At 57.3% G+C, this 53,521-nt stretch carries 51 protein-coding genes and 2 pseudogenes (1 of these 53 cut by a window edge); 24 read left to right on the forward strand and 29 right to left on the reverse strand.

What is annotated here, in order from left to right; genetic code table 11:
• The 6 genes in view from BVK86_RS20480 to BVK86_RS20505 are tightly spaced (at most 45 nt apart) and all read right to left on the reverse strand, a layout consistent with a single transcriptional unit that may run on beyond the window.
• Positions 1-397: the 5' portion of a cyclin-dependent kinase inhibitor 3 family protein gene (locus BVK86_RS20480; RefSeq protein ID WP_075948135.1), read on the reverse strand. The gene continues 110 nt to the left of window position 1, outside the view; the window shows 397 of its 507 coding nt (coding positions 1-397); the start codon lies at positions 395-397; its stop codon lies off the left edge, out of view.
• Between the two features lie 13 nt (positions 398-410).
• Positions 411-1,127 (reverse strand): arsenical resistance protein ArsH, encoded by a 717-nt coding sequence (gene arsH, locus BVK86_RS20485; RefSeq protein WP_028621207.1) that lies wholly within the window; start codon positions 1,125-1,127, stop codon positions 411-413.
• A 4-nt stretch (positions 1,128-1,131) separates the two neighbouring features.
• Positions 1,132-2,193, reverse strand: a complete 1,062-nt coding sequence (arsB, locus tag BVK86_RS20490) for an ACR3 family arsenite efflux transporter (protein WP_075948137.1) — start codon at positions 2,191-2,193, stop codon at positions 1,132-1,134.
• A 16-nt stretch (positions 2,194-2,209) separates the two neighbouring features.
• Positions 2,210-2,680, reverse strand: coding sequence for an arsenate reductase ArsC (locus BVK86_RS20495; protein ID WP_075948139.1), 471 nt, complete (start codon positions 2,678-2,680; stop codon positions 2,210-2,212).
• Positions 2,681-2,725: 45 nt separating this feature from the next.
• On the reverse strand, positions 2,726-3,082 hold the full coding sequence (locus BVK86_RS20500) for a metalloregulator ArsR/SmtB family transcription factor (protein ID WP_053159464.1): 357 nt from the start codon (positions 3,080-3,082) through the stop codon (positions 2,726-2,728).
• Positions 3,083-3,090: 8 nt separating this feature from the next.
• Positions 3,091-3,504: an arsenate reductase ArsC gene (locus BVK86_RS20505; RefSeq protein ID WP_075948140.1), complete on the reverse strand. Its 414-nt coding sequence runs from the start codon at positions 3,502-3,504 to the stop codon at positions 3,091-3,093.
• Between the two features lie 439 nt (positions 3,505-3,943).
• Here BVK86_RS20505 and BVK86_RS20510 point away from each other — a divergent pair, with 439 nt between their 5' ends.
• Positions 3,944-4,462, forward strand: coding sequence for an arsenate reductase (azurin) small subunit (locus BVK86_RS20510; protein ID WP_075948141.1), 519 nt, complete (start codon positions 3,944-3,946; stop codon positions 4,460-4,462).
• Positions 4,463-4,474: 12 nt separating this feature from the next.
• On the forward strand, positions 4,475-6,958 hold the full coding sequence (locus tag BVK86_RS20515; RefSeq protein WP_075948142.1) for an arsenate reductase (azurin) large subunit: 2,484 nt from the start codon (positions 4,475-4,477) through the stop codon (positions 6,956-6,958).
• Between the two features lie 170 nt (positions 6,959-7,128).
• On the opposite strand, the gene BVK86_RS20520 is transcribed toward BVK86_RS20515, so the two are convergent.
• From BVK86_RS20520 to BVK86_RS20530, 3 genes are read right to left on the reverse strand one after another with little or no spacing between them, the layout of a single operon-like run.
• Positions 7,129-8,487 carry an NAD(P)-binding domain-containing protein gene (locus tag BVK86_RS20520; RefSeq protein ID WP_075948143.1) on the reverse strand — a complete coding sequence of 453 codons (1,359 nt, stop codon included), beginning with the start codon at positions 8,485-8,487 and terminating at the stop codon, positions 7,129-7,131.
• A gap of 15 nt (positions 8,488-8,502) precedes the next feature.
• Entirely contained in the window at positions 8,503-9,006 is a 504-nt protein-coding gene (locus tag BVK86_RS20525; RefSeq protein ID WP_075948144.1) for an arsinothricin resistance N-acetyltransferase ArsN1 family A, read from the reverse strand.
• A 59-nt stretch (positions 9,007-9,065) separates the two neighbouring features.
• Positions 9,066-9,563, reverse strand: coding sequence for a MarR family winged helix-turn-helix transcriptional regulator (locus BVK86_RS20530; protein ID WP_075948146.1), 498 nt, complete (start codon positions 9,561-9,563; stop codon positions 9,066-9,068).
• Positions 9,564-9,759: 196 nt separating this feature from the next.
• Between BVK86_RS20530 and BVK86_RS20535 the strand changes: the two genes are divergently transcribed.
• Positions 9,760-10,923, forward strand: a complete 1,164-nt coding sequence (locus BVK86_RS20535; RefSeq protein ID WP_075948147.1) for an MFS transporter — start codon at positions 9,760-9,762, stop codon at positions 10,921-10,923.
• Between the two features lie 47 nt (positions 10,924-10,970).
• Here BVK86_RS20535 and tnpC read toward each other — a convergent pair.
• The 7 genes and pseudogenes from tnpC to BVK86_RS20580 all read right to left on the reverse strand — a co-directional run.
• Positions 10,971-11,609 (reverse strand): annotated as a pseudogene (gene tnpC / locus BVK86_RS20540) (IS66 family transposase); the annotation flags it as partial.
• Positions 11,610-11,816: 207 nt separating this feature from the next.
• Positions 11,817-12,005 carry an IS66 family insertion sequence element accessory protein TnpB gene (gene tnpB / locus BVK86_RS20545; RefSeq protein WP_331717009.1) on the reverse strand — a complete coding sequence of 63 codons (189 nt, stop codon included), beginning with the start codon at positions 12,003-12,005 and terminating at the stop codon, positions 11,817-11,819.
• A gap of 74 nt (positions 12,006-12,079) precedes the next feature.
• The gene (locus BVK86_RS30590; RefSeq protein WP_075948148.1) at positions 12,080-12,475 is read right to left on the reverse strand and encodes an antitoxin Xre/MbcA/ParS toxin-binding domain-containing protein; all 396 of its coding nucleotides are present in this window, start codon (positions 12,473-12,475) and stop codon (positions 12,080-12,082) included.
• The gene (gene serS, locus BVK86_RS20555) at positions 12,472-13,752 is read right to left on the reverse strand and encodes a serine--tRNA ligase (protein ID WP_075948149.1); all 1,281 of its coding nucleotides are present in this window, start codon (positions 13,750-13,752) and stop codon (positions 12,472-12,474) included. The genes BVK86_RS30590 and serS overlap by 4 nt, the downstream gene beginning before the upstream one ends.
• Positions 13,753-13,835: 83 nt before the next feature.
• Positions 13,836-14,192 carry a hypothetical protein gene (locus BVK86_RS30195; RefSeq protein ID WP_231977947.1) on the reverse strand — a complete coding sequence of 119 codons (357 nt, stop codon included), beginning with the start codon at positions 14,190-14,192 and terminating at the stop codon, positions 13,836-13,838.
• A 62-nt stretch (positions 14,193-14,254) separates the two neighbouring features.
• Positions 14,255-14,674, reverse strand: a complete 420-nt coding sequence (locus tag BVK86_RS20565) for a DUF6957 family protein (RefSeq protein ID WP_075948150.1) — start codon at positions 14,672-14,674, stop codon at positions 14,255-14,257.
• An 811-nt stretch (positions 14,675-15,485) separates the two neighbouring features.
• Positions 15,486-16,214, reverse strand: a complete 729-nt coding sequence (locus BVK86_RS20580; protein WP_075948152.1) for a metallophosphoesterase family protein — start codon at positions 16,212-16,214, stop codon at positions 15,486-15,488.
• A gap of 139 nt (positions 16,215-16,353) precedes the next feature.
• On the opposite strand from BVK86_RS20580, the gene BVK86_RS20585 reads away from it, so the two are divergent.
• From BVK86_RS20585 to BVK86_RS20615, 7 genes are all read left to right on the forward strand, one after another.
• Positions 16,354-16,842 (forward strand): helix-turn-helix domain-containing protein, encoded by a 489-nt coding sequence (locus tag BVK86_RS20585; RefSeq protein WP_231977948.1) that lies wholly within the window; start codon positions 16,354-16,356, stop codon positions 16,840-16,842.
• A 184-nt stretch (positions 16,843-17,026) separates the two neighbouring features.
• Positions 17,027-18,283, forward strand: coding sequence for a hypothetical protein (locus BVK86_RS20590; protein WP_075948155.1), 1,257 nt, complete (start codon positions 17,027-17,029; stop codon positions 18,281-18,283).
• A gap of 30 nt (positions 18,284-18,313) precedes the next feature.
• Positions 18,314-19,072, forward strand: coding sequence for a hypothetical protein (locus BVK86_RS20595; protein ID WP_075948156.1), 759 nt, complete (start codon positions 18,314-18,316; stop codon positions 19,070-19,072).
• 389 nt (positions 19,073-19,461) lie between these two features.
• On the forward strand, positions 19,462-19,797 hold the full coding sequence (locus tag BVK86_RS20600; RefSeq protein ID WP_075948157.1) for a hypothetical protein: 336 nt from the start codon (positions 19,462-19,464) through the stop codon (positions 19,795-19,797).
• A gap of 428 nt (positions 19,798-20,225) precedes the next feature.
• Positions 20,226-21,275, forward strand: a complete 1,050-nt coding sequence (locus BVK86_RS20605; RefSeq protein WP_075948158.1) for a DUF4365 domain-containing protein — start codon at positions 20,226-20,228, stop codon at positions 21,273-21,275.
• 155 nt (positions 21,276-21,430) lie between these two features.
• Entirely contained in the window at positions 21,431-22,264 is an 834-nt protein-coding gene (locus BVK86_RS20610; RefSeq protein ID WP_075948159.1) for a DUF6602 domain-containing protein, read from the forward strand.
• A 173-nt stretch (positions 22,265-22,437) separates the two neighbouring features.
• Positions 22,438-23,424, forward strand: a complete 987-nt coding sequence (locus BVK86_RS20615) for a hypothetical protein (protein WP_075948161.1) — start codon at positions 22,438-22,440, stop codon at positions 23,422-23,424.
• Between the two features lie 66 nt (positions 23,425-23,490).
• Here the strand turns inward: BVK86_RS20615 and BVK86_RS20620 are convergent, their stop codons facing one another.
• Positions 23,491-24,147: a hypothetical protein gene (locus BVK86_RS20620; RefSeq protein WP_139315786.1), complete on the reverse strand. Its 657-nt coding sequence runs from the start codon at positions 24,145-24,147 to the stop codon at positions 23,491-23,493.
• Positions 24,148-24,632: 485 nt separating this feature from the next.
• On the opposite strand from BVK86_RS20620, the pseudogene BVK86_RS20625 reads away from it, so the two are divergent.
• The 3 genes and pseudogenes from BVK86_RS20625 to BVK86_RS20635 form a co-directional block, all read left to right on the forward strand.
• Positions 24,633-25,109 (forward strand): annotated as a pseudogene (locus tag BVK86_RS20625) (LuxR C-terminal-related transcriptional regulator); the annotation flags it as partial.
• Positions 25,110-25,117: 8 nt separating this feature from the next.
• The gene (locus BVK86_RS20630; protein WP_075948165.1) at positions 25,118-28,759 is read left to right on the forward strand and encodes a transporter substrate-binding domain-containing protein; all 3,642 of its coding nucleotides are present in this window, start codon (positions 25,118-25,120) and stop codon (positions 28,757-28,759) included.
• Positions 28,760-28,807: 48 nt separating this feature from the next.
• Positions 28,808-31,753, forward strand: a complete 2,946-nt coding sequence (locus BVK86_RS20635; RefSeq protein WP_075948166.1) for an HD domain-containing phosphohydrolase — start codon at positions 28,808-28,810, stop codon at positions 31,751-31,753.
• Here BVK86_RS20635 and BVK86_RS20640 read toward each other — a convergent pair whose 3' ends face one another.
• A complete protein-coding gene (locus tag BVK86_RS20640) occupies positions 31,754-32,236 on the reverse strand; it encodes a GAF domain-containing protein (RefSeq protein WP_075948167.1) in 483 nt (160 codons plus the stop codon).
• On the reverse strand, positions 32,233-33,123 hold the full coding sequence (locus BVK86_RS20645; RefSeq protein WP_075948168.1) for an ATP-binding protein: 891 nt from the start codon (positions 33,121-33,123) through the stop codon (positions 32,233-32,235). The genes BVK86_RS20640 and BVK86_RS20645 overlap by 4 nt, the downstream gene beginning before the upstream one ends.
• 123 nt (positions 33,124-33,246) lie before the next feature.
• On the opposite strand from BVK86_RS20645, the gene BVK86_RS20650 reads away from it, so the two are divergent.
• Positions 33,247-35,610 carry a hybrid sensor histidine kinase/response regulator gene (locus BVK86_RS20650; protein ID WP_075948169.1) on the forward strand — a complete coding sequence of 788 codons (2,364 nt, stop codon included), beginning with the start codon at positions 33,247-33,249 and terminating at the stop codon, positions 35,608-35,610.
• Here BVK86_RS20650 and BVK86_RS20655 read toward each other — a convergent pair.
• The 3 genes from BVK86_RS20655 to msrB form a co-directional block, all read right to left on the reverse strand.
• Positions 35,594-36,055 carry a MarR family winged helix-turn-helix transcriptional regulator gene (locus tag BVK86_RS20655; RefSeq protein WP_075948170.1) on the reverse strand — a complete coding sequence of 154 codons (462 nt, stop codon included), beginning with the start codon at positions 36,053-36,055 and terminating at the stop codon, positions 35,594-35,596. The two genes, BVK86_RS20650 and BVK86_RS20655, sit on opposite strands and share 17 nt — an antisense overlap.
• Positions 36,052-36,537 (reverse strand): glutathione peroxidase, encoded by a 486-nt coding sequence (locus tag BVK86_RS20660; protein ID WP_075948171.1) that lies wholly within the window; start codon positions 36,535-36,537, stop codon positions 36,052-36,054. The genes BVK86_RS20655 and BVK86_RS20660 overlap by 4 nt, the downstream gene beginning before the upstream one ends.
• Positions 36,538-36,717: 180 nt before the next feature.
• Positions 36,718-37,113: a peptide-methionine (R)-S-oxide reductase MsrB gene (gene msrB / locus BVK86_RS20665; protein WP_075948172.1), complete on the reverse strand. Its 396-nt coding sequence runs from the start codon at positions 37,111-37,113 to the stop codon at positions 36,718-36,720.
• A gap of 225 nt (positions 37,114-37,338) precedes the next feature.
• Between msrB and BVK86_RS20670 the strand changes: the two genes are divergently transcribed.
• Together BVK86_RS20670 and htpX are read left to right on the forward strand one after the other, a co-directional pair.
• Entirely contained in the window at positions 37,339-38,550 is a 1,212-nt protein-coding gene (locus BVK86_RS20670; protein ID WP_075948173.1) for a pyridoxal phosphate-dependent aminotransferase, read from the forward strand.
• A gap of 318 nt (positions 38,551-38,868) precedes the next feature.
• Positions 38,869-39,759 (forward strand): protease HtpX, encoded by an 891-nt coding sequence (htpX, locus tag BVK86_RS20675; RefSeq protein ID WP_007973520.1) that lies wholly within the window; start codon positions 38,869-38,871, stop codon positions 39,757-39,759.
• 70 nt (positions 39,760-39,829) lie between these two features.
• On the opposite strand, the gene BVK86_RS20680 is transcribed toward htpX, so the two are convergent.
• Positions 39,830-40,486, reverse strand: coding sequence for a thiopurine S-methyltransferase (locus BVK86_RS20680; protein WP_075948174.1), 657 nt, complete (start codon positions 40,484-40,486; stop codon positions 39,830-39,832).
• A 103-nt stretch (positions 40,487-40,589) separates the two neighbouring features.
• Here BVK86_RS20680 and BVK86_RS20685 point away from each other — a divergent pair, with 103 nt between their 5' ends.
• Positions 40,590-41,357 (forward strand): DODA-type extradiol aromatic ring-opening family dioxygenase, encoded by a 768-nt coding sequence (locus tag BVK86_RS20685; RefSeq protein ID WP_075948175.1) that lies wholly within the window; start codon positions 40,590-40,592, stop codon positions 41,355-41,357.
• A gap of 76 nt (positions 41,358-41,433) precedes the next feature.
• On the opposite strand, the gene BVK86_RS20690 is transcribed toward BVK86_RS20685, so the two are convergent.
• A complete protein-coding gene (locus BVK86_RS20690) occupies positions 41,434-43,107 on the reverse strand; it encodes a DEAD/DEAH box helicase (RefSeq protein ID WP_075948176.1) in 1,674 nt (557 codons plus the stop codon).
• Between the two features lie 420 nt (positions 43,108-43,527).
• Between BVK86_RS20690 and BVK86_RS20695 the strand changes: the two genes are divergently transcribed.
• Positions 43,528-44,319, forward strand: coding sequence for a crotonase/enoyl-CoA hydratase family protein (locus tag BVK86_RS20695; protein WP_075948177.1), 792 nt, complete (start codon positions 43,528-43,530; stop codon positions 44,317-44,319).
• A gap of 17 nt (positions 44,320-44,336) precedes the next feature.
• Here BVK86_RS20695 and BVK86_RS20700 read toward each other — a convergent pair whose 3' ends face one another.
• On the reverse strand, positions 44,337-45,092 hold the full coding sequence (locus tag BVK86_RS20700; RefSeq protein ID WP_075948178.1) for a spermidine synthase: 756 nt from the start codon (positions 45,090-45,092) through the stop codon (positions 44,337-44,339).
• A 151-nt stretch (positions 45,093-45,243) separates the two neighbouring features.
• Between BVK86_RS20700 and BVK86_RS20705 the strand changes: the two genes are divergently transcribed.
• Positions 45,244-46,590 carry a class II 3-deoxy-7-phosphoheptulonate synthase gene (locus tag BVK86_RS20705; RefSeq protein ID WP_075948192.1) on the forward strand — a complete coding sequence of 449 codons (1,347 nt, stop codon included), beginning with the start codon at positions 45,244-45,246 and terminating at the stop codon, positions 46,588-46,590.
• A 98-nt stretch (positions 46,591-46,688) separates the two neighbouring features.
• Here the strand turns inward: BVK86_RS20705 and BVK86_RS20710 are convergent, their stop codons facing one another.
• Both BVK86_RS20710 and BVK86_RS20715 read right to left on the reverse strand, forming a co-directional pair.
• Complete coding sequence (locus BVK86_RS20710; protein ID WP_075948179.1) at positions 46,689-47,918, reverse strand: winged helix-turn-helix domain-containing protein; 1,230 nt, start codon at positions 47,916-47,918, stop codon at positions 46,689-46,691.
• Positions 47,919-47,999: 81 nt separating this feature from the next.
• Positions 48,000-48,215 (reverse strand): DUF1127 domain-containing protein, encoded by a 216-nt coding sequence (locus BVK86_RS20715; protein ID WP_075948180.1) that lies wholly within the window; start codon positions 48,213-48,215, stop codon positions 48,000-48,002.
• 95 nt (positions 48,216-48,310) lie between these two features.
• Here BVK86_RS20715 and BVK86_RS20720 point away from each other — a divergent pair, with 95 nt between their 5' ends.
• Entirely contained in the window at positions 48,311-49,165 is an 855-nt protein-coding gene (locus BVK86_RS20720; RefSeq protein ID WP_075948181.1) for a LysR substrate-binding domain-containing protein, read from the forward strand.
• Here BVK86_RS20720 and BVK86_RS20725 read toward each other — a convergent pair.
• A complete protein-coding gene (locus BVK86_RS20725; RefSeq protein WP_075948182.1) occupies positions 49,155-49,904 on the reverse strand; it encodes a sulfite exporter TauE/SafE family protein in 750 nt (249 codons plus the stop codon). The two genes, BVK86_RS20720 and BVK86_RS20725, sit on opposite strands and share 11 nt — an antisense overlap.
• Before the next feature lie 109 nt (positions 49,905-50,013).
• On the opposite strand from BVK86_RS20725, the gene BVK86_RS20730 reads away from it, so the two are divergent.
• The 4 genes from BVK86_RS20730 (at position 50,014) to BVK86_RS20745 (ending at position 53,334) form a co-directional block, all read left to right on the forward strand.
• Positions 50,014-50,970, forward strand: a complete 957-nt coding sequence (locus tag BVK86_RS20730) for a LysR family transcriptional regulator (RefSeq protein WP_075948193.1) — start codon at positions 50,014-50,016, stop codon at positions 50,968-50,970.
• 69 nt (positions 50,971-51,039) lie between these two features.
• On the forward strand, positions 51,040-51,501 hold the full coding sequence (locus BVK86_RS20735) for a MarR family winged helix-turn-helix transcriptional regulator (RefSeq protein ID WP_075948183.1): 462 nt from the start codon (positions 51,040-51,042) through the stop codon (positions 51,499-51,501).
• 365 nt (positions 51,502-51,866) lie between these two features.
• Entirely contained in the window at positions 51,867-52,286 is a 420-nt protein-coding gene (locus tag BVK86_RS20740; protein WP_075948184.1) for an organic hydroperoxide resistance protein, read from the forward strand.
• Between the two features lie 34 nt (positions 52,287-52,320).
• Positions 52,321-53,334 carry an alpha/beta hydrolase gene (locus tag BVK86_RS20745; protein ID WP_075948185.1) on the forward strand — a complete coding sequence of 338 codons (1,014 nt, stop codon included), beginning with the start codon at positions 52,321-52,323 and terminating at the stop codon, positions 53,332-53,334.
• Positions 53,335-53,425: 91 nt separating this feature from the next.
• Here BVK86_RS20745 and BVK86_RS29495 read toward each other — a convergent pair.
• Positions 53,426-53,521, reverse strand: a 96-nt coding sequence (locus tag BVK86_RS29495; RefSeq protein WP_139315762.1) for an integrase core domain-containing protein, incomplete at its 5' end; no start/stop codon positions are given.

Here is a 53,521-nt window from a genome sequence, read left to right on the forward strand (position 1 = left end):
CGCATTCGATCAGCAATTGTGCTGCAATCAATCCGGTACGGCCCGAGCCGCCCTTGCAGTGAATGGCAATATTCTTGCCTTCGGTGAGCAGTTGCTTGATCCGCTCACGACTGGCCTTCCAAGCAACCTGGAATGACTCAACAGGCGCTTGGTCATCTTCCACAGGCAGGTGAAACCACTCGATGCCGTGCTGTTGGCATTCCTCTGGCAGATTCTCGACTTCGTTCCGGCTCAACTCTTCGGTGGGCATCAGCGTCAGCAAGGCCGAAGCACCTGCTGCCTTCAGAGTGTCCAGCGCCTCAGCGACCGACGCGTCTTTCGTACCTGGGCAAGGGGTGAAGATCAGTTGGCCTTGCACAGCTGTCGTGGTGAGCACGGAGTACGGATGTTGGTGCACGATCAGTCGTCCTTCAGATAGAGCGTTGATTAACGCGTTTGGAGAGTTCTTCCGCCGATTCCTTACGCTCGGAATAGCGGTCGACCAGATAGTCCTGCCGCTCGCGCAGCAGCAATGTGAATTTCACCAGCTCTTCCATCACGTCCACGACACGGTCGTAGAATGCGGAGGGCTTCATCCGCCCGGCTTCATCGAACTCCAGGTAGGCCTTCGGCACCGAGGACTGGTTAGGGATGGTGAACATACGCATCCAACGACCCAGCACACGCAGCTGGTTGACCACGTTGAAGGATTGCGAGCCACCACAGACCTGCATCACCGCCAGCGTCTTACCCTGGGTTGGGCGCACCGCGCCCATGGTCAACGGAATCCAGTCGATCTGCGCTTTGAACACCGCGCTCATCGAGCCGTGGCGCTCCGGGGAGCACCAGACCTGACCTTCTGACCAGAGCACCAGTTCGCGTAGCTCTTGCACTTTGGGATGGCTGTCCGGCACGTCGTCTGGCAACGGCAGCTCAGATGGATTGAAGATGCGTGTTTCTGCGCCGAAGTGCTGCAACAGGCGCGCAGCTTCTTCGGTCAGCAAGCGGCTGAACGAACGCTCGCGAGTCGAGCCGTAGAGCAGCAAGATGCGCGGCTTGTGCGTGGCCGACAACGTACTGCCGAGCTTATCGAGGGTCGGCAGATCGACCAGTTCGGCATCGAGGTTGGGGATCATTTCTTCAGTCATAAATTTACTCCTGAGCGAGGGCGCCCTTCGGATGATCGAACCAGCGGCGCTTGAGCCAAAGGGCCACGCCAACCAGGGAGATCAGCACTGGCACTTCCACCAGAGGGCCAATCACCGTGGCAAAGGCCACCGGCGAGGCGAGGCCGAAAGTCGCGATGGCGACGGCAATGGCCAGCTCGAAGTTGTTGCTGGCAGCGGTAAAGGCCAGTGCAGTGGTGCGTGGATAGTCAGCGCGGAGCAGTTTGCCCATCCAAAAGCTGATGAAGAACATCACCACGAAATAGATGGTCAGCGGGATAGCGATGCGCAGCACATCTAACGGCAGTTGCACCACCATGTCGCCCTTGAGGCTGAACATCGCCACGATGGTCAGCAGCAGCGCTACCAGCGTCAGAGGGCTGATGCGCGGAATGAAGCGCTGGTTGTACCAAGTCTCGCCTTTGCGGCTGATGAGGATTTTGCGTGTAAGGAAACCAGCCAGGAATGGGATGCCCAGGTAGATCAGCACGGACTCGGCGATGCTGACAAAGTTGGTATCAATCACACTGCCCTGTAATCCGAACAGTGGAGGCAGTAGGCCAAGGAAGATCCATGCATACACACTGAAGAACAGGATCTGGAAGATGCTGTTGAAAGCCACCAACCCGGCGACGTATTGGTTGTTGCCACCCGCGATCTGATTCCACACCAGCACCATGGCGATGCAGCGCGCCAGACCAATAAGGATCAGGCCGGTCATGTACTCGGGCTTGTCGGCGAGAAACACGATGGCCAGTACAAACATCAGCACAGGGCCAATCACCCAGTTCTGGATCAGCGATAACGCCAAGATGCGCTTGTCCTTGAACACCTCCGGCAGCTCTTCGTACCTCACCTTGGCCAGCGGCGGATACATCATCACGATCAGGCCGATGGCAATCGGGATGTTGGTCGAACCCACCGAAAGGCTGCTGAGCCAAGTCGGTAGCCCTGCGAACAGACTGCCCAAGCTGACACCAATCGCCATGGCGAGAAAGATCCAGACCGTCAGATAGCGATCCAAAAAAGAAAGACGGCTTGTACTCATTGTCATGTCTCCAGTGTCAGAGGGTGCCAATCAGGGCCAGCTCGGCCTTGAGTTGTTCGGCACTTAACTGCTTGAGCGGTAAAGCCAGGAAGGCTTCGATTCGGCTTCTGATCTGCTCCAGAGTGGCTTCGAAAGCCGCCTCGATCTCTTCTTGAGTCCCTTGGTACTCAGAAGGATCTGTCAGCCCCCAGTGGGCCTTGATGGCCGGGCCAAAAAAGACCGGGCAGGCTTCGCCGGCAGCCTTGTCGCAAACCGTGATGACAAAATCAGGGGCCAGGTTCACATGGACATCGCTGGACTTTCTGTAGAGCCCTGCGGTCGAGATTCCAGCCTTATCTAACGTTTTCAGGCTCAATGGATGGACTTCGCCCTTTGGCTGGCTACCCGCGCTGTAGGCTTGCATCTCAGTCGGAGCCAGGTGATTGAACATGGCTTCACAAAGAATGCTCCGGCAACTGTTGGCGGTGCAGAGAAACAGAATCTTCATCAGGCTATCTCGTAAAGGCCCAGCGCTTCTTGGGCAGACGTTACTTCAGCAACAAGCGGCCAGGCGCTGTGGGCGATCACCCATCACGTCGAGGCGTTTGGCGTCTGGACTGAGCCAATGCTGGTTAGCGTCCAGTGTGGTTTTCAGTACGGCAATCACCCAATCCGGCAGACTGGGATGCAGGCGGTAATACACCCATTGACCTTGCCGACGATCCTCCAGCAAACCGCAACTGCGCAGTTGCGCCAGGTGCCGGGAGATTTTCGGCTGGCTCTCATCGAGTGCGCAGGTCAGCTCACAAACGCACAGCTCTTGCTCACGGGTGATGAGCAACATCAGACGAACGCGAGTTTCGTCAGCCAAGCATTTGAATACGGTGGTCGGTGTCAGATGGTCAGCCATAGGGGGTCTCAACGTTTGGTTTTCACCAACACAAACATCTTGATGCGTTCATGGATCTCGTGAAGGGTGTGGCGGAATGCATCGTGCTTGGTGCTGGTCACCGGATCTTCAAAGTTCCAGGCCAACACCTCTCCTGCCCCTGGAAGGGAATGACATTCCAGAGACGATTTATCGCACAGCGTGATGACGTAATCGAAACGCTCGCCTGCAAACTCATCGATAGACTTGCTGTACAACCCTTCGGTACTTACACCCAGGTGCTGAAGTGCCTCTAAGGTAAGGGGGTTGATCTCACCGGGCACAGTACCTGCACTGAAGGCGTCGAATTGTTCGGAATCAGTGTGCCGTAGCAGAGCTTCAGCCAGCTGAGAGCGAGCAGCGTTAGCCACACAAACAAACAGCACGCGGGTCTTATCGGTCATCGCCAAGTCTCGAAATGGATATGGTTTTTCGAATATACGTTTTTTCGAATATTCAGTAAAGCACCTAGACCATTCTTCGCGAAACCTAGCCATTTTCAAGCGCTAACACTCATGCCGCCCCTACTTGATCGCGGGAACTGGCACGCTTTTAGTAATTAACATCTGGATAATCGTATATTCGTATTAATTTGAGATCGTGGGGGCTTTAGGCTCTCCCAAACCTCAACCCCAAATTGGAACCCTCCAACGAACTGACCTTGGCTAGGGCCAAACGCTGGATCTTTGCATTACCACCAGCAGGCCTTGTGAATTCACTCGACATCTAAGCCATTTAGGCCACAAAACAGGGTTTTCTATCCTATGCTGAATAGCTGGAACGAATAGCTGCTTACGACACAGACAGGGCTGACTGCATCGCAAGCGCATTGCGGAGGCAGAGATGACATCCATAACCAGAAGAACCTTCTTGAAGGCGGGAGGCGGGGTTGCTGCGAGCGCAGCCTTCGGAGTGCCCGGTTTAACTGAAGCAGCAACATCAACGCCTGTGGTCGAGGGACGAGTCAATCTTCCGTACCAGATGAAAGCGATCACCACGGCGCAAAAATTGCTGGTCAACACGCCAGTCCTATTTTCCTATCCTGACGCGGCTTCACCTTGCGCATTGATTAAGATGGGCGCTCCCGTTCCAGGAGGTGTCGGCCCAGAACGCGACATTGTCGCCTACAGCACGCTATGCACCCATATGGGGTGTCCAGTCGCCTATGACGCGGGACAGAAGGTGTTCAAGTGTCCCTGCCATTTCAGCATTTTCGACCCAGAGCATGCGGGCCAGATGGTGTCTGGCCAAGCCACCGAGAACTTGCCCAGCGTAGTACTCGAATACAACCCAAAAGACGATTCGGTACGTGCAGTTGCCGTCGAAGGGTTGATCTATGGACGTCAGTCCAACCTCCTGTGAAAGGAGATTCAAATGGCAACCAACAAAGATCGTGTGGCACTGCCTCCTGTAGATGCCCAAAAGACCAACCTGACATGCCACTTCTGCATCGTGGGCTGTGGCTATCACGTGTACAAATGGCCGGAAAATCAGGAAGGAGGACGCGCCCCCGATGAGAATGCACTCGGACTCGACTTCCGCAAACAGTTACCCCCCTTGGCTCTCATCATGACGACTGCAATGCAGAACACGATCACTGACAAGGACGGCCAGCGCTACAACGTCATGATCGTGCCGGACAAACAGTGCGAAGTGAATAAAGGGCTCTCGTCCACACGAGGCGGACAACTGGCCAAGGTCATGTATACCCCTGACGGGGTAGGCAAGGAGCGGTTACGCAGCCCACGCGTTTATGTGGCAGACCAGTGGGTCGACACCAGTTGGGATGATGCACTGGCACTTTATGCCGGCGTGACCAAGAAGATTCTCGATAATGACGGGCCAGCCGCTCTCGCCTTTGATTGCTTCGACCACGGCGGAGCCGGTGGCGGATTTGAGAATACCTGGGGCACCGGCAAGTTGATGTTCACGGCGTTGAAAACGCCGTTGGTGCGTATCCACAACCGCCCTGCCTATAACTCCGAGTGCCACGCTACCCGCGAGATGGGTATTGGCGAACTCAACAACAGCTACGAAGACGCCGAGTTGGCTGACGTCATTATGGCCATCGGCTGCAACTCTTATGAAACCCAAACCAATTACTTTCTTGCCCACTGGCTACCCAATTTTCAGGGGCAGACTGTCGACAAACGTAAGCAGCGATTTCCTGGTGAGAGTGTTGCCCCTGCGAAAGTGATTTTCGTTGATCCGCGCAGGACGCCCACTATCTCGATTGCCGAGCAAGCGGCAGGCAAGGGCAACGTGCTTCACCTCGATATCGAACCAGGATCGGATATCGCCCTGTTTAATGGCCTGCTGACCTACGTGGTAGAACAAGGCTGGCACGACAAAGAATTTATCTCAGCCCATACCAAGGGGTTCGATCAGGCACTTCAAGCCAACAAGCTGTCGCTTGAAGAAACCAGCCACATCACCGGCGTGTCGGTGGATAAGCTCAAACTTGCTGCCGAATGGGCCTACAAGCCCAAAGCCTCTGGTCACCGCCCCCACACCATGCACGCATACGAAAAAGGAATCATCTGGGGGAATGACAACTACCTCATCCAGTCCGCCTTGGTCGACCTGGTGCTTGCTACCCACAACGTCGGACGCCGGGGTACAGGTGTAGTGCGGATGGGCGGGCATCAGGAGGGATACACGCGTCCTCCCTATCCAGGCGACTCTAAGATCTACGTGGATCAGGAGATTATTAACGGCAAGGGCATGATGTATACGGCATGGGGGGCAAACCCGTTCCAGACCACGCTCAATGCTGAGCAGCATCGTGCAGTCATCCTGAAACGCGCCAGCATTGTCAGAGAGGCCATGGCCAACGTTCGCGGCGGTACGACAGCGCAGATGGTGGATGCGGTCTATGACGCTGTGAAAAATAAAGGTGGTCTCTTCTTAGCCAACATCAACCTTTACCCTACCAAGCTGGCAGAAGCCGCCCACGTGATGCTGCCGGCAACCCATCCGGGTGAAATGAATCTCACCTCGATGAACGGGGAACGCCGGATGCGCCTGTCACAAAAATTCATGGATCCTCCTGGTTCGGCAAAACCAGACTGCCTGATCGCTGCGGCCATCGCCAATACCCTTCAGCAGATGTATCTCACCGAAGGAAAACAGGAAATGGCGACGCGTTTTACAGGGTTTGACTGGAAAACCGAGGAGGACGCCTTCAATGATGGTTTTCGTATGGCCGGCCAAGCCGGTGCGGGCCCAATCGACAGTCAGGGAGACACCACGGGCAACCTTGTCACCTACGAGCGGTTGAGAGCCATGGGCAACAATGGAGTCCAGTTACCCACCAAAGAATACCGAGATGGCAAACTGATCGGCACAGAGATGCTTTACACCGACTACAAGTTCGATACCCCGGATGGCAAAGCTGAGTTCAAGTCCGCGACGTGGCCAGGGTTGCCAAAGCCGGTGGCAGAGCAGAAGGCAAAATACAAGTTCTGGGTCAACAACGGGCGTATCAACGAAGTGTGGCAAACGCTTTACCACGATCAATACAACGACTTCGTGCAACGGCGTGTGCCGATGGCCTATCTGGAAATCAATCCCGACGATGCACAAGCCTTGGCAATTACATCAGGGGACGTGGTCGAGGTGTTTAACGACTACGGCTCATCCTACGCGATGGCCTACCTGGAGCCGGATATCAAGCGGAACCAGACGTTCATGCAGTTCGGCCATTTCAACGGTGTGATGGGCGATCTGACCACGCCATGGACAGACCGAAACGTAATCCCATACTACAAAGGAACGTGGGCGAATATTCGCCGTATCGGCAAAGTAGAGGAGTTCAAGGAAAATATCAGCTTCAAGTCGCGAAGGTTTAACGCGTAATCACGCTTGTTTAGCACTAGCCGGGCTTTTCTTCCCAAGGTGGTCACACTAGCCGCCCAGCCCCCCATGCCTACATGAATAGTATGGGGGGCGTTCAACACTCTTCTAAGCCAAGAAGACGTGTGGGCGAACGCAAGTGCCTAGTCATGAGCATACGACTTCGCGTACAGCTACGAGCAGCAGGAGCGGGTCGATGTCGGCGCGTCTTCGGCAGCCTTAGCTGTCTCAGCGCAACAACTTGGCTCACAACAGTCAGGATCTGCCGCACGGTCGCAGCAATCAGAGTCATCAAGCTGGGTGCTGCAGACACCTGTCTCTGGCAAGACCAATTCAACTCGCTTGGCCGCCTCCCAATCACCGGCCAGCGCCGCTGCCACCGAACGAACCTGTTCATAGCCTGTCAGGAGCAGAAAGGTCGGAGCACGGCCATAGCTCTTCATTCCGACGATGAAGATCCCTTCATCAGGGTGAGCCAACTCGACGGCGCCATGTGGGCGAACAGTGCCGCAACTATGCTCATTCGGATCAATCAGCGGAGCAAGATGAATGGGGCTCTGGGTCGCCGAATCCAGCGCCAAACGCAGCTCGGAAAGCAGCTCCAATTTAGGTCGGAAACCCGTTGCGACCACGACTTCATCCACCACGGGGAGTTCTTGACCGCCCGCCTCAATAGCGATGCCATCGTCAGTTGCGACAACCTTGTCGATGGCGATGTTGGTGAACAGCTCAATGACCCCATCGTTCAACAGCTGGCGAACCCTCTGCCCCAGTTTCCCCCGCTCCTCTAGCTTGTCGTTTGCCCCACCACCCAATATGCGATCCAAAGATGAGCCGCGAATCACCCAAAGGATCTTTGTACCAGGTTCCTGGAGGGCAAGCCGGGCCAAGTCTTGCAAGACATTGAACGCAGAGTGACCGCTGCCAACCACCATGACTCGGCGATTGGCATAGCGTTGCCGTTCACTACGAAGCACTTCGGGAATACCGTAAGCGATACGCTCAGCCAACTCCTTCTCGCCCAACGCAGGAATACCATGTGCTCCCATCCAATTTGGCGAGAGGAACGTGCCGGAAGCATCTATGACGGCGCTGGCGATCACATCCTTGTCACCCTCTGGAGTCCTGACCCGCAACAGAAATGGTGCATTCGTGCGGTTTTTGGTCTTCATGACGTCCTGGCCGAGTCGCGTCACCGCCAGGACTTCGGTGTTCAGACGCAGGTGCCTATTCAGGGATGGCAGCGCTGCAAGTGGATATATGTATTCATCCAGCAATTCACGCCCGGCGGGATAAACGTCGTCAGCGGGCGCCACCCATCCTTGGGCCGTGAGCAGCGTGGAAGACTGCTTGTCGATGTTGAATTTCCAGGGAGAGAACATCCGCACGTGAGCCCAGTTTTCGATGCTAGCCCCTGCACTGGGCCCAGCCTCGAAGATCAAGGGAGTTAACCCCCCCGCGATGAGATGGCAGGCTGCAGCTAGCCCTATGGGGCCGGCGCCAATAATCGCAATAGGAAGTTCACTGCCCATGACGGACTCCTCGCTTTAGTGCGGCTGATTAGCAGGTATTAGGTGCTCGACGATTACACAATCGAGCCACTGGCCTTCAAGACAAGCGTGTTTTTCGTACACACCCACCTCCCGAAATCCACAAGAACGGCACAACGCCAAGCTGGCCGCATTAAAGGTGAAGATGCGTGATAGTACCTTCCAAAAACCTCGTTCTAGGGCCTCGACCAGAAGTGCTAGAAGCAAAGCTTTTCCTAGCCCCTGACCTCGAACGCCCCGATCAAGGTAAATCGAAAAGTCTGCGATACCGTCGTAGCAGGCGCGGGAACGGTAACTGCTCAATCCTGCCCACGCGACCACTTCATCCGCATCGTTGACCATGACCAAGGTCGGGTAGCGATCCATCAAGGCAATGCGCTCAAGCATGTCCTCAGGTATGCGGGGCGTTGTCTCGAATGTAGAGCTTCTTTCCTCAATACCCTGGTTGTAGATGTCAGCTATCGACGCAGCGTCCCTGACTTCAGCAAATCGAATGCGCATACTTTGAATCCACCCTGTTGGTAGTAACAACATTTTAGATAAAAAGAGGATTCTCCCCCTCATTTCACTTCAGGCACCGAAGGGCAGCAGCCACTGACCAGGCCACAACGGATCTCCGTCGCTCGTGTGATCTGCTTCAGCAAGCTCAACGCACCTTGCCGCGCTTCGGGTGACAACTGTTCGATCATTGCCCTCTCTTCAGCGATCAGGTCAGTGCGGATCTTCTGGTAAAGCTCATGACCAGCTTCAGAAACCTCAACCTGTACTGCACGACGATCCTCGTGGTCTTCCACCCGCGATACATAGCCCTTGCGCTCAAGCGTATCGACCACCCGGCTTGCAGTGCTTTTATCCAGGAACATCTCTTCTGCCAGCGCTTGCAGGCGAAGCCGCCCCCTTTTAACCAGCGTCTCGATGGCATAGCACTGTGTGACCGAGACGTCGTAGCAGCAGATACGATCTCGGTCGCGGAACTGATACACCCGAACAAGCTGGTTCAAGGCTTCGTATAAATCCTCGGAATCCTGAGTCAGCTGGTCTTTCTTTCGCTTTGCCATGGTCGCCACAAATTAGTTGTTAGGTGCAACGATAGTCCCGACTTCAGGAAATGGTCAACCGCTCCTTCATTTTGATTGACGACGCTGCACCGGTGTAGCTAATTTGTTGCACCTAACAACTAAAATGGACTCGCACCTTGTGAGTTATCCAATTAGCCGTCCTCACACAATCAATCGAACTGGGCTGGTCTGGGCGATGGGCATCGCACAGATACTGGCGTGGAGTACAACGTACTATTTGCCCGCAGTCCTTTCGTCGCCGATTGCACGAGATATGGGATGGTCAATTACCAGCACCGTGGCCGGACTTTCATGGGGTTTGTTGGTCGCAGGTGCTTGCTCTCCTATGGTCGGGAGACAGATAGATCGACATGGTGGCCGCCCCGTCCTGGCAACCAGTTCGATGTTGATGGCACTGGGGCTGCTCCTGATGGGTGTGGCTAGCAACCTGGTCATCTACTACCTGGCCTGGACATTCATTGGCGTCGCCATGGCTGCCGGCCTGTATGACGCGGCCTTCTCGACTCTAGGACGCCTATTCGGAGAAAGTGCACGGACTTCAATGACCGGTCTTACTCTGTTGGGTGGCTTCGCGAGCACTTTGGGCTGGCCACTGATAGCCGGCCTGGAGCAGCAGATTGGCTGGAGATATAGCTGTGTGACGCTAGCTGCAACTCACCTGGTCATCGGACTGCCAATTCATCTATTGGTAATTCCAAAGAGTGAGAGGATTTCGAACAGCGGAACGAAGCCTATCCGTGATCCCTCCACCACCACTGCCCACCACACAAAATCCTATAATCGTCTCTTCCTGCTACTGGCAACCCTTCTGACACTCCAGTCGCTGGTGGTTTCGTCGATTTCTGTCCATTTGCTTGATGTGCTGAAGCTGCTCGGCATCGCTACAGCCACCGCACTGGCCATCGGCATGATGATAGGGCCATCTCAAGTCGCAGCCCGGCTTGCAGAGTTCTCCCTTGGACGAAACTTGCATCCGACCACCTCCGCCAAGGCCGCGATATTGCTAAGCGGGATAGGAATTGGGTTACTGATACCGGCTATTCCATCGCTGGCATTCGTTGCAATGGCGCTGTACGGCGCTGGAAATGGGATTCTGACCATTGCACGTGGGACGCTACCACTGGCTCTCTTTGGGCAAGATGGCTACGGTGCTCGCATGGGTTTATTGGCCCGTCCAATGCTGGTCGCACAGGCCTTAGGCCCTGTGGCAGCTGCTGTAATTCTGGACAAATTCGGCTCAACACCTTTGCTTATTGTGATGTGCACTCTAGCGACGGCAAGCCTCATCGCCAGCTTTGGCCTTCCGAATGCGTCCGGGCATCACGCCTTGCGTAATTAAACCGGCTGCCACTTATGCGGAAGCAACTGCTCGATTTCACTCGCCCGCTATGTCGGCAAGCGCGTGAGAACATCCTTTAGATAGGCATACGGGTCATGACCATTCAGCCGCGCAGACTGGATCAAGCTCATTATCGCCGCAGCCCGTTTTCCGCTGCGTAGCGAGTCGGCGAAGAGCCAGTTCTTGCGTCCAAGAGCCCATGGTCGGATCTGGTTCTCCGCCCAGTTATTATCAATGGGTACGGCCCGGTCATCGAGGTAGCGCGACAGCGCCGCCCAGCGTTTCAGGCTGTAATCAAGTGCTCTGCTGATGGCCGAGCCTTCGGGCACAAGATCACGCTGGGCGATCATCTAGGCATGCAGCCTATCCATCACCGGTACGGCTTTTTCTTGCCGTATTCGGAGCCGTAAATCCGGCTCCAGGTCGCGCACTTCGCTCTCGATTTCGTACAACAACTGGATGTAGCGCAGGGCCTGCTCGGCGAGCTGGCTCTTGTTGGTTGCGTGCAATTCGAAGAACTTGCGCCGGGCATGGGCCATGCAGCTGATCTCGGTCACGCCGAGTTCGAAGCTGGCCTTGTAACCGCCAAAATCGTCGCAGACCAACTTACCTTTCCAGCCTTGCAGGAAGTTGCGAGCATGCTCACCGGCGCGGCTGGGGCTGAAATCGTAGACGACATGGGTCAGCTTCTCGATCACCGTTTGATTGCGGTTGATTTTCTTACCCATGGTCTCGACCGTCTGCCCATAGTCTCGACTTGCGACAGCAACTGCGCAGCGAATGCACGCAGTTGGTCGAGAGTCATTTGATCGAGATTGGGCGAGGGAGGCATGCCGTGGATTTTACCAAAGCAGACCACTGGCGACAGCCAGCCCAGACACTAATTACAGTTTTTAAAGCAGCGTGATTGCACCGCCAGCGCCAACGCGTTGCCAGGGCAGGCCACGCACCAAGGCCTGAAGTTGCTCGGTATCCAACTGCACTTCACTGCCTTGCCGAACGCCTGGCCAATGGAATGTACCTTGGCTCAAGCGACGTGCCGCCAGCCAAACGCCAATCCCATCGTGTACCAGCACTTTCACCCATATCGGATTACTTTCCGATGACTCAACGCATCTTTCTATGCCATGGAATTAACTTGGCGGAGGGCGGGTCATTAGATGGGAATGCCGTGCTCAAGACGACCAATCAGGTCAGTGACGGCAATAGCACCCTCCTCTGTACTGAGCGTCTCCAATGGCGTCTTTGAATTCAAACTGCGTGCCGGTGACGTCAGAAATACCCTGCTTGCCTGAACGTCACCTTCGAAGAGGCTACACGCTGCGTATAGCATGCGGATCAACGCCGCTAGCTTCCTGCTTTCGCTCACAGACAAGTGCCCTGCACCTGCCGTCCTCGATAGCGTGCAAGTCGGTATAGCCAGGTACTTACCTAATATTTTGCCGTCCAAAGACAACACCTCGGCCACTTGCTCGAACAAACTGAGCGGCAGACAGTGGCCAACGAAGTCGTGATCCAGTGCATCTGCCGAAGGAAGATTCAAGGCCTTCATCGAATGATGTCGACACCGCCCAGGTACGGCTTCAGTACGTCCGGTACACGGATCGAACCGTCGGCCTGCTGGTAGTTCTCCATTACCGCCACCAGCGTACGACCGACCGCCAGACCGGAACCGTTCAGGGTGTGCACCAGTTCCGGCTTGCCGATTTCCGGGTTTCGGAAACGCGCCTGCATGCGACGGGCCTGGAAGTCGCCGCAGTTGGAGCACGATGAAATTTCACGGTACTTATCCTGGCTCGGAATCCACACTTCCAGATCGTAAGTCTTGACCGCGCTGAAGCCCATGTCGCCAGTGCACAGCGCCAGAGTGCGATAAGGCAGTTGCAGCAATTGCAGGACTTTCTCGGCGTTGGCAGTCAGGCTTTCCAGCGCTTCCATCGACTTCGACGGCTCGACGATCTGCACCATCTCGACCTTGTCGAACTGGTGCTGGCGAATCATGCCGCGAGCGTCACGACCAGACGCGCCGGCTTCGCTACGGAAGCACGGCGTGTGAGCAACCAGTTTGATCGGCAGCAGTTTCGAATCAATGATTTCACCGGCCACGATGTTAGTCAGGGAGACTTCGGCAGTCGGGATCAGGTACAGATCGGCTTCGCCGTCGCGCCCGATTTTGAACAGGTCTTCCTCGAACTTCGGCAACTGACCAGTGCCTTGCAGCGCCGGAGCCTGAACCAGATACGGCGTGTAGGCTTCTTCGTAACCGTGCTCGGTGACGTGCAGGTTGATCATGAACTGCGCCAAGGCGCGGTGCAGACGGGCGATCGGGCCGCGCAGCAGGGTGAAGCGCGCGCCGGACAGCTTGGCGGCGGTTTCAAAGTCCAGCCAACCGAACTTCTCGCCTAGGGCGATGTGGTCTTTGATCTCGAAATCGAAGAATCGTGGAGCGCCCCATCGGCGCACTTCGACGTTGTCGTCTTCGTCTTCACCTACCGGAGCGGACTCATGCGGCAGGTTCGGGATGCCGAGCAGGATAGAGTCCAGTTCGCTCTGGATCGCGTCGAGCTCGACTTTACCGGCGCTCAATTCGCCCGCCATGCGCTCGACGTCCGCCATCAGCGGCGCAATGTCTTCGCTGCGCTGCTTGGCCTGACCGATGGATTTGGAGCGCGCGTTACGTTCAGCCTGCAGTGCTTCGGTGCGGGTCTGGACGGTCTTGCGCTGTTCTTCCAGCGCTTCGATGCGCACAACATCCAGTACAAAGCCACGGGAGGCCAAGCGATCCGCCATTTCCCGGATTTGGCCGCGTAACAATTTGGGATCGAGCATTATCGGTATCTCGCAGTGTTAGAGCACGTCGTTGCGCATAGGGCTGAGGTGATCGATGATTCGAACTTGATGTGACACCGAGATCAGTTGCTCAGAAGCAATCCCAATTCGATCAAAGCGTTTAAGCCCATGCTGTCATGGACGTGTGCGTAATCCTGTGGCGTCCAAGTCGCAATTTCCGCCCGGAACACCTCCACAGACTCGAATGGCATAGTGGCCACGGCATCGAGCATTCTGACGCGTTTGTTGCTCCCCCGGTCGAGGTCGTCCAGGCGAAGAAAATAGGCGTTGATGTCTGGTGCGTAAACCATTTCGGCATGTGCGTTAAGACATAAAAGCTCCCTTAGCAACTTGAGAGCGGCCCCCTGTCCACGGACAGCCTCAACCGCTTGTATGTAGTGGCTGGCGCACAAAGGAAGGTCATTTCTTGGATCAAACATTCACGTTATCCGAGGATGAATAATGGAAAACATTCTGGATAGCGCTCTGGCGAAACGGAGGCCTATGCAGTAATACCAACATTTGCGTACGCACTCAGCGCTTGAAAAGCCGGCAAGCTCACATGTTTACGAGCACCACGCCCAGCAAGGATGTACAGCGCATCTTCGCTTTCAAAAAAGCATCCGTGGAAGTCTTTTTGATATCCAGTGATGAAACCATCCCCAGTTTGGACGCGAGCTTCGTTGTCGAACACAGCATGGTTGATGAAAAGGACTGTGGGCTGAAGTCCCTGCTTTCTTACTTCACGCTCCTGGGTATCGGAGAGTAAGAGGTCGAGCATCATCCAGTTCCGAACAATGCAAAATGACTGCCCCTTAAACTCCTCGCACGCCAGTTGAATGAGCTCCTCATCTCCAAGCCGAGAGCCGCCAAACATCTGCGCGGGGCCACACAGCACATCTTCAATCAAATCTGCTTGCACACTATTGCCTCGTTTTCTAAAGACTCTTAAAGCGACACGGATTCAGACATCTGGGAGCCGTGCTTCGTGGGAATTGGGTAACCTTGGATGCCAATTGAAAAGCCTGTGATTCGCTAGTGGATCATATTGATCTCGGGCATGGCGCCGTTCTCATGCCACCAATGACAAATCACGTATCGGCTTCCATTGTGCGTTTCACAAAGCTGATATCCCATAAGTTCGAACACCCTTTCGAGCCTCGAAGTACGGATCGTTTTTCCATCCGTAAACCGCCCGCGTGATTCAGAAAAAACCACTGCGATCACGCAGGGTGGCTGGAATTCGGCACAACACAAGTAGCCGGTTATCTCGACGCCGAAATCAATTTTCTTTGCGTCCAAAACACATTGGGGGAGCCCCATTCTTTTTTCGCTAAGCTTCTCTTTATCAGTCACAAACGCCCCACCAAACACATCAATGAACCCTGTCGAACCGATCTAAGGCACCATTCTCAAACAGCCAGTGAGCGACGACAAAAACCCCACCATCGATTGTCGTGAAAACGTCGTAGCCTGCACGCTGGCTTCGATCTACAACGGGTAGCGCGTGTATAGGCAAGCCTTCTGGGTGCCTTTGTGCAGGGTCGCAAAACAGCAGGCCTGTAATTTTTGGAGGAAGCTCCAGAGCGCACAAAAGGTACCCAACAACGTCTGGATCCGAGATTGCAACCCGTGCTCTCTCAATGACCGTTGGATACCTGTGAAACCTGAAGTCGGACAATTTTGCTCCGTACGTTTTGATCCAGTACATCCTGCCCCTCCTCCATCACCGATCAGATTTCTATCGTGAAATCCGAGATGAAGCCTGTTTCTTCTTGGGGATAACCACGCGGATTTGAGATGAGCCGGCATCCGCCTAACTCCGTATCCACGGAACGATGTGTATGCCCAAAAATCCAAACGTCCACCATCGGCAAAAGTGCATTCCACCGGTTTGTATAGGCCGCACTCAAATGGCCGTCATGCTTATCGCCAGCCACCTCCGGAACCGGGCAATGGTGCGTGATGACAACCGTTTTTCCTTCGAACGGCTTTGCAAGTTCGATAGCCAAAAAGTCAAACGCTTCGTGGTTTCGCTCAATCACGTCCGACGGGCGTGGTCGTCGAAAGCGCTCTTCTGCTCTGATCACCTGAAAGTCATTCATCCACATTCCGCAGGTCACCATGGCTTCCACGGTGTCACCGGTAGAGGAGAAATCCGTCCAGCCGGTTGAGACCAAAAATCGGGTTTGGTTGCAAATCCAAATCTGGTTTTCCAGGACATGCACATGCGGTGCTGCTGCCTCCCGCATTTTGTGGAGCGTGTGGTCGATGTGGCCTTTATAGAACTCGTGGTTCCCGCAGACGTAGATGACGGGACAGTTGAAGGTGTCGTTTGCCCACTTCACGCCTCGCGCCTGGATGTCGATGTCTCCGGCCAACACGACGATGTCTGCGTCTGTTGCTGGGGGTGTGAACGGTGCGAATTCAATGTGCAAATCTGAATAGACCAACATTTTCATGACGCTGCCCCGCAGAGCTTGCTGGCAGCCCCGTTCGACGATTAAGCGATATATTGGTAGCCCTTAGCTCAAGATGCTCGATGTCCGTACGAGCACAGGGCCAGCCTAAATAGTTCCTTGTTTGACTATACGACATTGAGTGGAACTGAGCAAACCGGGCATACAGTCGTATTTTAGAGAATGGCCCCAAATGCTCAGGCAATCCATCGCCGCTGCGTTGAGACATGTTCGCCGGCAACAGCAGGTGCTGCTGACCGATCTGGAAGAAGGCGTAACCGCTTCCCACCTGAGTCGCATAGAGCGCTCAGAGCGTGGCGTTACTGTCGAAAAGCTAGATGAAATCGCTCGGCAGCTGGGCGTTCATCCTCTGTCCATTCTTGCTCTGGCATACGGTGCTGAGGAAGTCGTGCGCCCTACCGAGCTCCTGAAGCGTGTATCTAAAGAGGTATCTGCCCTTGGCGGATTCATAGCCCCGCTCGCTGTCAACCCGGACGACAGTCACTCCAGGGTCGTAGCTGCTGCAAAACGTCGTGAAGATGTGCAACGTTTAAAGGCTGAAGGACTATCCAAGGCCGAGACTGCTCGGGCACTAGCCATATCGAAACAAACGGTAGCGAGACATTGGTAGGCAATGTGCTGTACCCATCACGTCTCGGGTGTGCAGTACTTGATGATGCGCCGTCGAGTTAGTCGGCGCCGAGCTCTGAGAGATCGATCTCAAAGACTTGGAGTTACCCATGATGATTTCGCGGTAGAGATGGTTGTGCTACACGCAGAGCGTCCCTTCCATACGCTGTATTGCAGGAGGATCGTTGTCCAGTCAACCAACAAACGCTACGCCGCAGTGTATCTACTGTGAAAAGCCCGGCCCGTTCTCTGACGAGCACGTCATCAGTGCAGGGCTTGGAGCGGATGATGATCGCTTCCTACTGGTCGATATGGTGTGCAGGCGTTGCAACACGGACGTCTTTGGCAATCTGGAGCGGGAGGTGCTCCGGAGCTCACCGATCGCCATCGCCCGCGCCTTCATGCAGCCACATGGCCGTAATCGGGGCAAGCACACCACAGCGCCAGGCATTCAGGCCCGCCACAAACAAATGGCCAATTCATCGGGACACCCGGATGAAGTCGACTTTGGGCCGCACGCTCAGCCGATAGTCCTACCGCAACTAAAGATGATCGACGACTCTCTGCTTGAGTGCAGCGCCCCTGGCCCTGATGAGCAGCGCAGCTTCATCCTGTCCTTATCGAGCCTGCTCCAGGGGAATGAAATTACCTGCATCCGGAAGCGGGGCCCAGAGCATGAGCTGAGGTATGAAGCCATCACCCTGCTTCGCTCGGGCATGACCTTCACCCAGGCGGACGGATCAAGCTTTCAGCCCAAGCCTCCTCGCGGAGGCCTCTGGCTGGAGCGTTACGATGAGACCCGCACAGAAGGCGTAAGCCCAGCTGCGACGATCTTCAAGAACCTGAACGGCGGGATCGTGCTCAAGACCTCAAGTGCAACGGTCGAAGACGCCCTCAATTTCTTTGCTTGCGCCGTCGAGCAGGTTTCATTCGATTCCCAAGTAACGAGCGATAACGAAAACCCCATCGTATCGGTGGGGATGACCGTAACCATCGGTGCGATGGAGCGCGTGATTGCAAAGATTGGCATAAACCTGCTGGCCTATTACCTAGGCCGAGATTACGTGACCGATACCAGGTTTCGGAGTGTCAAGGACAGCATACTGACGGGGGTTCCTCGCCTAGGCAGTCAGATCGTCAAAAACGCTGCGATAACAACGATGCTCAACGCTGCCCCCGACAATCACCACGTGTTCTTCCTCAGCACAGTCAGCCAGCCCGGAGGGCGATTAGCGATCATCCTGACAGCAAAGCTCTACGGCGTTGCTCATTTCATGCCCTTGGCATTGGATGTGCCCAAGCCTCACCAGCCGCTCCCGGTGTACTTCCTGGTCGACTACCTCAATCATGAGGTGAAACAGCGATCGCTGGTTGAATACATTGAGTACCTAGTTGAAATGGACATCACCAAGGCGCAAGCCCGCTACGGCTCATCATCGTAACCCCGCCCCTAACAACACAGGACAAACATTGTGAGCTCGACCAAGGACTATCTTTTCGAGGTAAGGCTGGAGCAATGCATCGCTTGGGTTGAGAAAACCTACGGTATTGAAATCGATCAAGACGAACCACCAGATGACTGGGATAGCATGGCGGCTGAGTACGACGCGATGCTCGATGCTCAGGCAGAGGAGGCGGAAGCCCAATGGCTGGAGCGGCATTCACATAACCAGTTCTTTCGAGAGTTCTCAGAAGAGCTGGCCACAGCTTCCAGTCTCTTGGGACTTGAGGGCGGCCCCAGCCAGGTCAGCATGGCTCACAAGCTCGTCTACGCACATGCCGTCACGTTGCTGGAAACGCTGATCAACTCAGTCGTGCGCAAGCTCGTCACAAGCGAGCAGAGTCTGATGATGAAGCTGGCAGCTCGGCACGAGAGCCTCAACAAAAGAACTCTGACCCTCAAGGAAATAGCCGAGAAACCGAAGGTTGTAGAGACCCTGGTGCTCAACGTTCTATCCGAGATGAGCTTCCATAACGTCGCTACGATCAAGGGCGTCTTGGACGCGATGTTTGGCGAGCACATGAAGGGACTGGAGCTTGGGCATATCGCCCGTATCTGCAAGAAGCGACACGACATTGTTCATCGCAACGGTAGAACCATCGAGGACGAACTCATCGAGCTGAGTATCCCGGAAGTCCGGATTGCGATCAGCACCATCAATGACTTTGCTGCAGACCTGAAACGAAGGATCTACGAAGCACTCGCTGAACAGGAGCACGATGGATTCTGACGCGGAAAATTACACACCCCGCGCCCCGTCACATGGGCAGACCACCCGGAGGCCAGCTGAAAAACCGCTTTTAAAGTTGGCCTGTTTTCCTAGATCAACCCCACGCCAGGTATAGAAGGCCGACTGGACGAATACAGGATTCCCACTCAGATCTCGACCCAAATCAAAAACCTGATTCTGCCATCGGAACACCTGAACGACCTACGGGCGAAACTCCGAGCATTGGCTCCACGAGTAGAGCGCCTTCAGTTGACTGGCTTTGAAAAGAGCTTAATGCGTTGGGAGGTGGCCGAAATGTAGAGTTCCGCGCTGCGTGCGGAACCTACTGGAGGTTTAACGATTCGACTTTTTTGCATCATGCCGGATAACAACTCTGTGAAGGAGCGACAATGCCCAATCCACTGGTCATCAAAGGTCAAAGCTTTTCATCCCAGATTGAAGCAGAGCGCTTCTTTTATGGCCTGCGCGACAAGAACCTAGCGAGTGGCGGAGATATCACGAGCTCCACCGAATTCGATCTACTCGAAGACCTCTACATCCGGTATTGCAAAGCCACCGACTGGAAAATACCAGGCAATCCTGTAGCCTTTTACGCCCGCAATATCATTCGTGAAAGCGGCCCCAAGGGTGGCACCACTCGGGGGGTTGTCGCCAAATTCAGTGATGGTAGCGAACAGGAGTTTTCCGTTAAGAAAGCCGTCAGGGTAGTGGCAGCGTCATCATGACCTGCTGAGCACTCAGCACCAGTGATGCTTCGACACCACCCATCTCACAACACCCATCACAGTCAGAAATTAGAAGGCGGCCTCGATGACATCAGATGTTTTCATCACAGCCATAAAGGCTAACCTCATCCCTGCCATTACAAAACTCGGATCACCCAACCCATCGAAAGGCTTATTGGGCATCAACATCCACCCCGAGAGACGCGTCCGCTTGTGTTGGGCAACGACACGATCTGAAACTGCCCCCTCTACTCACTCGTCGATCAGCAACATCATGTAGCTGACAATGACGTAGCGGTGGCCATCAAAGGTGGGATCAGGTGTGCTCCTCGAATTGGATCAGCTCGCCCAACACCGTAATATCCATTTCCCACGTCCTCAAGGACATCGTTTGCCGCGAACCAATCTGGCATCCACCGGAGTCGAAAATGACTTATCAACCCGTTGAGCGACAGGGCGTTGCCAAAGTAGATCTCGCAGTTTCGGGCATTTTTGGATGGATATTCAGAGAGCAACCAATTGTTGACTACGGCATAGATGGCCTGATCGAGTATGTGGTAAATGGCGCCCCGCAAGGGCGATTGATTTCAGTCCAAATTAAATCGGGTGACTCTTACCTCAATGAGACCAAGCGTGGCCTTGTATTCTATGGAGAGCCGAGACATCTTGATTATTGGCTAAATCATTCGAACCCTGTGTTACTTATTGTCTATACACCGCGCACAGAAACGCTTCGCTGGGTACATATTACCGAAACCGCTGTTGTTCGGACTTCAAATGGCTGGAATGTTGTTTTTCCGCCTGACCAATTTTTTGATCGGCATTCAACACCCGAGATCTCCAAGCTTTTTTACACTCATCATCGACAACCAGAGCTTTTGGTATCGACCAATATTGGTGCCCTCTTACCTCAACGGCAAATTCAACACATTAGAGAGATGGTGAATACCGTAGCTACAAATCTCCGACTGCCTCAATGGCATTCTTGGATTTGCTATGCCTGCTGCGATCACTTACCCAAGTTATCAGAAAATTTTATCGACGGCGTCAAAACATCTGCAGCAATCACCGTAGGCACTATATACCCCAGCAGTGACCTGAGACATCTACGTATTGCTATTGAAAACATGATCAGAAATGCATCCACCGCAATTGAAACCCTCCTTGAGCGTGCTGAATACATTCCAAAATGGGGCGAATGGTGGGGCATTCGCAAATTTGAAGTAGATTATTTAAACCCCAACTCCAATCAAGCGGAAGCTGAGCATGAAGCTTGGCTTAAGCGGTACCTATGGGCAATGAAATGCTTTGTAAAATCAGTTAATCTTTTTGCAGATATCGTTAGAGAACTCCTTGATCCGAATTTCTTCCTAGCTACGGGAAAATTCCTTTATTACGACGATGAGTTTGCTCGCCCAAGTGAACTACAGCTAATTGAATATAGCGACCAAGAACGTTTCTTGATCTTGGAAAAATAATCTGCACATATCGTACAATTAATTTCCAGGTATAAAGCAAGCCAAATGTCTAGCTAGTTCGCGACGCAGGGTGACGCCTAAGTGACGACCTCTTGGGCCGCCTTAGGGTGTAAGGGCTGCAGACAGGTAGGCATCAAGCGAGCGAAGGAGGATTGATGAGTTCGTACGGAGGGTACATCGAGAGGTTGGCTAGGAAGGTTGAAGCACGCCTTCAGGATATTGAGTCGATCTACAACTTTGACCTCGGAGATGAATTCGAGGTCGCTATTTGCGCTTTGCTGGAGGACATTCTGCCAGCCAAGTATGGCGTGTGCCGGGGCTTCGTTGTCGCTGAAGACGGTAGAACAGCCGGAGATGACCTCATCATCTACGACAAAATGTCCAGCCCAACCCTGCGCTCCGGTATGAGCCGTCAGTTTCCCGTGAAAGAACAAATCCCGGTTGACGCGGTGTATGCCTACATCGAATGCAAGCACTCGATCTCGGATGCAGCTGTGTTAGAAAAAGCGATCAGTCAGGCGAAAGCGGTGAAAAAGCTCGTGCTCACGCGCCGAGGTCTCACCAACCCTGACTATGAAACAGATGGGCCTATCTTCAAGGGAAGAGTCAGAGACTGGCCCCGCACCTACCCCCCGCTCAAAAACCAACCTTTCTGTGGGGTTTTTGCACGCAAATACTCGCCTGACGTTTCCGTTCACAGCGCCCGAGGGGAGCACACCCCAGATCTGTTAATTCTTGGGAATGACCACATCGCGACCCCAACCGTGTACATGGGCTCGGACGGTATCCAGTCATCGCTCTTTTACGACACAAAATTCGGGGCGCCGCTGTGCGTGGAGCCTGCCTCAGGAAATGCATACGGTCTGGGACTGGTGATCCTTCTACAGGCACTGAGCTGGGTTCAACTTCTGCCGATTGACTGGATGGGGGCTCTGAACGCCACCTTCCTCGAAAACCTGCTGAACCGCACAACCAGCCCTCCCCGCTGAAAGCCTTTAACCTCCACAGCCGGTGTTGCCATCTCGCGCTCGGCATACCCGCGATGGCGTATCATGACCCCATTCTAAAGCACAGCTCGATCAGTACGGCAGAGATGGCCTGCGGCCTCTTAATCCTGGAGCGCGTCGTTCGATACTCGTTGGTTGGCTAGGTGGAACTAAGGATGAAATGGAAAGCACGAACCTTGGAGCAGCTCGCAGACATGATCTGTGGCGAGAACACTGAGGGATATTTTCAGTACCTCAGCGGCCCTAGGCTGACACGGTTCTTCAGGGATGCCGACACCGATTTCGTCCATGACGGCACCACGCGTCGATTCTGGGTTGCAGACGTGCTGCAGAAGATCCTCGACTTCCCCTCGGCCAATGCTCAGATGCCCTCGGATGCCATGCTTCGGGTGATTCACGTGCTCATGGACAGCGAGGATGCCTTTAACGAAAACACCCCCCGGCTATTGGCGCTCAAGACCCTGAACGGAGCGATCAAGCGCGAAGGGTTTGAGGCGTTTTACGGTGATGACGACCAGTGCTACCTCAGGCATATCGGCACTGGCGCAGTTGCAAGCGTATCAGCCAGCCCCCACCGCCCTCTCACGGGAGCAGAAACCGAGAAAAAAATCCGTCTAGTTGAGTACCTTGACCAGTGCTCTGAAGATGAGCTGATTGAGGTTGTCCTGCTCCCATTGTTCCGTCAGCTTGGCTTCGCTCGGATTACCTCAGCAGGCCACAAAGACAAGGCCTTGGAGTACGGGAAAGACATCTGGATGAAGTTCGTCCTCCCCACCCAGCATGTCTTGTATTTCGGGATTCAGGTGAAGAAAGGCAAACTGGATGCGTCAGGTGTGACCAAGGGCGGCCAGGCAAATGTTGCGGAGATCCACAATCAGGTGCTGATGATGCTGGGCCATGAAATCTTCGATTCCGAGCTCAACAGGCGAGTACTCGTCGATCACGCCTTCATCGTTGCTGGTGGCGAGATCACCAAAGCGGCTCGCAACTGGATCGGCAACAAGCTCGACCAGTCCAAGCGCAGCCAGATCCTTTTCATGGACAGAGAGGACATCGTCAACCTCTTCGTCGTGTCCCCTCTAACCGCCCCCCAAGTGCCGAAGAAGCCGCACGATCCGTTCGACGAGACACTGCCTTTCTGAGTGTTCATCGGGCTTGAGAGAGCCAGGCAGGTACCGCCAAGGGAGCCTGCTGGGAGGGGGCTCGCGTCAGATAGGAAGGCGTTCAGCCGGCATGGTTTCATATCGAATCACAGCGCGTGCCCACAGATCGCCCTTACTCGCTGCCCTTTGAATAGATGAAGGGGTTGTTACCAGCCACTTCCCAATTTTCGGTTTGACTGGAGGCTGACCCATCCGGGCGTGGCAGGCTGCCAGGAACGGCACCATCTTTTCGATGATATGCGGTTCGAGATGAGCTACCTCGGGCGATGCATAGCGAGCTTCAGGAACGTATTTCAGCCCTTTAGGCATGCGGTACCCCGTGTCCCAGAAAAGCACCGGCATTTCAGAGGACAGGAAGCTTGAACCGACTGGCAAGTAGTAAGTGCCCAGGTCAATGATCGAGCCATCGAGCTCAACCCAATAGTGTGAGTGTTCGCCGGACTCGGATGCATACCCTTGCATGGAGGCCTGGCGCTGATCCCGCGAGACGACAAAGGCTAAGAAATTTCCGCCCACTACCGCAGGGCTATGCCCCAAGGCTCGAAGGAGACTGTGCACACCAAAGGATGCGTACAGGCATCGCTTGTAGTAATCGTCGGGAAACTGTCCCTTGAGACATCTATCAACTACGCAGAGAACGCGTTCAACAACCGCAGCATCAACCAAAACAAGCTCCTTCTTGGAAACGATGACGACATACAAAAGTAGTGGCCATTACATGGCATAGGCTGGGTAAAATCCACCCCCAGAGGCTTTAGAATGCTCGCCCCGCGTTGGGGCTCTTAGGTGGTGGGGGCATCGCCAAACATGGATGAGCATAAGCCGCGCCAGGCGGACGATGCCATCTTTCAGGCTTCACGTACTTATGCCGGCCATGAGAAGGCTCGCGCTTTCTGGGGCAACGGCACTTGAACAACATCTGCAGTGATGGCGAGCTGAGCGAGTCGGCAACGACGCCCCAGCCTTGGTGAAGAAAACTTGCGGGGTTTGCCATAGATTGGGGGATGTCAGAAAGTTCAAGCCCAGAGCATTCCCAGTCAAACGCAGGCTCTGAAGCTTTTAGATGCAGGAGCCAGAGCCAGAGCCAGAGCCAGAGCCAGAGCCAGAGCCAGAGCCAGAGCCAGAGCCAGAGCCAGAGCCAGTCAAAGCCTAAGGGCTTTGACACCAAAAGCCTGTATGTCTAGAAAATTCTCGATATCAGTATTCCCAAACTTGATGGACTGGAAGTGCTCGCCCGTTTCAACGCCATGAGCACCCCGCTGAAAACATTGGTATTAACGGCGCAATGCCCGACACTTTTTGGTATTCGCTGCATGCAATCCGGTGCCTCGGGCTATGTGTGCAAACAGGAAGAGCTCAGTGAGTTGGTCAGCGCAATAAAAGCCGTGTTGTCGGGTTACAACTATTTTCCGAGCGAAGCGTTGAACCCTGTACGAGGTGATGACGTTCGTTGGGCCGAACTGGAGCTATTCAAATCAGTCAACGACCGGGAGTTGATGGTGCTGCAACTTTTTGCACAAGGTCGTACCAACAAGGAAATTGCCAAAGGCATGTTCCTGAGCAACAAGACTGTCAGCACCTACAAGAAACGCCTGATGCAAAAGCTCAAAGCCAAATCCCTGGTCGAGCTCATCGAAATGGCCAAGCGCAACGCATTGGTGTGAGGACGACGATGCGCAGCCGCCTGACGGACTATCTGATACTGATGATCGCAAGCCTGTGCCTGAGCACTTCATTGTTCGCGGCACCGAGCAGTGAAAACTTCGCCCTGCTGAGTCGCTCCACGGCCGGGCACCTGGACATCCGCCTCGACGCCGCACAACGGCAATGGCTCAAGGACAAGCGCGAGCTGGTTCTGGGTACATCGGCACCGGATTATCCACCCTTCGACCTGACACTCAGTGGTAAGGACTATGAAGGTTTCACTGCCGATTACGCCGGCATCCTCGGCGCTACCATCGGTTTGCCGGTCAGGGTCCAGCGCTTCGCATCGCGGGGGGCGGCCATCGAAGCGCTGGAGAATGGCGAGGTCGACCTTCTCGGGACAGCCAACGGTTTTGAGGCCCACAACGCGAAGATCGTCCTTTCCGCGCCCTATGCCGTAGATCAACCGGTGCTGGTGACGCGTGAAGGTGAAACCAGGTCGTTAACCGATGGCCTCGCCGGCATGCGCTTGAGCATGGTTTATCACTATTTGCCGCTGGAGGAGGTCAAGGCGCTGTACCCGAAGGCCATCATCACCTCCTATCCGTCCTATCAGAATGCGATCAACGCAGTGGCCTTTGACCAGGCCGATGTGTTTCTTGGCGATACCATTTCCACCCATTACATGATCAACAAGGGCTACCTCAACAACATCCGCATGGCCAACTTCGGCAAGCACGAAGCCCACGGTTTCAGTTTCGCAGTGAACAAAAAAAATCCACAACTGCTCGGCATCATCAATGCCATGCTGCTGGCGATCCCCATCAGCGTTCGGGAAAACATCGCCAAACGCTGGAGTGCCGGCAGCGACATTTTACTCACCGATCACCAACTGGAGCTCAGTTACAGTGAGGAACGCTGGCTAGCTCAACACCCCGTGGTACGCGTGGTGGTCAATGAAGCGTTCGCGCCCCTGACGTTTTTCGACAGCGCCGGCAACTTCCGTGGTGTCGCCGCGGATTTACTGGAACTGATCCGCCTGCGTACCGGCTTGCGCTTCGACATCCAGCGCAGTCGCAGCGACGCCGACATGATCCAGCGAATCAAGAACAACCAGGCTGACCTGATTGCCGCCCTGCTCCCGAGCGCGCAACGGGACACCCTGCTCCACTTCAGCCGCCCCTATCTGCAAAATTCCTATGTCCTGCTGACGCGCAGGGCAGCGGACAGCCCGGTCAATCTTGAGCAGCTGCAAGGAAAACGCCTGGCTATCGCCCAAGGCAACCCGCTGATGGCGTATCTGCGCACAGAGTTTCCAAAGATAAAACTCATCGAAACCCCGGACACATTCAGCGCCGTAGAAATGCTGGCCGAAGGTTTGGCCGAAGGTGCGGTCAATTCGTTGGTGATTGCCAACTATTTCATTTCTTCTCGCCTGTTCGAGCACTCGCTGCAGATCAGCACCACCATCGGCACCGAGCAGGCAGCCTTCTCTCTGGCGACCGGTCGGGAGGCCAAGGAACTCAACGACATTCTCAACAAAGCATTGCTGAGCATCGCCCCGGAAGAACTGGGCATCATCAACAGTCGCTGGCGGGGCTACTCGGAGTCCACGCAAAACACCTGGCGCACCTTGCACCGGCTCTTCTACAACATCGTCATCGGTGCCGGCGTGTTGCTGGTGATTTCCGTGACATGGAACGCTTACATGCGGCGCCAGATCAACCAGCGCAAGGCGGCCGAGCGAGCGCTGAACGATCAGTTCGAATTCATGCGCTCGCTGGTCAACGGCACGCCTCACCCGATCTATGTGCGCGACCGTCAGGGCTTGCTGCAAAGCTGCAATGACAGTTACCTGCAAGCCTTCAGCGCAAAACGCGAAGACGTCATTGGTAAAAGCGTGATCCAGGGCACCATGAGCAATGCCTTCGAAGCCCGGGAGTTTCAGGCCGATTACCGGCGTGTCGTGACCGAAGGCACGCCGCTGATTCTGGACCGGCCGCTGCACATCGGCGGCCGCCGGTTGACGATCTATCACTGGATTCTTCCGTACCGTGACTCCAGCGGTGAAGTGCAAGGCATCATCGGTGGCTGGATCGACATCAGCGAACGGCGACAACTGTTCGATGATTTGCGTTGCGCGAAAGAGCGCGCCGATGAAGCCAACCGGGCCAAGAGCACATTCCTGGCCACCATGAGCCACGAGATCCGCACGCCCATGAATGCGGTGATCGGCATGCTCGAATTGACCCTCAAGCGTATCGAACACAACCATCCCGATCGGCCGGCAATCGATGTGGCGTACCACTCGGCCAAAGACCTGCTGGAGTTGATCGGCGACATACTCGACATTGCGCGCATCGAATCCGGGCATTTGAGCCTGAGCCCTGAACGGGTCAATCCCGAAGAGATCGTGGCGTCGGTGGTGCGAATCTTCGACGGACTCGCCCGGCAGAAAGCGCTGGAACTGCTGCTGGAGTTCGACTCGGCTGATCCGACAGTCGACGTTCTGCTGGATCCGCTGCGCTTCAAACAGGTGCTGTCCAACCTGGTCAGCAACGCCATCAAATTTACCGAGCAAGGCCAGGTCAGAATTGTTGTCAGCTTGCAACCCGGCACCGAACCCGACCAGGTGCAGATGATTTTACGGGTTGAAGACAGCGGCATAGGGATCAGTGAAGCCGACCAGCAGCGCCTGTTTGCGCCTTTCGCCCAGGCCGATGCCACCGGGCAATCAGGCAGAGGGGGGGCCGGGCTGGGCCTGGTGATTAGCCGCAGTCTGTGCGAAATGATGGGCGGTGACCTGCAATTGAGCAGTCAGCCTGGGATCGGCACTCAAGTGCGAATGACGCTACGCCTGACCACGCTGCCGCGCGAGCCGCAGGTGAGCAAAGCCGAAACGCCGCTCGATACCACCGCCACCCCGCTGCATGTCCTTGTGGTCGACGATCACGCCGCCAATCGATTGCTCATGTGCCAGCAACTGGAGTTTCTGGGCCACCGTTTCCGCGTTGCAGAGGACGGTCAGGCAGGATTCGAAACGTGGAAAAGCGACAGGTTCGATCTGGTGATCGCCGATTGCAACATGCCGGTCATGAATGGCTACGAACTGGTGCGCGCCATTCGCCGGCACGAACAACACATGCAGTTGCCGCCCTGCACCGTGCTGGGCTTTACCGCCAACGCACAGCCGGAAGAAGTGCAACGCTGCAAACAGGCCGGGATGGATGATTGCCTGTTCAAACCGCTGACGCTGACCGCGCTGAGCCAATGGGTCAAAGGCCTGGCGCCTGCTCATGTCGTACCCGCCTTCAGCATGCAAGCGTTGCAACAGTTCACCGGAGCAAACCCGCTGCTCAATCAGCGATTGCTGGACGAGTTGCTCAACAGCAACCGGCTCGACCGCCAGGCCTTATTGGCGCTGGCCGGGTCAACGGACCCACAGGCTTTTCTCGACATTGCGCACAAAATCAAAGGGGCCGCGCGAATCGTCCAGGCCAGCAGACTGATCGACAGCTGCGAGGCGCTTGAAGCATCGTGCAACGACAGATTTCAGCCCGGCATCGTGGCCGAACGTTGCACGGACCTGGATCACGCCATGCTTGAGCTGGACCAGGCATTGCTACGCCATATCGACAAAAAGGACCAAGGCAGGATGGCCGGGGCTTAACTATGCTTGGACGCTGAGCAGTGTGTTAACCCTCATGGAGAAACCTGCATGCCCAACCCACTGCGCCCGGATCCACGTCGGTTTCCCCTGCACGTGCATATCAGCGTGATGTTCACCTTGCTGCTTTCGCTGACCGGAGTGGTGCTGGGCATTTTCAACTATCGACAGACCACACAGATCATCCTGTCGAGCAGCGAGAAGCTTTTCAATCGAATCGAACAGGACGTGCGCCTGGACCTGCACGCGACCTACGAACCGATTCGTCACTTGCTGAGCCTGCTGGTGCACACGCCTGCGGTCCAGGCGCCAGACCTGGAGCAGCGCCTGGCCTTGCTCCCACCCTTCAGCCAGTCACTCAAGGACAATCCCGACCTCGCGTCGCTGTACCTGGGCTACGACAACGGTGACTTTTTCATGGTTCGGCCGTTGCGCACCGAGCCGCTGAAAACCCTGGTCAAAGCGCCGGACACAGCGGCCTATCAGGTTTGGAGCATCGAGCGTAACGCCAGCGGACAGGTTCATTCCCAGTCTTTGTTTTTCGATCAGAACCTGATGCTGATCAGTCGCCAAGACCACCCCGGCGATCACTACGATCCGCGAAGCCGCGCCTGGTTTTCCAGCGCCAGTCACGACAACGATCAGATCACCACCGAACCTTACGTCTTTTTCTCCACCCATAACGTCGGCACCACGCTCGCTCGGCGCAGTGGCGAAAATGTGGTGATGGGCGCCGACCTGACGCTGGTCGCCCTCAGCGCAACCCTGGCCAAGCACGTGGTGACGCCAGCCACCGAAATCGTGCTGTTCGACGCCCAGGGCAACGCCGTTGCTTATCCCCACAGCAGTCGACTGATCATCGACGATCAGTCCGCACGCCTGATCAAGGCTGCAGACCTGAGCCCCAGCCTCGGCGCATTGCTCAAGAACCCGCCGCAAGGCAATCGCCTGAATGCCGCCGGCCGCGAGTGGATCGTGGCCCGCAGCAGCATGCAGGAAGGCGGTCCCCAAGGTCTGCAACTGGCGATGCTGGTGCCAGAAGATGAATTGCTCGTCGACGCCTACCGTATGCGCTGGCAGGGCGCACTGATAACCCTGGCAACCTTGTTGCTGTGCCTGCCGCTGGGCTGGCTGACGTCGAGAATCCTGGTCAAACCGCTACGTGCATTGGTGCAGGAAGCCGATGCGATACGCAGCTTCGATTTCAACTTTCCGCTGTCCCGCCGATCACCGGTGCTAGAGGTCGACCAACTGAGCGTGTCGATGGCGCGCATGAAAGACACCCTGGCGAGCTTCTTCCAGATCACCGACAGCCTGAGCGCCGAGACCCGCTTCGCGCCGTTGCTGGAGCGAGTGTTGTTTGAAACGGTAAAAATCGGCCAGGCCCAGGCGGGCCTGATTTACCTGCGCGAGGGTGACGGTGACCGCATGGAGCCCCATGGCCTGGTCATTCACGATGTCGCCCAGCCCCTGTCGTCCTTCGACATCCAGGCGCACTCGCTACAGGATGCACAGAGCCCCGCGTGGTTGCAGCAGTTAACAGGCGCCGACAATGTGGTGATCAATCTCGGTTTCGAACAGGCAGGTGATTTGCAGAAAGTACTGCTCGCGATGGCCTGCCCGCGAGTGCACCTGATCGGCATCCGCCTGCACAATCGTCATAACGAAACCGTGGGCCTGTTGGTGTTTTTGCTGGCCGATAGCGGCGATCGCCGTGATCTGGAAAAACTCCGCCCGGATCGCATCGCATTTTTGCAGGCGGTATCCGGCGCGGCCGCGGTGAGTATCGAGAGTCAGCGTCTGCAAGCCAAGCAGAAACAATTGCTGGACGCGTTCATCAAACTGCTGGCTGGCGCGATTGATGCGAAGAGTCCCTATACCGGAGGCCATTGCCAGCGCGTGCCAGCGTTGACGCTGATGCTCGCCCAGGCTGCTGCCGCCAGTCAGGATCCGGATTTCGTCGGTTACCAACCCACGGACGATGAATGGGAGGCGTTGCACATCGCTGCCTGGCTGCACGATTGCGGCAAGATCACCACCCCCGAATACGTCGTCGACAAAGCCACGAAACTGGAAACGCTGAACGACCGCATCCACGAGATCCGCACCCGCGTCGAAGTGCTCAAGCGCGACGTCTGGATCAGTTACTGGCAAGGCATTGCCCAGGGTGGCGACGAGCAACAGCTGGCGCCACGGCGTGATACCGCACTGGCGCAACTCGATGAAGACTTTGCGTTCATCGCTCGCTGCAATCTCGGTGGCGAAGCCATGGCCGAAGCCGATCTGCAACGCCTGCGCAGTATTGGTCAGCGCACCTGGACACGAACCCTGGATGACCGGCTGGGCGTTTCATGGGAAGAGAATCGACGTCAGGCCCGCACCCCGGCGGCGACGTTGCCAGTCATTGAATCGCTGCTGGCCGACAAACCCGAGCACCTGTTCGAGCGCCCCGCCGCAGAACTCATCGCACCAGACAACCCCTGGGGCTTCAAGCTCGATGTGCCGCCCTACAAGTACAACCGCGGCGAACTCTACAACCTGAGCATTAGCCGCGGCACCCTGACGAACGAGGAGCGCTACATCATCAATCATCACATGGTGCAGACGATCCTGATGCTCAACCACCTGCCCTTCCCCGAACACCTGCGCAACGTCCCGGAAATTGCCGGTGGTCATCACGAAAAAATGGATGGCACCGGTTACCCGAAACGGCTGAAACGCGAGGAGATGAGCCTGCCGGCGCGGATGATGGCGATTGCCGATATTTTCGAAGCACTGACCGCCGCCGACCGCCCCTACAAGAAAGCCAAATCCTTGAGCGAAGCACTGGGCATCATGGCCTTCATGTGCCGGGACGCCCACATAGACCCGCAGCTGTTCCGACTATTCATCAACGCGCGCATCTATCTGCTCTACGCCGAGCGCTATCTCGATCCGCAACAAATCGATGCGGTGGACCCGTCGGGCCTGCTGATCAAGGCAGGCCTCAAGGCATGATCAGCAATCGGTCAGGTGCAGGAAAATAGCGGCCAGTTGCTCGATTCCGGCCTGATCCTGTGCAGTGAATCGCGCCAGCTTCGGGCTGTCGAGATCAAGCACGCCGATCAGTCGGCCATCCTTGACCAGGGGCACCACCAGTTCACTGTTTGACGCACTGTCACAGGCGATATGCCCGGGGAATGCATGCACGTCTTCGACCCGTTGCGTCTGCAAGGTCGCCGCCGCCGTTCCGCATACCCCACGGCCGAACGGGATGCGCACACAGGCGATCTGCCCCTGGAACGGCCCCAGGACCAGTTCCTCGTTGCGATTGAGGTAAAAACCAGCCCAGTTCAGGTCGTCGAGCTGATTAAACAGGAACGCCGAAAATTGCGCGGCGTTGGCGATGAAATCCCGCTCGTCCGCCAGCAGCGATTCCAGCTGCGCGTGCAGCATGCCGTAGCCTTCGAGGCCCTGGCCGCTTTTTTGTAAATCGATCATGCATTGTGCTCCAACAGTTTGAGCCCGACCCAATAGCGGGCAAATTGATACGCGCAACGTCCATTGCGATTGCCGCGCCCTGTGGCCCAGCGCACCGCGAGGATGTCCAGTTCCTCGTCCCGTTGCCACTTGAGGCCGGCCTTGTCAGCCAGTTGGCCGATCCAGTGCTCGACGACGTTGAGATAGTGTTCCTGGGTGAACGGGTAAAACGACAGCCACAGCCCGAAGCGGTCCGACAGCGCGATCTTGTCCTCCACCGCTTCGCTGGGGTGCAGTTCGCCGTCGACGCGTTTCCAGTTTTCGTTGTCGCTTTCTTTCTCCGGCACCAGGTGGCGACGGTTCGAAGTGGCGTACAACAAAACGTTGTCCGGCGCTTGTTCCAGCGAACCGTCGAGCACGCTCTTGAGCACGCGGTAATCGCCCTCGCCCGACTCGAACGACAAGTCATCGCAGAACAACACAAAACGTTGTGGCAATTTGGCGATCTGTTCGACCACTCTCGGCAAGTCGGCCAGGTGATCGCGCTCGATCTCGATCAGGCGCAATCCGCCCTGGGCATGTTCGGCCAGCAAGGCACGGACCAGCGACGACTTGCCGGTACCGCGCGAACCCCAGAGCAAGGCATGGTTGGCTGGCATGCCATCGAGGAACTGCCGGGTGTTGCGACCCAGCTGTTCCAATTGCCGGTCAACCCCGATCAGGTCGGACAGGCGCATGTCGAGGCTGACTTCCAGCGGCAACAGGAACCCGCTACGTCCCTCGCGCTGCCAGCGCGCGGCCAGGCAATGGCTCCAGTCAATGGCTGACCGGGCTGCAGGCAGCAACGGTTCGATTCGAGCCAGAACGGCATCGGCGCGTTCAAGAAAAGCATTCAATCGGGAGTCCACGTCTTATCCTCGGGCACGTACACGGTAATGATGGCGATAGAGCAATGAAACATAGCGTTCGATCAGCGACTCCCATCCTGTACAAGGGCTCGCGAGAACGTCGGTATACAGGCATGATCGACTATGCTTGAGCAGCGAAGGGAAACGGAAGTGGTTCAACACCCCATGGATATCAAATTCACCAACCGGCTGTCCTACAAGCAAGCCCGGCTTACCGTGCTGGTGGGTTTCATTCTGGGCATGCTGCTCAGCCTGCTGCAAATAGGCATCGATTATGCCAGTGAAGACGCCTCCATCAACCGTGAAATACTGTCTTTGCTGGAAATCAGCCATAACCCGGCCTCGCGCATCGCCTACAACATTGACGCCGAACTCGCCCAGGAACTGACCATGGGCCTGTTGCGTTCTCCGGCGATCATCGGCGCCCGGCTGATCGACAACAACGGCAACGTGCTGGCCAACGTCAAGCGCCCCGGCCTGCAAAGCGGCTATCGCGTGATCAGCGACCTGCTGTTCGGTGCCGAGCGACAGTTCGAGGACCGCCTCTATCTCGACCACCTGCCCAGCGAATCCCTTGGCACCCTGCAACTGGATGTCGACACCTATTCGTTCGGCTATCGCTTCCTGCGTCGGGCCGAAGTGACCTTGCTCAACGGCTTCGCCCGCAGCCTGATCCTGACCGGCATTCTGCTGACGCTGTTCTATATGATGCTGACCAAGCCGTTGGTGCGGCTTATCCATGAACTCAGTCATCGAGATCCGAGTAGCGGCGACCCAACGCCGCTGGCATGTCCAACCGGGCACGCCAATGACGAAATCGGCGTCCTGGTGAAGGTTGCCAACCAGCAGTTTGAAAACGTCACCACCGAAATCCAGCAACGCCGCAATGCCGAAAACCGCCTGACCGATTACCTCGGCCAGCTGGAAAACATCGTCTCGGCGCGCACGGCGGAGCTCAAGGCAATCAACGCCCGACTCAGCCAATCCAATCAGGAGCTGGAGCTGGCCCGCAGCACGGCGCTGGACATGGCCGAAGCCCGCTCGGTGTTCCTGGCCAACATGAGCCACGAAATCCGTACGCCGCTCAATGGCCTGCTGGGCATGATCGCGCTATCGCTGGACGGACCATTGACTGCCGAGCAACAGCAACAGCTGTCCATCGCCCACGACTCGGGCAAAGTGCTGGTGGAATTGCTCAACGATATTCTCGATCTGTCAAAGTTCGATGCCGGCCAGCTTGAACTCGAACACATCCCGTTCGACCTTGGCGCGTTGGTCGAAGACACGGCCAACCTGTTGTCGCAAAACGCGGCACCCAGTGTCGAGCTCACGTGCCTGATCGATCCACACTTCCCGGCGCTGGTGCTCGGCGATCCGACACGGGTCCGGCAAATCGTCAGTAACTTGCTGTCCAACGCCCTTAAGTTCACCCGCTTCGGACGGGTCGACGTTCGCCTGTCGAGCGCCGGCGATGGCGTACGGATTGAAGTCTGTGACACCGGCATCGGCATCCCTCAGGATGCCCAGGTCAAGATTTTCCAGCCGTTCACCCAGGCCGGTGCCGGCATAACCCGGCAGTTCGGCGGGACCGGGTTGGGGCTGGCGCTGACCTACAACCTCTGTGAAGCGATGCAAGGGCGCCTGACCATCAGCTCGGAGGCCGGTTTCGGCAGTCAGTTCTGCGCAGAACTGCCACTGCCCCGCCATACCCGAGCCCTGGTTCCAGCCCCGTTGCAGGGCAAGGTCCTCGCCATCACCTCCGCGAGCAGCGGCCTGGCGGAATTGCTCAGCAGCCTGTTGCCGGTTTGGGGGCTGGAGTATCAGCAACGCTCCATTGACGAGCCTTTGTTCGGTTTGCACCCCGATGTGCTGATCACCGATTGCCCCGAGTGCCTGTTCAACCTGCGCCCAAGTTTGACCGCGCCGATCCTGCTGGTGACCGCTTACGGCAGTTTCATGCCCAGCGAACAAGCCAACGCCCTCGCCCCTTTGCAGCAACAGGCGCGGCCCCTGGCACGCAACGCATTGCATCAGACCTTGCGCCGCATCCTGCAACCGGAAACCAGCACCATCAGCGACACGCCCATCGACGTTCTCAGCCCGCAGCGCCGCGCGCGGGTGTTGTTGGTCGAGGACAACCCGGTCAATCAGTTGGTGGCCAAGGGCATGCTCGGCAAACTCGGCTGCGACGTCACGGTCGCGGCTCACGGTGCCGAGGCGCTGGACCGGCTGGAGAGCGATGAATTCGATCTGGTGCTGATGGACTGCAACATGCCGGTGATGGATGGTTACGAAGCCAGTCGGCAGATCCGTCGCAGCGGACGCTGGCCACAGTTGCCGATCGTCGCCCTGACTGCCAACGCCATGTCCGAGGAACGCGAGCGCTGCCGGGCGGCGGGGATGAGCGACTACCTGGCCAAACCCTTCCGCCGCGAAGAACTGGCCGCGCTGCTGGACTTGTGGGTACCCGCTACGACAGTGCCTTGATCTGCCCCAAGAGGTGGTCCAGACCGTCACGCAGGTCATTCAGGCGATCGAGGTCCACGCCGCTGTCGCATAACAACCGGGCCTTGAGCGGCCCGACTTGATCGCGCAATGCCGTCCCGGCAGTCGACAGGCTCAGGTGCACCTCGCGCTCATCCCTTGCCGAACGTTGACGCTGAACCAGTTGCAGTTGCTCCAGGCGCTTGAGCAATGGCGTCAGCGTGCCGGAATCCAGCGCCAGGCGCTCGCCCAGTGCCTTGACGGTCGGCTGCTCCGGGGGCGTCTCCTGCCACTCCCACAACACCAGCATTGCCAGGTATTGCGGGTAGGTCAGGCCCAATTGATCGAGCATCGGCTTGTAGGCCCGGATCACCGCGCGGGAGGCGGCATACAGCTTGAAGCAGAGCTGACTGTCGAGATTCAGGGAATCGACTGACAGGGTGTTCATTTGAGCAGGGCTTCGATCTCGCGGCTAAGGTCCTGCGGCTTGGTGGCAGGCGCAAAGCGCTTGACCAACTGGCCGTCCTTGCCGATCAGGAATTTGGTGAAGTTCCACTTGATGCCTTGGGAGCCGAGCACGCCCGGGGCGCGCTTTTTCAACTGCACGAACAGCGGATGGGCACCGGCGCCGTTGACTTCAATCTTTTTGAACAGCGGGAAGCTGACACCGAAGTTCAGTTCGCAAAACTCGCTGATCGCGCCTTCGTTACCCGGCTCTTGCTTGCCGAATTGATTGCAGGGAAAGCCCAACACCACCAGGCCCTGATCCTTGTAGGTCTGCCACAGTTCTTCGAGGCCTTTGTACTGCGGAGTGAAACCGCATTTGCTGGCCGTATTGACCACCAGCACGGCTTTGCCGGCGTAATCGGCCAGGGTCTTTTGCTCGCCCTTGATGGTGGTGCAAGGGATGTTCAGCAGATTGTCGCTCATGATGAGGGGCTCAGGATTGAGGAAGATGAGTCAAACATAGCGAGCAATTGAATTGCGTGCAATTTAATTAATCCCTCCCCCTTCCTGTAGGAGCCGGCCTGCTGGCGATCGGTGCGCCGCGGTGTGTCATATCCACCGCTATCGCCAGCAAGCCGGTACCTTCAGAGGATCGAGGTCATCCTATACGCGGGGCACCAGATCCAGGCACACGGAGTTGATGCAATAGCGCAGCCCGGTCGGCGCTGGACCATCAGGGAACACGTGGCCCAAATGCGCATCGCATTTGGCGCAGACCACTTCGGTGCGGATCATGCCGTGGCTGACATCGCGGATTTCGGTCATGGCATTGTCGTCAATCGGCGCATAGAAACTCGGCCAGCCGCAGCCGGAATCGAATTTGGTTCTGGAATCGAACAGCGGCTCGTTGCAGCAGATGCAATGGTAGACACCATCGACCTTGCTGTCGTTGTACTTGCCGGAAAACGGCCGTTCCGTGCCCTTGAGGCGGCACACGTTGTACTGCTCCGGATCGAGCATGGCCTTCCATTCTTCCAGGGTTTTTTCCAACTTTTCCATCATCACACCTCGGCGGCTGAAAAAGCCCGATCTGTACCTTTTCCACGGATCGGGCGGCACGTATGATTGCGCCTCGTCAAACGCCAGTCTGGCAGCCAGACCACGCGCATTCAAACAGATTTATGGGTGCTGCCTCCAAGGCGTCAGGCCTGTGTGATTACGCAGGATTCCCAGTACGGTTGTTCACACGCCGCCTGGATCGTTCATTTTCGGGAACACATCGCCATGCAGGTCAGCAAATCGAACAAGCTCGCCAACGTCTGCTACGACATTCGCGGCCCAGTGCTCAAGCACGCCAAACGCCTGGAAGAGGAAGGCCATCGCATCCTCAAGCTGAACATCGGCAACCCGGCGCCCTTTGGTTTCGAAGCGCCGGATGAAATCCTCCAGGACGTGATCCGCAACCTGCCGACCGCACAGGGCTACAGCGATTCCAAGGGCCTGTTCAGCGCGCGCAAGGCGGTGATGCAGTACTACCAGCAAAAGCAGGTGGAAGGCGTCGGCATTGAAGACATCTACCTGGGCAACGGCGTTTCCGAGCTGATCGTGATGTCGATGCAGGCCTTGCTCAACAACGGCGACGAAGTGCTGGTGCCGGCGCCGGACTATCCACTGTGGACTGCCGCCGTGAGCCTGTCCGGCGGTAACCCGGTGCACTACCTGTGTGACGAGCAAGCCAACTGGTGGCCGGACCTGGCTGACATCAAGGCCAAGATCACCCCGAACACCAAGGCTCTGGTGATCATCAACCCGAACAACCCGACCGGTGCGGTGTATTCGAAGGAAGTGTTGCTGGGCATGCTGGAACTGGCCCGCCAGCACAACCTGGTGGTGTTCTCCGACGAGATCTACGACAAGATCCTGTACGACGATGCCGTGCACATCTGCACCGCTTCCCTCGCGCCGGACTTGCTGTGCCTGACCTTCAACGGTCTGTCCAAGTCCTATCGCGTCGCCGGTTTCCGCTCCGGCTGGATCGCCATTTCCGGGCCAAAACATCACGCCCAGAGCTACATCGAAGGCATCGACATGCTGGCCAACATGCGCCTGTGTGCCAACGTGCCGAGCCAGCACGCGATCCAGACCGCGCTGGGTGGCTACCAGAGCATCAACGACCTGGTGCTTCCGCCAGGACGCCTGCTGGAGCAGCGCAACCGCACGTGGGAACTGCTCAACGACATCCCGGGCGTCAGTTGCGTCAAGCCGATGGGCGCGCTGTATGCATTCCCGCGCATCGACCCGAAAGTCTGCCCGATCCACAACGACGAGAAATTCGTCCTCGACCTGCTGCTTTCCGAGAAGCTGCTGGTGGTTCAAGGCACCGCCTTCAACTGGCCATGGCCGGACCACTTCCGCGTCGTGACCCTGCCCCGCGTCGATGACCTGGAAATGGCCATCGGCCGCATCGGCAACTTCCTCAAATCCTATCGCCAGTGAGCGGGAGGTCACCGTGCGACGGCGCTTGCCCCATCGCACGGTGATTCATTCAGCAACACTTGTTTGCGCCCTGTAGAAGGCTGGCGCCTCTACCCCTCACCGACACTACACTGCCTGCTCTGGCCCAACGCCGTCGGGGTGAATCAGATTTGCCGGCCTACAAACGCTTCCTTCATAAACGTCGGAAATGCCCTGCAAGCAGCTAAGCTTTTACCGTAGGACACAGTTTGAAATAGTCACCCGGTTGAATACCCCGGTGCAGCACCTTATATACCCCGCAGTACGCTACATCTTTAGCATAAGGAGATTTCTACAACCATGATGCGCATCCTGCTGTTTTTGGCCACTAACCTGGCGGTCGTGCTGATTGCCAGCATCACGCTGAGCCTTTTTGGCTTCAACGGGTTCATGGCGGCCAACGGGGTTGATCTCAACCTCAATCAGCTGCTGATTTTCTGTGCGGTCTTTGGTTTCGCCGGTTCCCTGTTCTCGCTGTTCATCTCCAAGTGGATGGCGAAGATGAGCACCAGCACCCAGATCATCACCCAGCCACGCACGCGTCACGAGCAATGGCTGCTGCAAACCGTCGAGCAATTGTCCCGTGAAGCCGGGATCAAGATGCCCGAAGTCGGTATTTTCCCGGCCTACGAGGCGAACGCTTTCGCCACCGGCTGGAACAAGAACGACGCACTGGTCGCGGTCAGCCAGGGCTTGCTCGAGCGCTTTTCGCCGGATGAAGTGAAAGCCGTTCTGGCCCACGAAATCGGCCACGTGGCTAACGGCGACATGGTCACCCTGGCGCTGATTCAGGGCGTGGTGAACACCTTCGTGATGTTCTTTGCGCGGATCATCGGCAACTTTGTCGACAAGGTGATCTTCAAGAATGAAGAAGGCCAGGGTATTGCCTACTACGTGGCAACCATCTTCGCCGAACTGGTCCTGGGTATTCTGGCCAGCGCCATCGTGATGTGGTTTTCGCGCAAACGCGAATTCCGCGCAGACGAAGCCGGTGCAAACCTGGCCGGTACTGCCGCGATGATCGGCGCCCTGCAACGCCTGCGTGCGGAACAAGGCCTGCCGGTTCACATGCCTGACACCCTGAACGCCTTCGGCATCAACGGTGGCATCAAACAAGGGTTCGCTCGCATGTTCATGAGCCACCCGCCGCTGGAAGAGCGTATCGATGCACTGGCTCGTCGCCGGGGCTGATCGTTCTGCGGTCACAAAAAACGGGGCGATCTGATCGCCCCGTTTTTTTTGCCTTGAAGCTCCTCTGCCTTTAACGGCACATCAGGCGATAAACCCGCTCTTCTAGTCGAGTAACACCCGCCTCTATGAACTTCCCACTCTCGCTCAAAATATCCTGATCTTCCAGGATCTTCAGCGCCCATGACGCCCCAAACAACCGCTGCACCTCATCATCGACCACGGCAAACGGCGGGCCAGACATTTGTGCCTGGTCGTAATCCAGCGTAATCAGCAGCCCCTGAAATTCCTTCGGCAGTATCCGCTTCAAATGGTCGGCATACTGCTCCCGCATAGCCGGTGGCAGCGCGATCAAGGCGGCACGGTCATAGAGCGCAGAACAATCAGCGACATCACCGGCAGTCAGTGCAAAGAAATCGCCGCACCACAGCTCAATCGAGCCCGCCCGGTAAACCTTGAATGGCCCCTGCTCGCTAACTGCGGGATCAAAGCCGTGTTCGCTGAAGAAGTCCTCCACGGCCTTTTCCGACAGTTCGACTCCCAGAACCTCATGCCCTTGATGGGCAAGCCACAACAAATCCAGACTCTTCCCACACAGGGGCACCAGCACACGAGCGCCCTCTTCCAGACCTAACGCCGGCCAGAACCGTCGCAGATAGGGGTTCACCTGCGGCAGATGAAAGCCGATCTGATTCGACGCCCACTTCTTGTGCCAAAACTCCGGCTGCATAAATAACCCCGAAAATTCGATCAAAACACCCTAAAACTTATATTAGATTTAGATCAATGATCTGATTGAAGATGGCGTCATCTTACCCCCCAGGAGCTCACACATGTTCCCCAGCCTGTACATATCCCATGGCTCCCCGATGCTGGCTCTGGAACCTGGTGCCAGTGGGCCGGCTCTCGTGCGTCTGGCGGCGGAAATGCCGAAGCCAAAGGCCATCGTGATTGTTTCTGCGCATTGGGAAAGCAACGAATTGCTGGTCAGCGGCAACCCGCAACCTGACACCTGGCATGATTTCGGCGGTTTCCCCAAAGCCCTGTTCGAAGTGCAGTACCCGGCGCCGGGCAATCCCCGGTTGGCCGCAGACGTTGTCGAGCTGTTGAAGGCCAGTGACCTCCCCGCGCGCATTGACCCTCAGCGCCCGTTCGACCATGGGGTCTGGGTACCGTTGTCGTTGATGTATCCGCAGGCGGACATCCCGGTCGTTCAGGTGTCCCTGCCCACCCGTGGCGGCCCGGCCCTGCAAACCCGCGTTGGCCATGCCCTGGCCAGCCTGCGCGAACACGGCGTGTTGCTGATCGGCTCCGGCAGCATCACGCACAACCTGCGGGAACTGAACTGGCATGCCGGTCCGGAAAGCGTTGAGCCGTGGGCCCAGGCGTTCCGCGACTGGATGATCGAAAAACTGGCTGCCAACGACGAAGCCGCGCTGCATGACTATCGGGCGCAGGCACCGAATGCCGTGCGCAACCACCCAAGTGACGAGCACTTGTTGCCGCTGTACTTTGCCCGCAGCGCCGGAGGCGAATTCAGCGTTGCCCACAAAGGGTTTACCCTGGGTGCGCTGGGCATGGACATCTATCGCTTCGGCTGAAGCTTTTGCGCAGGCAAAAAAAATCCCCGAACCAGTCGGGGATTTTTTATGTTCGATCAATCAGCCCAAGGGCGGATCAATCTTCACGATAGCGACGCAGCTTCAACTGCTTACCGGCAACGCGAGTGTCCTTCAGCTTGGTCAGCAACTTCTCCAGACCATCTTCCGGCAGCTCGACGAGGCTGAAGCTGTCACGCACCTGGATGCGACCGATTGCTTCGCGAGCCAGGCCACCTTCGTTGAGGATAGCGCCCAGCAGGTTCTTGGCAGCGATACCATCACGCGCACCCAGCGCGGTACGGCAACGAGCACGGCCTTCGCCCAGTGGCATCGGAGCACGACGCTCACGGTCACCACGCTCAGGACGGTCACCGGAACGCTCTGGACGATCGCCACGCGGTGCGTTGTTCGGCACCAGTGGACGCTCTTTCTCGATAGCGGCCAGGTTCAGCGCTTGACCGTTGGTCGCCTTGCGCAGCAGGGCTGCGGCGAGGGCACGCGGGCTGCAACCGATGTCGGCGGTCAGGCGATCAAGCAGATCACCGTGGGTCGATTCGGCATCAGCCACCAGCGGCGACAGGCTGTTGGTCAGTTTCTTGATGCGCGCATCCAGAACGGCTTGAGCGTCCGGCAGGCGAACTTCAGCAACCTTCTGACCGGTTACACGCTCGATCACTTGCAGCATGCGGCGCTCACGTGGCGTCACCAGCAGCAGTGCACGACCTTCGCGACCGGCACGGCCGGTACGGCCGATACGGTGAACGTAGGACTCCGGGTCGTACGGCATGTCAACGTTGAAAACGTGAGTGATGCGCGGAACGTCCAGGCCACGAGCAGCAACGTCGGTCGCCACAACGATGTCCAGACGGCCATCCTTGAGGGAGTCGATTACGCGCTCACGCTGGTTCTGGGCGATGTCACCGTTCAGCGCAGCGGCTTTGTAGCCTTTGGCTTCCAGGGCACTGGCCAGGTCCAGGGTCGCTTGCTTGGTGCGCACGAACATGATCAGGGCGTCGAAGTCTTCCACTTCCAGCAAGCTGAGAACGGCGGAAGTCTTCTGGTCAGCGTGAACCAACAGGTGAGCCTGTTCGATCGCGGTAACGGTCTGGGTCTTGGTCTGGATCTTCACGTGTTGCGGATCGCGCAGGTGGCGTTCGGCAATGGCACGGATCGACTGCGGCAAGGTGGCCGAGAACAATACGGTCTGACGGGTTGCTGGCAGCGCCTTGAAGATAACTTCCAGGTCGTCCATGAAGCCCAGCTTGAGCATTTCGTCGGCTTCGTCGAGAACCAGGTGGTTCACGGTCGCCAGTACTTTTTCGTCACGACGCAGGTGGTCGCACAGACGGCCCGGAGTGGCGACAACAATCTGTGCGCCATTACGGATTGCTTTCAATTGTGGGCCCATCGGCGCGCCGCCGTAGACAGCCACAACAGTTACGCCCGGCATTTGCTTGGCGTAGGTTTCGAAAGCGGTTGCAACTTGTAGCGCCAACTCACGAGTTGGTGCCAGGATCAGGGCTTGCGGCTCGCGCTTTGCAGGATCGATGCGATGCAGGATTGGCAGGGCGAACGCTGCGGTTTTACCCGTACCGGTTTGCGCCTGACCAATCATGTCGTGACCGGCCATGATGATCGGGATCGATTGCTGCTGAATAGCCGATGGCTCTTCGTAGCCAGTCGCGGTGACGGCTGCGAGAATATTCGGATTAAGATTAAAAGCGGCGAAGCCGCCGGTTTCCTGGGTCATGGGTCTGCCTCTAAGTGCATCCGCAAAGACCCATGCTCCAAAGCTGCGCGTGCCGTGTTGAGACTCAAGAGTCGCCCTGGCAGCTTTGTCGGCGGGGATTTGCGAAAACGAATGAATGAAAAGAATCGTAAAGGGAGAGTCCGCAGTACGGACGTGCAGCCGAAGCTGACTTCGGGGAATTGCTCTACCTAAACGCGGCCCGGCTAAAGGCCGGCGCGCACTATACCGGAATTTGCCGAAAAAGGGAGCTTTTTTTATCGCAAAACTCCCGCGTACGGCGTTCTGTCACAGGCTTTGCGGATAATCGCGCGAGCGTCTATTTTTCAAAGGCCCGGCCCTGCGGGTGATGGCGCTAACACGGTTCATCTTGAAGACCCGGACCGCCGGTCTGACACCCTCTCCCGCCCGAGGAAATGCACCATGAAAGAGCTCGACACCCGCCGTGTGAGCCGTGAAAAGCGCGGCCATGTCCTGTTGATCGGTCTGAATCGGGTAGCCAAGCGCAATGCTTTCGACCTCGACCTGCTCAACGAGCTGAGCCTGGCTTATGGTGAGTTCGAAGCCGACAGCGATGCCCGTGTGGCGGTGGTCTTCGGCCATGGCGAGCATTTCACCGCCGGCCTGGATCTGGTGAGTGCCAGTGCAGCGCTGGCCGAAGGCTGGCAGGCACCGCCCGGCGGTTGTGATCCGTGGGGTGTGTTCGCCGGTCCCAGGGTGAGCAAACCGGTGATTGTCGCTGCCCAGGGTTATTGCCTGACCATCGGCATCGAGTTGATGCTGGCCGCCGATATCAACTTGTGCGCCAGCAATACGCGCTTCGCGCAAATGGAGGTACAGCGCGGGATCTTCCCCTTCGGCGGCGCCACATTGCGCCTGCATCAGGTGGCCGGTTGGGGCAATGCAATGCGCTGGATGCTGACGGGGGACGAGTTCGATGCCCGCGATGCCTTGCATCTGGGCCTGGTCCAGGAAGTCATGGCCAGCGAGGACTTGCTGCCACGGGCGATTGAGTTGGCCGAGCGGATCGCCCGCCAGGCACCGCTCGGGGTTCAGGCAACGCTGATGTCGGCCCGGCAGGCGCGCTATGAAGGGGAAACGGCGGCAGCGCAGGGTTTGCCGGCGCTGGTGAAGAAATTGCTGGTCACTGAGGATGCGCAGGAAGGGGTGCGGTCACTGGTGGAGCGGCGGCCGGGAATCTTTAAAGGCTGCTGACTTCCCTTTTTGCCGACTTATGTCGCCGGGCGAATGGCCTTGATCAACGACTGCAACGAATACCCCAACCGCGGCGCCAGCCCTTCAGCCCGGGCTATCAGGCCATCCATGTCCAGCTCCTGATCCAGATCCGACGGCACGATCAGAATCACATTGCCCTCCTTCACCGGCAGCTCCCAGTAATGCCGATGATAGAGCCCGCGCAATAACGCAGCGCCCAACGGTTTGCCATCATCGGTGGCCCATTGATTGATCACCAGCCAGCCGCCTGGATTCAATCGTTTCTGGCAGTTCTCCAGGAAGGTCCACGCCAGATGCCCGACACCCGGGCCGACGTCGGTATAAAGGTCGACGAAAATCAGGTCCGCGGGCTCGGCGGTATCCAGCAACTCCAGCGCATCGCCTACACGGATATAAAGGCGCGGGTCGTCATCCAGCCCAAGGTATTCGATGGCCAGGCGCGGCACATCCGGGCGCAACTCAATGGCTTCGACATCGTCCAGCGGCAGGAACTTGAGACACGCCTGGGTCAACGTACCGGCACCGAGGCCGAGAAACAGCGCGGATTCCGGCTGCTCATGGCACAGCGCGCCAATCAGCATCGCCCGGGTGTAGTCATACTCGAGCCAGCTCGGATCGGCGGTGAACACGCAGCTTTGCTCGATGGCATCACCGAATTCGAGAAAACGGTAGTCGGCCACTTCCAGCACGCGAATCACGCCAAATTCGTCCTGCACCTCGGCGAGCAAATGCTCGACGCGCTCCTCAGTCATTTCGTCTCCCGATCGTCACCGTGGGCCGGCAACGCAATAGCACCGCGTACAGGCTGCGGCAAAGGCGCGATTGTCCGCGAAGCGACGGGAACAGGTCACGCACTAATTGCTGATAACATGGAAGCCCGAGCGTAAAACACTAGAGATGATGATGAGCCAACCCTGGAGTCCTGACAGCTGGCGCGCCCTGCCGATCCAGCAACAACCTCAATATCCCGACGCTGCGCATTTGCAGCAGGTCGAGCAAACGCTGGCCAGCTATCCGCCGCTGGTGTTTGCCGGTGAAGCCCGGGAATTGCGTCGTCAGTTTGCCGAAGTGACCCAGGGTCGCGCATTTCTGCTGCAGGGCGGCGACTGTGCGGAAAGTTTCGCCGAGTTCTCCGCCGCGAAAATCCGCGACACCTTCAAAGTGTTGCTGCAAATGGCAATTGTCATGACCTTCGCCGCCGGTTGCCCGGTGGTCAAGGTCGGGCGCATGGCCGGGCAATTCGCCAAGCCGCGTTCGGCCAATGACGAAACCATCGACGGTGTGACCCTGCCGGCCTACCGTGGCGACATCGTCAACGGCATCGGTTTCGACGAAAAAAGCCGCGTGCCGGACCCGGAACGCCTGTTGCAGTCCTATCACCAGTCCACTGCGACCCTGAACCTGTTGCGCGCCTTCGCCCAAGGCGGGTTTGCCGACCTGCATCAAGTGCACAAGTGGAACCTCGACTTCATCGCCAACTCGGCACTGGCGGAAAAGTACAGCCACCTGGCCGACCGCATCGATGAAACCCTGGCGTTCATGCGCGCTTGCGGCATGGACAGTTCGCCGCAACTGCGTGAAACCAGTTTCTTTACCGCCCACGAAGCGCTGCTGCTGAACTACGAAGAAGCCTTCGTGCGTCGCGACAGCCTGACCAACGATTACTACGACTGCTCGGCGCACATGCTGTGGATCGGCGATCGCACCCGCCAGCTCGATGGCGCCCACGTCGAATTCCTGCGCGGGGTGAACAACCCGATCGGGGTCAAGGTCGGCCCGAGCATGAACCCTGAAGAGTTGATTCGGCTGATCGACGTACTCAACCCGGACAACGATCCGGGTCGCCTGAACCTGATCGCCCGCATGGGCGCGAACAAGGTCGGCGATCACTTGCCGCAGCTGATTCGCGCGGTGCAGCGTGAAGGCAGGCATGTGCTGTGGAGTTCCGACCCGATGCACGGCAACACCATCAAGGCCAGCAGCGGCTACAAGACCCGCGACTTTGCGCAGATTCTGGGTGAGGTAAAGCAGTTCTTCCAGGTGCATGAAGCGGAAGGTTCGTACGCCGGCGGTATCCACATCGAGATGACCGGGCAAAATGTCACCGAGTGCATCGGTGGGGCGCGGCCGATTACCGAAGATGGGTTGTCGGATCGTTACCACACCCATTGCGACCCGCGGATGAATGCCGACCAGTCGCTGGAGCTGGCGTTTTTGATTGCTGAAACCTTGAAGCAGGTTCGACGCTAAATCGCGTCGCCTCTATCGCTAGCAGGCTAGCTCCCACATAGGTTTTGTGGATGCCACAGTTCCAGTGTGGGAGCCAGCCTGCTGGCGATGAGGCCAGATCAATTACCCTCAATCTGGGCCAATGCCACCCGCAACCGGTCCGCACTCGCCCTCGGGCAGTTCAACTGAACTTGCGTCAGCCCCAGCCAATCCGCCATCCGCCGCAGATTCACCGCCAACGCCAGCATCCCCTCCTCGTCCAGCCCCGTTTCCTCCTCATGCACCGCATGCACCGCCAACCGACCCGCCGCCCTCTCGGCGCGCAGATCGACCCGCGCGGCAATCCGTTCGTTGTGCAAAAACGGCAAGACGTAATAGCCGTAGACCCGTTTGTCCTGCGGCGTATAAATCTCCAACCGATAGCGAAAATCGAACAGACGCTCGGTGCGGCTGCGCTCCCAGATCAGCGAATCAAACGGTGACAGCAATGCGCTGGCCTCGACCTTGCGCGGCACTTTCGGCTCGGGCAGGCAATAGGCGGGCTGCTTCCAGCCCTGTACTTCGCAGATGAGCAACTCGCCCGCCTCGACCAGTTCCGCCAGACGTGGACGACTGTCTGCGGGATTCAGGCGGAAATAGTCGCGCAAGTCCTTTTCGGCGCCCACGCCCAAGGCCGTCGCGGCGTGCAGCAGCAAGCCTCGCTGAGCCTCGGCTTCATTGACCCACCGCTGCGCCAGCACCTGCGTGGGAATGACCCGTTCCGGCAAGTCATAAAGCCGCTCGAATCCGCGCCGCCCGGCCACGGTGACTTCGCCAGCGGCGAACAACCATTCCAGCGCATGCTTTTCCGCGCTCCAGTCCCACCACGGCCCGGCCCGTTCCTGGCGGGTCGACAGGCTGCCAGCGCCCAACGCCCCCAGTTCTTCAACCGAGGCCAGCACCCGGCGAATGGTGTCTGGCTGCTCACGACCGAAACGCGCCAGCTGTTGATAAATATCTTCGCCACGGGCCGCACGTTGCATTCGCCAGCGCATCAGCGGGTACATCGACATCGGCAGCAACGACGCTTCGTGGCCCCAGTATTCAAACAGCGTGCGACGTCGCCCCGAACTCCAGGCAGCCTGGTCGAGCAAGTCGCAAGAATAGGAACCCAGCCGGGAAAACAGTGGAAGGTAGTGCGAGCGCACCACGGCGTTGACGGAATCGATTTGCAGGATACCCAGCCGATCGATCAGGCGGTTGAGCTGCGCAGCCTTGATCGCCGCTGGCGGCTGGCGCCCGTTGAACCCTTGGGCGGCCAGTGCCAGACGCCGAGCCTGTTTGAGGGTAAAGGACAACGTTGCGGGCATGAGCATCTCCTTGTCTGCTCGCAACCTACCTCACCGGTAAGGGGTTTGTGTAGCTTGGCACTCATCATTTATTGGTCGGGATCATTTATGCATCGGGTCGTTCCAGAATGGCTTGATCGACTCGTACTCGACATCCGCCCGGCTCATGCCAATGTCCTTCAGTGCTTCGTCGCTCAAGCTTGCCAGCAGTTCGCGTTCGCGATGCAGCTCGTACCAGCGGCTGATCTTGTGCAGCAGATCGGATATCAGGTGAACCGACTGATGTTCTGCGCCTTGGAACTCATGTTGACCTTTCATCTTGTTGCCCTCCGTTTGGATGGCTCCAGTCTCGCGCCGGGTCTAAGATCAATCCAACAAATGTTTCTGATGGCAACCATCTCGGAGATTGATGCATGTCGAGCTACCCGACGATCGATACCGAAGTGCTGCGCACCTTTGTCGCGATCGCCGACCAGGGTGGCTTTACCCGCGCCGGCGAGTTGGTCCATCGCACCCAGTCGGCCGTCAGCATGCAGATGAAACGGCTGGAAGAAGATGTGTTGCAGCGCCAGTTGTTCCAGCGCGACGGACGCCAGGTGCGTCTCACCGCCGAAGGCCAGGTGCTGCTGGGCTACGCACGGCGCATCCTCAAGTTGCACAGTGAAGTGTTCAATACATTGCGCGAGCCGGACATGATCGGCACGGTGCGCATCGGCACGCCGGACGACTACGTGATGCGTTTTCTGCCGGGGATTCTGCGGCGGTTTGCGCAGTCCTATCCGCTGATCCAGATCGAAGTGCATTGCGAATCATCCAAACAATTGCTGATGCGTCAGGATCTGGACCTGTCCATCGTCACCCGCGAACCGGGCAGCGAAATAGGCCAGTTGTTGCGCAAGGAGCGGTTTGTCTGGGCCGAAGCTCAATGCTACAGCGCTCACGAACAAACGCCCCTGCCGCTGGCAATGTTCAACAGTGATTGTTTCTGCCGGATGTGGGCCTGCAATGCGCTCGATGCCCAGGGCCGCGATTATCGCGTGGCGTATAACAGTGACAGCCTCTCGGCGATCATGGCGGTGGTCAGCGCTGGCCTGGCGATCACGGCGCAACTGGAAAGCCTGATCACCCCGGACATGCGCATTCTCGGTGAAGCCGAAGACCTCCCGCTGCTGCCCGAGGCCAGCATCATGCTCGTGCGTAACCTGCACAATCCGTCGCCGATCACTGAATGCCTGGCCGAACACATCATCGATGGCTTCAAACTTTAAACGCGAGCATCACTGCACAGAGCACCAGAAAACCACAGAACAGTGCGCGCAACAGGCGCTCAGGCATGGCGTGGGCGATTTTCACGCCCCAACTGATGCTCATCAACCCACCGATCGCCAACGGCACACCAACTATCCAGTCCACCTGGTGATGCGCGGCATAGGTCACCAGCGTGACGCCCGTGCTCGGCAATGCCAGCGCCAGCGACAATCCCTGCGCGACCACTTGAGTGGTACCGAACAGGCTGGTCAGCACGGGCGTTGCCACCACCGCCCCACCCACGCCGAACAAACCGCCCATGGTGCCGGATGCCGCACCGAGCACGCCCAGCCAGGGCCACGAATAATTCATCTGCGAAGAAGCCGGTGCACTGGCGAAGAACATGCGTACCAGGTTGTAGGCCGATAACGCGACCAGGAAGGCGACGAAGCCGATGCGCATGGTTTGCGCGTCAATGCCCACCGCCCAGATCGAACCGATCCAGGCGAAGCAGAACCCCATCGAAGCGAGCGGAAGCGCGTGGCGCAACTCGATCTTGTTGCGCTGGTGATACCGCCACAAAGCCAGCATCACGTTCGGCACCACCATCACCAGCGCCGTACCTTGGGCGATCTGTTGATCGAGACCACATAACACGCCCAGCAGCGGGATGGCGATCAAGCCACCACCGATACCGAATATCCCCCCGAGCGTGCCCAATGCCGCGCCGAAGAGCAGATACATCAAAAATTCAATCACCGCGATTTCCTCTCATATCAGGCCGCTTATCCTACGCAGTTGGTTATGGCGCGGAAACGCACAGCAACGCACAATGGCTTTGCCAAACTCGCACAAGCGCACCTTCGCCATGAACCCGAATCAACTGACCGAACAACTGGGCCTGTTTCTGGACGTGCTGGAAACCGGTAGTTTTTCCGCTGCGTCACGTCGTCATCCACTGACCCCTTCAGCAGTAGCACGGCGTATTGATAGTCTGGAAAGCGCTGTCGGCAGCCAGCTGTTCATTAGAAGCACCCACTCGGTGCGTGCAACGCCGGCCGGCCTGGCGTTTGCCGAGCGAGCGCGGCGGATCGTCGCCGAGTTGCGCCTGGCCCGGGCCGAAGCCGTGTCACTGAGCAGCGCGCCGGAAGGCTTGATTCGGGTCGATGCCCCGGCTGCATTTGCTCGCCGGCATCTGGCGCCCGTCATTGCCGATTTCTTGATGCTCTATCCCGGCCTTGATGTGCAACTGCACCTGATCGACAGTTTTGTCGACATGCAGGGTTTGAATCTGGGCAAGGTCGATCTAGTATTGCGCGCCGGACAAATGGCCGACACTCGCCTGGTGGCCACTCCACTGGCGAGCATTGTGCGTATCGCCTGCGCCAGCCCAGACTATCTACAGCGACGCGGCGTGCCAAATGATCCAGCGCAGTTGATCGAACACGATGGTCTGGACTGGGACGGCCTGGCGCCCCCCTTCGCCTGGCGCTTTGAGCGTGACGGCCAGATGCACTTGCACCGCCCCTCGCGCATCCGCATGAGCGCCAACAATGCCGAAGCGCTGGTCTGCGGCGCACTGGCCGGGCTGGGTATCGCGCATTTGCCGACCTGGCTGGCCAGCGAGTATCTGTTGCGCAGGGAACTGGTGCCGCTGTTCTGCGAAAACGGTCTGCCCAAACCGGAAAGTGCCGGGATCTATGCCTTGCGCCTGCAACAGCAACCCAATTCCCGCAGTCGCCTGCTGCTGGAATACCTGAAAACCCGCTTCAGCCCTATTCCGCCGTGGGATCTGGTCCTGCAAACCCATCTGGCCCACCGCTAGTCCAAATTATCTGGCGCGTTAAAGATTTGCCCGCTAGATTAATGACGATCACTGATTGAAGGCCTCAAAATGACCACCGAGCGCAACACCCCGGACAACTGCGACGACCTGCTGCTGGATAACCAGGCTTGCTTCGCTTTGCATTCCACTTCGCTGATGATGACCAAGGTCTATAAACCCTTGTTGCAGGCGTTGGGCCTGACCTACCCGCAGTACCTGGCCATGATGGTGCTGTGGGAACAGGACGGTCTGACCGTAGGCGAAATCAGCACGCGCCTGCTCACGGATCCCGGCTCGCTCACCCCGCTGCTCAAGCGTCTGGAAGCCGAAGGTGTGCTCAGCCGCACCCGCAGCCGTGAAGACGAACGCGTGGTGATCATTGAACTCACGGAGAAAGGTCGAGCCTTGCGTGACAAGGCCCGAAGCATCCCCCAATGCATCCTCGGCGCCAGCGGCATGACCCTGGAGCGCTTGCAAAAACTGCAGGCGGAGCTGCAAGAACTGCGTCGTCATTTGCAAGACAGCCTCTAACTCTCCTGCAAGCGCAAATCCCCGGTGGGAGCGAGCTTGCTCGCGATGGCGGTGTGACATTCAGCCTGTGTGTTGACTGACACGCCGCCATCGCGAGTAAGCTCGCTCCCACCGTTCGTTCTGCGTTAAAGAAAGCGACAACCGGGGTAGCGCCCTTCCACTGAAAAATCCCCGCTGAAAAAAATCCCTTTCGAACGCTCTAAATCGAGCCTTTCAAGCGGCGAGCTTCATTTCCCTCTGACTTTTTTCATTTTTTTTAAAAATTTATCTTGCGCACTAAACATTAGCGCGATACATTCATCTCGCACTTACTTACCGCGCAAACATTTAGCGCAATACAACCAAGCCCGAACGAGGATTTCACCATGCAAACTCTCTACACCGCAGTTGCAACTTCCACCGGTGGCCGTGACGGTCGTGCAATCTCCAGCGACAACATTCTCGACGTCAAACTCGCCACCCCGAAAGAGCTCGGCGGCGCTGGCGGTGCGGCGACCAACCCGGAACAACTGTTCGCTGCCGGTTACTCCGCCTGCTTCATCGGCGCCCTGAAATTCGTTGCCAGCCAGACCAAGCGCAGCATCCCGAACGATGCGTCGATCACAGCCCACGTCGGCATCGGCCAGATCCCCGGCGGTTTCGGTCTGGACATCGACCTGCACATCAGCCTGCCGGGCCTTGAACAAGCCGATGCGCAAACCCTGGTCGATGCGGCCCACCAGGTTTGCCCGTACTCCAACGCCACCCGCGGCAACGTTGAAGTGCGTCTGCACGTCACCGTCTAATCACTAAGCCAATCAGACCGAACAGGAAATGAACATGAACACTTTCAGCAAAGTCTTGACCGGTACCCTCCTCGCGCTGTCCATCAGCAACGCGTTCGCCGGTGATGTTGAACACAACACCCAGGCATTCCTCGATGTGTTGAATGCCGGCACCGGCAAACCGATGGAGCAAATGACGCCGGCCGAAGCCCGCGCCGTGTTGGTGGGTGCACAGGCCGGGGTCAAGCTGACGCTACCGAAAGCAGATGTCAGCCAGAAGACCATTCAGGTCGACGGTCAACCGCTGAGCCTGACCATCGTCCGGCCAGCCGGGGTCAAGGGTGAGCTGCCGGTGTTCATGTTCTTCCACGGCGGTGGCTGGGTGCTGGGAGACTTCCCGACCCACGAACGACTGGTTCGTGATCTGGTTGTCGGTTCGGGTGCGGCAGCGGTTTTCGTCAACTACACGCCGTCACCCGAAGCGCACTACCCGGTGGCGATCAACCAGGCTTACGCCGCGACCAAATGGGTGGCCGAGCACGGTAAAGAGATCAACGTCGATGGCAAACGCCTGGCCGTGGCCGGCAACAGCGTCGGCGGCAACATGGCGGCCGTGGTTGCCCTGATGGCCAAAGACAAAGGCACACCGGCGATCAAGTTCCAGGTTTTGCTGTGGCCGGTGACCGATGCCAACTTCGAGACCGGTTCCTATAACCAGTATGCCGAGGGGCACTTCCTCAGTAAAAACATGATGAAGTGGTTCTGGGACAACTACACCACCGACGCCAAACAGCGTAACGAGATCTATGCCTCACCGCTGCGGGCAACCCCTGCGCAACTCAAGGGCCTGCCACCGGCGCTGGTACAGACGGCAGGTGCCGACGTCCTGCGCGATGAAGGTGAAGCCTACGCCCGCAAACTCGATGAAGCCGGCGTGCCGGTGACCTCGGTTCGCTACAACGGCATGATCCACGACTACGGTTTGCTCAACGTGGTGAGTCAGGTGCCGGCAGTGCGCTCGGCGATGTTGCAGGCGTCTGAAGAGCTGAAACAACACCTCAAGAAGTAACCCGCCCCACTGCAGGAATCAGGTTGTGTACCGGTCGCGCATCGACCCGTACATGTCCTCTGTCTAGTCCTGAAATAGGTTTACACCTGTTTCACCCTAACGCCCGATGCACCGCATCGGGCGTTTTGTATTTTAAAGAGAGGTGCGGCCGCTCTTGGTTGTAGATCGTGACGGCCTCTCGCACCAT

It is taken from the genome of Pseudomonas reinekei (assembly GCF_001945365.1).
GTDB classification, from domain to species: Bacteria; Pseudomonadota; Gammaproteobacteria; order Pseudomonadales; family Pseudomonadaceae; genus Aquipseudomonas; species Aquipseudomonas reinekei.

Coding starts and splice junctions, on each gene's coding strand:
- BVK86_RS20630 (WP_075948165.1), top strand. CDS start 25,118: ATGCGCAGCCGCCTGACGGACTATCTGATACTGATGATCGCAAGCCTG.
- BVK86_RS20615 (WP_075948161.1), top strand. CDS start 22,438: ATGAAATGGAAAGCACGAACCTTGGAGCAGCTCGCAGACATGATCTGT.
- BVK86_RS20650 (WP_075948169.1), top strand. CDS start 33,247: ATGCTTGAGCAGCGAAGGGAAACGGAAGTGGTTCAACACCCCATGGAT.
- arsB (WP_075948137.1), bottom strand. CDS start 2,193: ATGAGTACAAGCCGTCTTTCTTTTTTGGATCGCTATCTGACGGTCTGG.
- BVK86_RS20660 (WP_075948171.1), bottom strand. CDS start 36,537: ATGAGCGACAATCTGCTGAACATCCCTTGCACCACCATCAAGGGCGAG.
- BVK86_RS20715 (WP_075948180.1), bottom strand. CDS start 48,215: ATGAAAGGTCAACATGAGTTCCAAGGCGCAGAACATCAGTCGGTTCAC.
- BVK86_RS20510 (WP_075948141.1), top strand. CDS start 3,944: ATGACATCCATAACCAGAAGAACCTTCTTGAAGGCGGGAGGCGGGGTT.
- BVK86_RS20640 (WP_075948167.1), bottom strand. CDS start 32,236: ATGATCGATTTACAAAAAAGCGGCCAGGGCCTCGAAGGCTACGGCATG.
- BVK86_RS20690 (WP_075948176.1), bottom strand. CDS start 43,107: ATGACCCAGGAAACCGGCGGCTTCGCCGCTTTTAATCTTAATCCGAAT.
- BVK86_RS20700 (WP_075948178.1), bottom strand. CDS start 45,092: ATGACTGAGGAGCGCGTCGAGCATTTGCTCGCCGAGGTGCAGGACGAA.
- BVK86_RS20525 (WP_075948144.1), bottom strand. CDS start 9,006: ATGCGCATTCGATTTGCTGAAGTCAGGGACGCTGCGTCGATAGCTGAC.
- BVK86_RS20580 (WP_075948152.1), bottom strand. CDS start 16,214: ATGAAAATGTTGGTCTATTCAGATTTGCACATTGAATTCGCACCGTTC.
- BVK86_RS20505 (WP_075948140.1), bottom strand. CDS start 3,504: ATGACCGATAAGACCCGCGTGCTGTTTGTTTGTGTGGCTAACGCTGCT.
- BVK86_RS20740 (WP_075948184.1), top strand. CDS start 51,867: ATGCAAACTCTCTACACCGCAGTTGCAACTTCCACCGGTGGCCGTGAC.
- BVK86_RS20730 (WP_075948193.1), top strand. CDS start 50,014: ATGAACCCGAATCAACTGACCGAACAACTGGGCCTGTTTCTGGACGTG.
- BVK86_RS20655 (WP_075948170.1), bottom strand. CDS start 36,055: ATGAACACCCTGTCAGTCGATTCCCTGAATCTCGACAGTCAGCTCTGC.
- BVK86_RS20605 (WP_075948158.1), top strand. CDS start 20,226: ATGACTTATCAACCCGTTGAGCGACAGGGCGTTGCCAAAGTAGATCTC.
- htpX (WP_007973520.1), top strand. CDS start 38,869: ATGATGCGCATCCTGCTGTTTTTGGCCACTAACCTGGCGGTCGTGCTG.
- BVK86_RS20600 (WP_075948157.1), top strand. CDS start 19,462: ATGCCCAATCCACTGGTCATCAAAGGTCAAAGCTTTTCATCCCAGATT.
- serS (WP_075948149.1), bottom strand. CDS start 13,752: ATGCTCGATCCCAAATTGTTACGCGGCCAAATCCGGGAAATGGCGGAT.
- BVK86_RS20610 (WP_075948159.1), top strand. CDS start 21,431: ATGAGTTCGTACGGAGGGTACATCGAGAGGTTGGCTAGGAAGGTTGAA.
- BVK86_RS20680 (WP_075948174.1), bottom strand. CDS start 40,486: ATGCAGCCGGAGTTTTGGCACAAGAAGTGGGCGTCGAATCAGATCGGC.
- BVK86_RS20685 (WP_075948175.1), top strand. CDS start 40,590: ATGTTCCCCAGCCTGTACATATCCCATGGCTCCCCGATGCTGGCTCTG.
- BVK86_RS20535 (WP_075948147.1), top strand. CDS start 9,760: ATGGGCATCGCACAGATACTGGCGTGGAGTACAACGTACTATTTGCCC.
- BVK86_RS20515 (WP_075948142.1), top strand. CDS start 4,475: ATGGCAACCAACAAAGATCGTGTGGCACTGCCTCCTGTAGATGCCCAA.
- BVK86_RS30590 (WP_075948148.1), bottom strand. CDS start 12,475: ATGAAGGCCTTGAATCTTCCTTCGGCAGATGCACTGGATCACGACTTC.
- BVK86_RS20670 (WP_075948173.1), top strand. CDS start 37,339: ATGCAGGTCAGCAAATCGAACAAGCTCGCCAACGTCTGCTACGACATT.
- msrB (WP_075948172.1), bottom strand. CDS start 37,113: ATGGAAAAGTTGGAAAAAACCCTGGAAGAATGGAAGGCCATGCTCGAT.
- BVK86_RS20710 (WP_075948179.1), bottom strand. CDS start 47,918: ATGCCCGCAACGTTGTCCTTTACCCTCAAACAGGCTCGGCGTCTGGCA.
- BVK86_RS20530 (WP_075948146.1), bottom strand. CDS start 9,563: ATGGCAAAGCGAAAGAAAGACCAGCTGACTCAGGATTCCGAGGATTTA.
- BVK86_RS20495 (WP_075948139.1), bottom strand. CDS start 2,680: ATGAAGATTCTGTTTCTCTGCACCGCCAACAGTTGCCGGAGCATTCTT.
- BVK86_RS20735 (WP_075948183.1), top strand. CDS start 51,040: ATGACCACCGAGCGCAACACCCCGGACAACTGCGACGACCTGCTGCTG.
- BVK86_RS20745 (WP_075948185.1), top strand. CDS start 52,321: ATGAACACTTTCAGCAAAGTCTTGACCGGTACCCTCCTCGCGCTGTCC.
- arsH (WP_028621207.1), bottom strand. CDS start 1,127: ATGACTGAAGAAATGATCCCCAACCTCGATGCCGAACTGGTCGATCTG.
- BVK86_RS30195 (WP_231977947.1), bottom strand. CDS start 14,192: ATGTTTGATCCAAGAAATGACCTTCCTTTGTGCGCCAGCCACTACATA.
- BVK86_RS20500 (WP_053159464.1), bottom strand. CDS start 3,082: ATGGCTGACCATCTGACACCGACCACCGTATTCAAATGCTTGGCTGAC.
- BVK86_RS20705 (WP_075948192.1), top strand. CDS start 45,244: ATGAGCCAACCCTGGAGTCCTGACAGCTGGCGCGCCCTGCCGATCCAG.
- BVK86_RS20635 (WP_075948166.1), top strand. CDS start 28,808: ATGCCCAACCCACTGCGCCCGGATCCACGTCGGTTTCCCCTGCACGTG.
- BVK86_RS20695 (WP_075948177.1), top strand. CDS start 43,528: ATGAAAGAGCTCGACACCCGCCGTGTGAGCCGTGAAAAGCGCGGCCAT.
- BVK86_RS20720 (WP_075948181.1), top strand. CDS start 48,311: ATGTCGAGCTACCCGACGATCGATACCGAAGTGCTGCGCACCTTTGTC.
- BVK86_RS20520 (WP_075948143.1), bottom strand. CDS start 8,487: ATGGGCAGTGAACTTCCTATTGCGATTATTGGCGCCGGCCCCATAGGG.